At 70.7% G+C, this 57,671-nt stretch carries 48 protein-coding genes, 1 tRNA gene, 1 pseudogene and 1 riboswitch (2 of these 51 running past the window's edge); of the genes and pseudogenes, 25 read left to right on the plus strand and 25 right to left on the minus strand.

Going from position 1 to position 57,671, the window contains the following annotated elements:
• The 4 genes from SNA_RS18940 to SNA_RS18960 form a co-directional block, all read right to left on the minus strand.
• Positions 1 to 606, minus strand: the 5' portion of a protein-coding gene (locus tag SNA_RS18940; RefSeq protein ID WP_030065698.1) for an RNA polymerase sigma factor. The gene continues 540 nt to the left of window position 1, outside the view; 606 of the gene's 1,146 nt are visible here — the first part of the coding sequence; its start codon is at positions 604 to 606; the stop codon falls past the left edge of the window.
• 35 nt (positions 607 to 641) lie between these two features.
• Positions 642 to 1,049, minus strand: coding sequence for a YciI family protein (locus SNA_RS18945; protein WP_044365939.1), 408 nt, complete (start codon positions 1,047 to 1,049; stop codon positions 642 to 644).
• A gap of 281 nt (positions 1,050 to 1,330) precedes the next feature.
• Positions 1,331 to 3,520: a catalase/peroxidase HPI gene (katG, locus tag SNA_RS18950; RefSeq protein WP_030065700.1), complete on the minus strand. Its 2,190-nt coding sequence runs from the start codon at positions 3,518 to 3,520 to the stop codon at positions 1,331 to 1,333.
• 321 nt (positions 3,521 to 3,841) lie between these two features.
• Positions 3,842 to 5,029 carry a hypothetical protein gene (locus tag SNA_RS18960; protein WP_030065701.1) on the minus strand — a complete coding sequence of 396 codons (1,188 nt, stop codon included), beginning with the start codon at positions 5,027 to 5,029 and terminating at the stop codon, positions 3,842 to 3,844.
• A 319-nt stretch (positions 5,030 to 5,348) separates the two neighbouring features.
• Between SNA_RS18960 and SNA_RS41345 the strand changes: the two genes are divergently transcribed.
• The 5 genes from SNA_RS41345 (at position 5,349) to SNA_RS18980 (ending at position 9,974) form a co-directional block, all read left to right on the plus strand.
• Entirely contained in the window at positions 5,349 to 5,459 is a 111-nt protein-coding gene (locus SNA_RS41345; RefSeq protein WP_104532004.1) for a keywimysin-related RiPP, read from the plus strand.
• 107 nt (positions 5,460 to 5,566) lie between these two features.
• Positions 5,567 to 7,336, plus strand: a complete 1,770-nt coding sequence (locus SNA_RS18965) for a lasso peptide isopeptide bond-forming cyclase (protein WP_275042011.1) — start codon at positions 5,567 to 5,569, stop codon at positions 7,334 to 7,336.
• A 45-nt stretch (positions 7,337 to 7,381) separates the two neighbouring features.
• Entirely contained in the window at positions 7,382 to 7,636 is a 255-nt protein-coding gene (locus SNA_RS18970; protein WP_030065702.1) for a lasso peptide biosynthesis PqqD family chaperone, read from the plus strand.
• Positions 7,633 to 8,067 (plus strand): lasso peptide biosynthesis B2 protein, encoded by a 435-nt coding sequence (locus SNA_RS18975; protein WP_030065703.1) that lies wholly within the window; start codon positions 7,633 to 7,635, stop codon positions 8,065 to 8,067. The genes SNA_RS18970 and SNA_RS18975 overlap by 4 nt, the downstream gene beginning before the upstream one ends.
• Positions 8,068 to 8,174: 107 nt before the next feature.
• Entirely contained in the window at positions 8,175 to 9,974 is a 1,800-nt protein-coding gene (locus tag SNA_RS18980) for an ABC transporter ATP-binding protein (RefSeq protein WP_044365970.1), read from the plus strand.
• 22 nt (positions 9,975 to 9,996) lie between these two features.
• Here the strand turns inward: SNA_RS18980 and SNA_RS18985 are convergent, their stop codons facing one another.
• From SNA_RS18985 to SNA_RS19005, 6 genes are all read right to left on the minus strand, one after another.
• The gene (locus SNA_RS18985) at positions 9,997 to 11,250 is read right to left on the minus strand and encodes a GNAT family N-acetyltransferase (protein WP_030065705.1); all 1,254 of its coding nucleotides are present in this window, start codon (positions 11,248 to 11,250) and stop codon (positions 9,997 to 9,999) included.
• Between the two features lie 33 nt (positions 11,251 to 11,283).
• The gene (locus tag SNA_RS44730) at positions 11,284 to 11,409 is read right to left on the minus strand and encodes a hypothetical protein (RefSeq protein WP_275042012.1); all 126 of its coding nucleotides are present in this window, start codon (positions 11,407 to 11,409) and stop codon (positions 11,284 to 11,286) included.
• A 179-nt stretch (positions 11,410 to 11,588) separates the two neighbouring features.
• Positions 11,589 to 12,638, minus strand: a complete 1,050-nt coding sequence (locus SNA_RS18990) for a Rieske 2Fe-2S domain-containing protein (protein ID WP_051877249.1) — start codon at positions 12,636 to 12,638, stop codon at positions 11,589 to 11,591.
• 78 nt (positions 12,639 to 12,716) lie between these two features.
• Positions 12,717 to 13,526 carry an ABC transporter permease gene (locus SNA_RS18995; RefSeq protein WP_052808933.1) on the minus strand — a complete coding sequence of 270 codons (810 nt, stop codon included), beginning with the start codon at positions 13,524 to 13,526 and terminating at the stop codon, positions 12,717 to 12,719.
• Positions 13,523 to 14,188: an ATP-binding cassette domain-containing protein gene (locus SNA_RS19000; protein WP_241779727.1), complete on the minus strand. Its 666-nt coding sequence runs from the start codon at positions 14,186 to 14,188 to the stop codon at positions 13,523 to 13,525. The genes SNA_RS18995 and SNA_RS19000 overlap by 4 nt, the downstream gene beginning before the upstream one ends.
• A 196-nt stretch (positions 14,189 to 14,384) precedes the next feature.
• Complete coding sequence (locus tag SNA_RS19005; RefSeq protein WP_044365974.1) at positions 14,385 to 15,227, minus strand: GNAT family N-acetyltransferase; 843 nt, start codon at positions 15,225 to 15,227, stop codon at positions 14,385 to 14,387.
• Between the two features lie 221 nt (positions 15,228 to 15,448).
• A riboswitch (ZMP/ZTP riboswitch) is annotated at positions 15,449 to 15,535 on the plus strand.
• Here SNA_RS19005 and SNA_RS19010 point away from each other — a divergent pair.
• Positions 15,517 to 15,717 (plus strand): hypothetical protein, encoded by a 201-nt coding sequence (locus tag SNA_RS19010; RefSeq protein ID WP_030065711.1) that lies wholly within the window; start codon positions 15,517 to 15,519, stop codon positions 15,715 to 15,717. It overlaps the preceding riboswitch by 19 nt.
• A gap of 35 nt (positions 15,718 to 15,752) precedes the next feature.
• Positions 15,753 to 15,854 (plus strand): annotated as a pseudogene (locus SNA_RS41350) (IS5/IS1182 family transposase); the annotation flags it as partial.
• A 31-nt stretch (positions 15,855 to 15,885) separates the two neighbouring features.
• On the opposite strand, the gene SNA_RS19015 reads toward SNA_RS41350, so the two are convergent.
• Complete coding sequence (locus tag SNA_RS19015; RefSeq protein ID WP_063752557.1) at positions 15,886 to 16,773, minus strand: SAM-dependent methyltransferase; 888 nt, start codon at positions 16,771 to 16,773, stop codon at positions 15,886 to 15,888.
• Positions 16,774 to 17,093: 320 nt separating this feature from the next.
• Here SNA_RS19015 and SNA_RS19020 point away from each other — a divergent pair, with 320 nt between their 5' ends.
• The 3 genes from SNA_RS19020 to SNA_RS19030 all read left to right on the plus strand — a co-directional run bounded on the left by SNA_RS19020 (position 17,094) and on the right by SNA_RS19030 (position 20,157).
• Positions 17,094 to 17,717, plus strand: coding sequence for a histidine phosphatase family protein (locus SNA_RS19020; RefSeq protein ID WP_030065713.1), 624 nt, complete (start codon positions 17,094 to 17,096; stop codon positions 17,715 to 17,717).
• Between the two features lie 71 nt (positions 17,718 to 17,788).
• A tRNA-Arg gene (locus tag SNA_RS19025) sits at positions 17,789 to 17,860 on the plus strand.
• 2 nt (positions 17,861 to 17,862) lie between these two features.
• Entirely contained in the window at positions 17,863 to 20,157 is a 2,295-nt protein-coding gene (locus tag SNA_RS19030; RefSeq protein ID WP_044365942.1) for a hypothetical protein, read from the plus strand.
• Positions 20,158 to 20,258: 101 nt separating this feature from the next.
• On the opposite strand, the gene SNA_RS19035 is transcribed toward SNA_RS19030, so the two are convergent.
• Both SNA_RS19035 and SNA_RS19040 read right to left on the minus strand, forming a co-directional pair.
• A complete protein-coding gene (locus SNA_RS19035) occupies positions 20,259 to 20,837 on the minus strand; it encodes a GNAT family N-acetyltransferase (RefSeq protein WP_241779728.1) in 579 nt (192 codons plus the stop codon).
• A 41-nt stretch (positions 20,838 to 20,878) separates the two neighbouring features.
• A complete protein-coding gene (locus tag SNA_RS19040; protein WP_052808934.1) occupies positions 20,879 to 22,225 on the minus strand; it encodes a (2,3-dihydroxybenzoyl)adenylate synthase in 1,347 nt (448 codons plus the stop codon).
• Between the two features lie 536 nt (positions 22,226 to 22,761).
• Here SNA_RS19040 and SNA_RS41360 point away from each other — a divergent pair.
• Positions 22,762 to 23,346, plus strand: a complete 585-nt coding sequence (locus SNA_RS41360) for a CAP domain-containing protein (protein ID WP_037789513.1) — start codon at positions 22,762 to 22,764, stop codon at positions 23,344 to 23,346.
• A gap of 18 nt (positions 23,347 to 23,364) precedes the next feature.
• Here the strand turns inward: SNA_RS41360 and SNA_RS19050 are convergent, their stop codons facing one another.
• Entirely contained in the window at positions 23,365 to 23,835 is a 471-nt protein-coding gene (locus SNA_RS19050) for a hypothetical protein (protein ID WP_051877251.1), read from the minus strand.
• A 216-nt stretch (positions 23,836 to 24,051) separates the two neighbouring features.
• Between SNA_RS19050 and SNA_RS44735 the strand changes: the two genes are divergently transcribed.
• Genes SNA_RS44735 through SNA_RS41365 form a run of 3 tightly spaced genes read left to right on the plus strand, consistent with a single transcriptional unit; the run spans position 24,052 to position 29,402 of the window.
• On the plus strand, positions 24,052 to 24,975 hold the full coding sequence (locus SNA_RS44735; protein WP_275042013.1) for a hypothetical protein: 924 nt from the start codon (positions 24,052 to 24,054) through the stop codon (positions 24,973 to 24,975).
• 15 nt (positions 24,976 to 24,990) lie between these two features.
• Positions 24,991 to 27,273 (plus strand): protein kinase domain-containing protein, encoded by a 2,283-nt coding sequence (locus SNA_RS19060; RefSeq protein ID WP_078970001.1) that lies wholly within the window; start codon positions 24,991 to 24,993, stop codon positions 27,271 to 27,273.
• Positions 27,270 to 29,402, plus strand: a complete 2,133-nt coding sequence (locus SNA_RS41365; protein ID WP_052808936.1) for a serine/threonine-protein kinase — start codon at positions 27,270 to 27,272, stop codon at positions 29,400 to 29,402. Before SNA_RS19060 ends, SNA_RS41365 begins: the two co-directional genes overlap by 4 nt.
• 59 nt (positions 29,403 to 29,461) lie before the next feature.
• Here SNA_RS41365 and SNA_RS19070 read toward each other — a convergent pair whose 3' ends face one another.
• The 5 genes from SNA_RS19070 to SNA_RS42480 form a co-directional block, all read right to left on the minus strand.
• A complete protein-coding gene (locus SNA_RS19070) occupies positions 29,462 to 31,555 on the minus strand; it encodes a SpoIIE family protein phosphatase (RefSeq protein WP_338059810.1) in 2,094 nt (697 codons plus the stop codon).
• Between the two features lie 198 nt (positions 31,556 to 31,753).
• The gene (gene helR / locus SNA_RS19075; protein ID WP_044365944.1) at positions 31,754 to 33,952 is read right to left on the minus strand and encodes an RNA polymerase recycling motor ATPase HelR; all 2,199 of its coding nucleotides are present in this window, start codon (positions 33,950 to 33,952) and stop codon (positions 31,754 to 31,756) included.
• A gap of 463 nt (positions 33,953 to 34,415) precedes the next feature.
• Positions 34,416 to 35,624: a glycosyltransferase gene (locus SNA_RS19080; protein ID WP_198535087.1), complete on the minus strand. Its 1,209-nt coding sequence runs from the start codon at positions 35,622 to 35,624 to the stop codon at positions 34,416 to 34,418.
• Between the two features lie 179 nt (positions 35,625 to 35,803).
• Complete coding sequence (locus SNA_RS19085; protein ID WP_030065729.1) at positions 35,804 to 36,256, minus strand: sugar-binding protein; 453 nt, start codon at positions 36,254 to 36,256, stop codon at positions 35,804 to 35,806.
• Entirely contained in the window at positions 36,235 to 36,471 is a 237-nt protein-coding gene (locus SNA_RS42480) for a hypothetical protein (protein WP_157879985.1), read from the minus strand. Before SNA_RS42480 ends, SNA_RS19085 begins: the two co-directional genes overlap by 22 nt.
• 329 nt (positions 36,472 to 36,800) lie before the next feature.
• On the opposite strand from SNA_RS42480, the gene SNA_RS38400 reads away from it, so the two are divergent.
• Positions 36,801 to 37,442: a hypothetical protein gene (locus SNA_RS38400; RefSeq protein WP_051877253.1), complete on the plus strand. Its 642-nt coding sequence runs from the start codon at positions 36,801 to 36,803 to the stop codon at positions 37,440 to 37,442.
• Between the two features lie 139 nt (positions 37,443 to 37,581).
• On the opposite strand, the gene SNA_RS19095 is transcribed toward SNA_RS38400, so the two are convergent.
• On the minus strand, positions 37,582 to 38,418 hold the full coding sequence (locus tag SNA_RS19095; RefSeq protein ID WP_037789533.1) for a patatin-like phospholipase family protein: 837 nt from the start codon (positions 38,416 to 38,418) through the stop codon (positions 37,582 to 37,584).
• Positions 38,419 to 38,638: 220 nt separating this feature from the next.
• On the opposite strand from SNA_RS19095, the gene SNA_RS19100 reads away from it, so the two are divergent.
• The 3 genes from SNA_RS19100 to dacB all read left to right on the plus strand — a co-directional run bounded on the left by SNA_RS19100 (position 38,639) and on the right by dacB (position 42,731).
• Positions 38,639 to 39,820 (plus strand): GDSL-type esterase/lipase family protein, encoded by a 1,182-nt coding sequence (locus tag SNA_RS19100; protein ID WP_198535079.1) that lies wholly within the window; start codon positions 38,639 to 38,641, stop codon positions 39,818 to 39,820.
• Between the two features lie 245 nt (positions 39,821 to 40,065).
• On the plus strand, positions 40,066 to 40,725 hold the full coding sequence (locus SNA_RS19105) for an NADPH-dependent FMN reductase (RefSeq protein ID WP_030065733.1): 660 nt from the start codon (positions 40,066 to 40,068) through the stop codon (positions 40,723 to 40,725).
• A gap of 386 nt (positions 40,726 to 41,111) precedes the next feature.
• Positions 41,112 to 42,731 carry a D-alanyl-D-alanine carboxypeptidase/D-alanyl-D-alanine endopeptidase gene (dacB, locus tag SNA_RS19110; RefSeq protein ID WP_030065734.1) on the plus strand — a complete coding sequence of 540 codons (1,620 nt, stop codon included), beginning with the start codon at positions 41,112 to 41,114 and terminating at the stop codon, positions 42,729 to 42,731.
• 74 nt (positions 42,732 to 42,805) lie between these two features.
• Here dacB and SNA_RS19115 read toward each other — a convergent pair whose 3' ends face one another.
• Positions 42,806 to 45,229, minus strand: a complete 2,424-nt coding sequence (locus tag SNA_RS19115) for a DUF4132 domain-containing protein (protein WP_157879986.1) — start codon at positions 45,227 to 45,229, stop codon at positions 42,806 to 42,808.
• Between the two features lie 223 nt (positions 45,230 to 45,452).
• Here SNA_RS19115 and SNA_RS19120 point away from each other — a divergent pair, with 223 nt between their 5' ends.
• The gene (locus tag SNA_RS19120; RefSeq protein WP_030065736.1) at positions 45,453 to 46,247 is read left to right on the plus strand and encodes a carbon-nitrogen hydrolase family protein; all 795 of its coding nucleotides are present in this window, start codon (positions 45,453 to 45,455) and stop codon (positions 46,245 to 46,247) included.
• A gap of 106 nt (positions 46,248 to 46,353) precedes the next feature.
• On the opposite strand, the gene SNA_RS19125 is transcribed toward SNA_RS19120, so the two are convergent.
• The 3 genes from SNA_RS19125 to SNA_RS42485 form a co-directional block, all read right to left on the minus strand.
• Entirely contained in the window at positions 46,354 to 46,980 is a 627-nt protein-coding gene (locus SNA_RS19125) for a GntR family transcriptional regulator (protein WP_030065737.1), read from the minus strand.
• A gap of 331 nt (positions 46,981 to 47,311) precedes the next feature.
• Positions 47,312 to 48,004: a class F sortase gene (locus SNA_RS19130; RefSeq protein ID WP_030065738.1), complete on the minus strand. Its 693-nt coding sequence runs from the start codon at positions 48,002 to 48,004 to the stop codon at positions 47,312 to 47,314.
• A gap of 220 nt (positions 48,005 to 48,224) precedes the next feature.
• Positions 48,225 to 49,154, minus strand: coding sequence for a hypothetical protein (locus tag SNA_RS42485; protein WP_052808937.1), 930 nt, complete (start codon positions 49,152 to 49,154; stop codon positions 48,225 to 48,227).
• Positions 49,155 to 49,859: 705 nt separating this feature from the next.
• On the opposite strand from SNA_RS42485, the gene SNA_RS19140 reads away from it, so the two are divergent.
• From SNA_RS19140 to SNA_RS19155, 4 genes are all read left to right on the plus strand, one after another.
• Positions 49,860 to 51,149 (plus strand): ATP-binding protein, encoded by a 1,290-nt coding sequence (locus SNA_RS19140; protein WP_030065740.1) that lies wholly within the window; start codon positions 49,860 to 49,862, stop codon positions 51,147 to 51,149.
• A gap of 150 nt (positions 51,150 to 51,299) precedes the next feature.
• Positions 51,300 to 52,055 (plus strand): hypothetical protein, encoded by a 756-nt coding sequence (locus SNA_RS19145; RefSeq protein ID WP_030065741.1) that lies wholly within the window; start codon positions 51,300 to 51,302, stop codon positions 52,053 to 52,055.
• Positions 52,056 to 52,390: 335 nt separating this feature from the next.
• The gene (locus SNA_RS19150; RefSeq protein WP_030065742.1) at positions 52,391 to 53,587 is read left to right on the plus strand and encodes a cytochrome P450 family protein; all 1,197 of its coding nucleotides are present in this window, start codon (positions 52,391 to 52,393) and stop codon (positions 53,585 to 53,587) included.
• 443 nt (positions 53,588 to 54,030) lie between these two features.
• Entirely contained in the window at positions 54,031 to 54,732 is a 702-nt protein-coding gene (locus SNA_RS19155) for an aspartate/glutamate racemase family protein (protein ID WP_030065743.1), read from the plus strand.
• A gap of 625 nt (positions 54,733 to 55,357) precedes the next feature.
• Here the strand turns inward: SNA_RS19155 and SNA_RS19160 are convergent.
• Positions 55,358 to 55,588 (minus strand): DUF6296 family protein, encoded by a 231-nt coding sequence (locus SNA_RS19160; RefSeq protein ID WP_030065744.1) that lies wholly within the window; start codon positions 55,586 to 55,588, stop codon positions 55,358 to 55,360.
• A gap of 264 nt (positions 55,589 to 55,852) precedes the next feature.
• Here SNA_RS19160 and SNA_RS19165 point away from each other — a divergent pair, with 264 nt between their 5' ends.
• Complete coding sequence (locus SNA_RS19165; RefSeq protein ID WP_030065745.1) at positions 55,853 to 57,142, plus strand: serine hydrolase domain-containing protein; 1,290 nt, start codon at positions 55,853 to 55,855, stop codon at positions 57,140 to 57,142.
• 250 nt (positions 57,143 to 57,392) lie between these two features.
• Positions 57,393 to 57,671: the 5' portion of a VOC family protein gene (locus SNA_RS19170; protein ID WP_241779731.1), read on the plus strand. 213 nt of this gene lie beyond the right edge of the window; only the first 279 of its 492 coding nucleotides appear in the window; the start codon lies at positions 57,393 to 57,395; the stop codon falls past the right edge of the window.

Below are 57,671 nucleotides of genomic sequence, written 5' to 3' on the forward strand. Positions count from 1 at the left end.
GGCCACCTCGGGGTGATCGATAGCGGCCGCGAGCTGCCGGGTGAGCCGGATGGCCTCGGCGGCGAGGTCGACGTCGCCGGAGTAGCCCTCGTTGAAGACCAGGTAGAGGACGCGCAGCACGGTGGCGACGTCGCCGGGCTGGTCGAAACGGACGCGGGAGACCGTGCGCTTGGCCCGGCTGATGCGCTGCGCCATGGTCGCCTCGGGCACCAGGTATGCCTGGGCGATCTGGCGGGTGGTGAGCCCTCCGACGGCGCGCAGCGTGAGCGCGACCGCGGACGACGGCGTCAGTGACGGGTGGGCGCACAGGAAGTAGAGCTGGAGCGTGTCGTCGGCGGTGGGCGTGGGCCCGGGCGGCGGTTCCTCGTCGACGCGGTCCTCCCGTCGGCGGCGGGCGGTGTCCGCCCGGGTCGCGTCGAGGAACTTGCGCCAGGCCACGGTGACCAGCCAGCCCTTCGCATCCCGCGGAGCGTCGGTCGGCCAGACGCGGACCGCCTCGATGAGCGCGTCCTGCACCGCGTCCTCGGCCGCCGCGAAGTCTGCTCCGCGGCGGACGAGGACGGCGAGCACGCTCGGCGTGAGGCTCCGCAGCAGGGCCTCGTCCATCTGAGGCACCTGAGGCATCCGAGTCACCTGAGAGGTCACTCCGTGATGGTGGGCGGGCAGGCCAGGAAGGGGCGTACCTCAAGCCACTCGTGGATCGGCTTCCCGCCCGCCCCGGGGGCGGCCGACAGTTCTCCGGCCAGCTCGACGGCGCGCTCGTAGCTGTCGACGTCGATCACCATCCAGCCGGCGATGAGGTCCTTGGTCTCGGCGAACGGGCCGTCCGTGACCGGCGGGCGGCCCTCGCCGTCGTACCGGACCCACGTCCCCTCGGGGGCGAGCGCCTGACCGTCGACGAACTCGCCGGTCTTCTCGAGCCGGTCCGCGAAGTCCTGCATGTACTGCACGTGCGCGGAGATCTCCTCCGGTGCCCACTGGTCCATGGGCACGTCGTTCACCGCAGCCGGGGCGCCGCGGTAGTGCTTGAGCAGCAAGTACTTGGCCATCGTGTCTCTCCTCGGTGCTGGTGCGACCCATTGTGGTCGCCTTCACCCCGGGGACGGAGCCGGTCACGGGTTCTCGACATCGCCGTCCGAAATTTTTTTGGCTCTCGTCGATGAGCCCGGGTGAGAGGTACTCGCGGACCGCCCGTCGCCGCCCCGCCCCGGCCTGACCTGACCTGACCTGGCCCGAGGACGTCCCGGCCGGCCGACGGGTGGCCGACCGGGACATCGGGCTCCGGGACCTCGGGCTCAGGCGTCGGGCGTCAGGCGTCAGGCGTCAGGCGTCAGGCGAGGTCGAACCGATCCAGGTTCATCACCTTGTCCCACGCTGCCACGAAGTCACGGACGAACTTCTCTCCCGCGTCCGCGGACGCGTAGACCTCGGAGACGGCCCGGAGCTGGGAGTGCGAGCCGAAGATGAGGTCGACGGCGGTGGCGGTCCACTTGGTCTCGCCCGTGGCCCGATCCCGGCCTTCGAAGACGTTCTCGGCCGACTCGGACGCCTTCCACTCCGTGCCCATGTCGAGCAGGTTGACGAAGAAGTCGTTGGTCAAGGCATCCGGCCGTTGGGTGAAGACGCCGTGTGGGGATCGCTTGAAGCCGGTGTCCAGGGCCCGCATGCCGCCGATCAGAACCGTCATCTCGGGAGCGGTCAGCGTCAACAGGCTGGCGCGGTCCAGCAAGAGCGTCTCCGGCGACAGCTTCTCCCCCGCCCGCAGGTAGTTGCGGAACCCGTCCGCCCGGGGTTCGAGCACGGCGAACGACTCCACGTCGGTCTGCTCCTGCGAGGCGTCCGTGCGCCCCGGTGCGAACGGGACGGTGACCGCGTGCCCGGCGTTCTTCGCGGCTTGTTCGACGGCCGCGCACCCGCCCAGGACGATCAGGTCGGCGAGGGACACCTTCTTCCCGCCGGTCTGCGCGCCGTTGAAGTCCTGCTGGAGCCGCTCGAGGGTCCGCAGCGTCTCGGCCACCTCGGGCAGGTCGTTGCTCTCCCAGCCCTTCTGCGGTGCGAGCCGGATCCGTGCCCCGTTGGCCCCGCCGCGCTTGTCGGTGCCGCGGAAGCTCGCCGCCGACGCCCACGCGGTGGTGACCAGCTGGGAGACGGACATCCCCGAGGCGAGGATCCTGCTCTTGAGGGCAACGATGTCGTCTTCCGCGACCAGTGCGTGATCGACCTCGGGGACGGGGTCCTGCCACAGCTGCGGCTCGGGCACCCACGGGCCGAGGTAGCGCGAGGCGGGTCCCATATCGCGGTGCAGCAGCTTGTACCACGCCTTGCAGAACGCCACCGCGAGCTTCTCCGGGTTCTCGTGGTAGCTCTTCGAGATCGGCGCGTAGACCGGATCCAGCTTCAGCGCGAGGTCCGTCGTCAGCATCATGGGAGCGTGTGTCTTCGACGGGTCATGCGCGTCCGGTACGGCGTTCTTGGCCGACGGATCCGTGGGAGTCCACTGCTTCGCCCCGGCGGGGCTCGTCGTCAGCTCCCACTCGTACGTGAACAGGTTGTCCAGGTAGCCGTGGTCCCACTTCGTCGGCTCGGCGGTCCATGCGCCCTCGAGCCCGCTGGTGAGCGCGTCGGAGCCCTTGCCGCTGCCGTAGGTGTTCCGCCAGCCGAGGCCCTGCTGCTCGATGGGGCCGGCCTCGGGTTCCGGGCCGATGTACGCGGGATCGACCGCACCATGACACTTGCCGAACGTGTGGCCGCCGACGATGAGCGCAACCGTCTCCTCGTCGTTCATCGCCATACGCCCGAAGGTCTCGCGGATATCCGTGGCGGCGGCCATCGGGTCCGGGTTGCCGTTGGGGCCCTCCGGATTGACGTAGATCAGTCCCATCTGCACGGCGCCGAAGGGCCCGGTGAGTTCCCGGTCGCCGGTGTAGCGCTCATCTCCGAGCCAGGTGTCCTCGGGCCCCCAGAAGATTTCCTCGGGTTCCCAGATGTCCTCGCGCCCGAAGCCGAACCCGAACGTCTTGAGCCCCATCGATTCGATGGCACAGTTGCCGGCGAAGACCAGAAGGTCGGCCCAGGAGATTTTCCGGCCGTACTTCTGCTTGACCGGCCAGAGCAGACGGCGCGCCTTGTCGAGGCTCGCGTTGTCCGGCCAGCTGTTGAGGGGGGCGAAGCGCTGGGCGCCGGCGCCGCCACCGCCGCGGCCGTCGGCGATGCGGTACGTACCCGCGGCATGCCAGCTCATCCGGATGAAGAGCGGCCCGTAGTGGCCGTAGTCGGCAGGCCACCAGTCCTGCGACGTCGTCATCACCTCGAAGACGTCCTGCTTCAGCGCGTCGACGTCGAGGTTCGCGAACTCTTCTGCGTAGGTGAAGTCCTCGTCCATCGGATTGGACCGGGACGAGTGCTGGTGGAGAATCTGAAGGTCCAGCTGATTCGGCCACCAGTCGCGGTTCGTCCTGGGCTGAGTCGGCGTGGGAGCCGGGGAGGAGATCACTGGGTTCTCGCTTTCGCTGCCGGACACGTCCGTCCTTCTTCCTGTCTCGGTGTTCCTTCTGGTGGCTGCTCGATGTGTGCTGCTCGCTGCTTGGTGCTCGCCGCTTGCTCATGGCGTGGGTCTGCCTTGCTGGTGTCGGCGTCCGTATGGTCGCGCACCGCAGACCGCACCGCTACGAGAACACGCAGAGCACCGCCGCGTAAGAAGACTCAAAGCGCAACGACGGCGGGGCCGCCCTCGGCGGCGTCGTCCGGCGGCGAGGGCGGCATCGGGCTGCTCATGCGGCGGCCGGGACAGGGCGGGCCGGGGCACGTTCGCGCAGAGGCACGGTGCCGGGTCCGGGTCGGGCTACGGCCTGGTGGGGTCTTCGGCGGAGGCGGGGTCCTCGGCGGAGGCGGTGGCGTCGGCGGATTTCGCGCGGCCCGTGGCCACCCGCAGGGTCAGGGAAGCCGCGACTCCCGCCACCAGACCGCAGGTCAGCGCGGCCGGGACGCCGTCACCGATGGTGGCGGACAGATACAGCAGCCCCCACCGCATGCCCGAGCCCGCCCCGTCCAGCGCCATCCGCAGCAGTTGGCCGGCCAGCAGCCCGAGGACGGTCGCGCAGACTGCGCCGGTCGCCATCGCCGGGACGGTGGCCCGGGTGAGCAGTCCGGGCAGCCGCCGCAGTGCGCACCAGACCACGGCGAGCAGCAGCACATCGGCGGCGCGATACAGCAGCCAGTCGCCGAGCGGCGTACCCCCCGGGGCGGTCCAGGCGCCGAGGAGCAGCCACTGGCGCAGGAGGTCGCCCGGTTCGGCGAGCAGCCCGCTGTTGGGTGAGACCGTCTGGAGGACGGCGGCGACCGGCTGGTACGAGAGGACCACCAGGGACACGGCGATCACCGCGGCCCCGGCGGTGGCGGCGAGGCGCGCTGCGCGCGCCGGGACGGCCGCCCGCGGCAGCGGCCCGGCTCCCTTGGCCGCGACCCGCGCGACGAGAACCGTCACCGCCGCCGCGACCAGCGCGGTCGCCACCAGCACTTGCCGCCCGGACGAGATCACGCCCGCCAGCTGCGGCAGAAAGCGATAACTGCCGTGCCCCTGGGCGGCGATCAGCCACGGCGCGGAGACGGCGACCGCCAGGGTCCCGGCCACCAGGCCCCAGGCCCACACCGCGAGCAGCGCGGCCGGCATCCGGCCGTGCACCGGCGGCAGCCTGCGGACCAGCAGCAGCGCCCCGAGCACGAAGAAGACGAAGACCGCGCCGAACCGGACCTGGAGCGCGGTGGCGTACAGCGCGAGGTAGGGGGTGCCGTTGCTCGATGCCGTGCCCCCGACCCCACCGGACGGCTCGGCGCCGTACTGCACGGAGGCGGGAGGGTCGTACGACCAGGGGGTGAGCCAGTGCTCCAGCTGGGCGGCGGCCTGACCGTCGATCACGTTGGCACTGCCCGGCAGGTGCAGTGCGGGAGCGCTGGCCCCCGCCCACCACAGAAGGGCTGTGAGCAGCAGCCCTCCGACCAGTGCGGGTATCGCCGCGCGCCCGTATCTCATTGCTTCCCCCGTCTTGGTCGCAGATCCCCTGAATCCCCGGGAATCCCCTGGCCAGGGATGTTAGGGGACGTTGATCACATATGGGTCACGACCGGATGCCGGGCTCGCCATGCGATCCGAACACCCCTTTGCCGCATATAAATGCGATAATCCTTATGAATACGCACATACGCGTATTGCCGCGCCTAGGGGGGCCGTTGCTACCTTCTTCTTCGTGACGCCGAACCGCCTTGCGGCAGACGGAAGTTACGTTCCCCTCAGGCTGGCCGTCGTCACTGCCACCGAAGAGAAATCACCGAGTAGTCGAAGAGGAGATGTCATGAAGAAGGCATACGAGGCCCCGACCCTGGTGCGGCGCGGAGACTTCCGGACCGAGACCGGGCTGCTTGAGTTCCGCGGCAACGACCGGCTCATCCTCAGCAAGAACTGAGGACGGGTAGCTGATCCGAACCGATGCCTGAAACGCATGATCATGGGGGCGCGGGCCTCGGCGGAGCGTACTTCGCAGTCCTTCCGGACTGCGCGGACGCACCCGGCGTGGCCCGCCGCCTTCCCCACTCACGGACCCTGGACCACCCCTCCGGCCGCCCATGGCTCACCGGCAGCTGGACCGACGCGGAGTGTGTCACCGCCGCCACCCGACGGGCCGCGCTGGCCGTCGTGGGCAGCAGCGGCCTCACCTCCGAACAACTCCTGCGCCATGCGGAACGTTTGACGGACCTCGCCGCGCTCGACGGACTCGCCCGCACGCTGCCCGGCAGCTTCCACCTCGTGGGCTCGCTGGACGGCCAGGTACGCATCCAGGGCCCGGCCTCGGGCCTGCGGCTGGTCTTCCATGCCGATGTCGACGGCGTCCGGGTCGCCGCGAGCAGCGCCGACCTGCTGGCCCGCGCCCTCGGCGCCGAACCCGACCCCCGTGAAGTGGCCGTCCGGCTGCTGTGGCCGGTCCCCCACCCCCTCTACGAGAACGCGCTGTTCCGCGGCGTGACCGCCGTCCGGCCGGGCGAGGCCCTCGTCGTCTCCCGCGACGGGCGCAGCGCACGGACCTCCCGCTGGTGGCGGCCGCCCGAGCCGGTACGGACCCTGGCCGAAGGCGCGCCGGTACTGCGGCAGGCCCTGACCGAAGCGGTGAACGTCCGTACCCGGGGGAACGCAGTGGTCAGTTGCGACCTCTCCGGCGGTCTGGACTCGACCTCGGTCTGCTTCCTGGCCGACCGCTCCCCGGCCCGGGTACTCGCCTCCACCTGGCCGGGCCGCGACCCCGCCGACAACGACCTGGAATGGGCCAAGCGGGCCATCGGGCATCTGCCCGAGGTCGAGCACGTGGTGTGGGACAGCGAACAGAGCCCGCTGGTCTACGCCGACCTCCTGGACATCGACGACCCCATGGACGAGCCGACCATCGGCGTCATGGACCGGTCCCGGGCCCGGCACCACCTGCCTGCCCTGCGGGAACGCGGCAGTCAACTGCATCTGACCGGCATCGGCGGCGACCACATCGCCTGGTGTTCCGAGGCCTACTACCACCGGCTGTTGCGCCGACGTCCGCTGCACGCCGCCCGCCAACTGCGCGGCTTCAAAGCCCTGTTCAACTGGCCGTTCGGCGATATGGTCCGCGCGCTGGCCGACAGCCGCCCCTACGGCAGCTGGCTCGCCGATGCCGCCGCGCATCTGCACGCCCCGTCCCCACCCGGCGTCACCGGCATGCTCGGCTGGTCGGCGCCGCCGCGCCTGTTCGACTGGGTCACCCCCGAGGCCACCCGCGTGGTCCGCGAGGCCCTCACCGACGCGGCGGCCACCGCGCGGCCGCTCCATCGCGACCGGGGTATGCACACCGACCTGGAGGCCATCCGTTCCTGCACCCGCATCATCCGCCTGTGGGACGGCATGGCCGCCCGCACGGGTCTGCCCATGGCCTCGCCGTTCTTCGACGACCGGGTCATCGAAGCCGCCCTCGCCGTCAGGCCCGAGGAACGGGTCACCCCGTGGGCGTACAAACCCCTGCTGACCACCGCGATGCGCGGCATCGTGCCGGACGAATGCCTCAGCCGCAGCAACAAGGCCCAGGCATCGATGGACGCCTCCGACGGACTGCGGCAGTCCCGCGGCGATCTGCTGGCGCTGTGGGACGACTCCCGTCTCGCCCGGATGGGGCTGGTCGACCGCGAGGCGCTGCGGGCCCTGGCCCTGCGCCCCGCCTCCCCCGGCCTGCGGGACGCGATCCTCTACTCCACCATCGCCTGCGAGGTGTGGCTGCGAAGCCTCGACCGCCGCGCGGGGAGCGGCAGCAGCACCGCCATGACGTAGGCACGTCACCACGTAGGCACTTCACCACGCAAGGAGGAGGGGCTGATGGCACTGCGACTCGGCGCCCACATCACGACCGCCGACACCGAATACGGAACCGTTCTGCTGGACCAGCGCAGCGGGGAATACTGGGAACTCAACCCCACCGGCACCCTGATCCTCCGCACCCTGCTCGACGGCGGCGACGAACAGGACGCCACCGACGCGCTCATCGCGGAATTCGACATCGACCGCTCCCGGGGCTCGAAGGACGTCACCGAGCTGCTCACCCAACTGCGGTCCTGCGGGCTGGTCTCGTGAGCACTCCCAGCGCGCTGGCGCGGCCCAGCGGTGTTCCGCTGACGCACCGTCTCGCCGCCCGCGCCGTGCTGCCGGCGGCACGTCTGCTCTCCCGGCTGCCGCCCCAGCGCATCCGGTCCGCGCTGACCCTCGTCCGCCGGGGCGCGGCCGCCGCCACACCACAGCAGGCGCAGGCGGCCCGCGACGCGATGTGTGCAGTGAGCCTGCTCTGCGCCGGACCGCAAGGCTGCCTGCCGCGTTCGCTGGGCACCGTACTGCTGTGCCGCCTGTGGGGCGTCTGGCCCACATGGTGCACCGGGGTCCGTGTGGTGCCCCCGTTCGCCGCGCACGCCTGGGTGGAGGTCGACGGAGGGCCGGTGGGCGAGGGCGTACCCGACGACTACTTCACCCGGCTCCTCGTCGTCGCCCCCGCGCGCCGGGACGCACCATGAGCGGGCAGCTCACCACGGACGCCGCAGCGCGGCCGGACGAGCACGGCGCACCACCGGGGGAACCGGCCCCGGGGGTGCGCCGGGGCGGCCGGGGAGCGGTGGCCACGATGGCGGGCCTGACCGCCGGGCACCGGCCCGCCATCGCCGTGGCCACCGTGTTCACCCTGGCCGGCTCGGCGATGGGACTGGCCCAGCCCCTCGTCGCCCGCAACATCGTGGACGCCGCCCGGCACGGCCGCGTCCTGGTACCGCTGTTGGTGCTCATGGGCCTGTTCGTGGCCGAGGCGGTCACCTCCGCGGCCGGCCGGTTCCTGCTGGAGCGCATGGGGGAAGGCGTCATCCGCACCCTGCGCCACGGGCTCGTCTCCCGACTGCTCCGCCTCGACATGCGCGAGTACGGGCGGCACCGCACCGGCGACCTGATCTCGCGTGTCACCACCGACACCACCGTCGTACGCGAGGCCGCCGCGCAGGCCCTCGTCGACCTGGTGTCCGGAGCCCTCGTCTCCCTCGGCGCGCTGTTGCTGATGGCCTGGCTCGACCCGCTCCTGCTCCTCCTGGTCGCCGCCACCGTCGGCGCCGCGGCCCTCGTCGTCACCACACTGCTCTCCGGAATTCGGGCCGCCTCCGAACGCACCCAGCGCGCCGTGGGGGACATCTCCGCCGACCTCGAACGGGTGCTGGGCGCGCTGCCCATGGTGCGGGTCCACTGCGCCGAGGACCGCGAGGCAGCACGGATCGGAACCCGTATCGATGCCGCCTACACCGCCGGAGTGCACACCGCCAAACTCGCCGCCGTCATGAGCTCGGCGGTCCAACTCGCCGTGCACGGCTCATTCCTGCTGGTCCTGGTCATCGGCGGGATGCGCGTCGGCGGCGCCGACTCACTCGGCGAACTGGTCGCCTTCCTCCTGTACGCCTCCTACCTCGTCGTCCCGCTCTCCTCCGTCTTCCACGCCGTCGGCCTCATCCAGCGCGGCATGGGCGCTTACGAGCGTGTCGAGGAGGCGATGGGGTTGCCTGTCGAGCCGGCCGAGGGGGTCGGACCTGTCGACGGCACGGGGCCCACCGGAGCCAGTGGCCGTGCTGGTGCCACCGGGCTTGCCGAGCCCGCCGGACCCGCCGACCGCGCTGAACCCGCCGGACCCACGGACACCACCCGCCACGCCGACGCCCTCACCTTCCGCGACGTCCACTTCGCCTACCACCCCGGTCGGCCCGTGCTGCGCGGTGTCTCGCTCTCCGTCCCCCGCCGCGGCCAGATCGCACTCGTGGGCTGCTCGGGCGCCGGCAAGACCACGCTCTTCTCCCTCGCCGCCCGGTTCTACGAACCGCAAACCGGCACCGTCCTCTTCGACGGGCGGCCCGCGCCCGAACTCACCCGCCGCGCCTGCCGCTCACGCATCGCCCTGGTCGACCAGAACACCCATATCGTCCACGGCACCCTGTGGGACAACCTCACCTACGCCGACCCCGGCGCCGACCCGTCCGAGGTCCAACGCGTGATCCAGCAGGCCAATCTCACCGACCTCGTCGACCGCCTTCCCGGCGGACTCTCCTGCACGCTCGGCGAGCGCGGCAGCACCCTCTCCGGCGGCGAACGCCAGCGAGTGGCCCTCGCCCGTGCCCTCCTGACCCGGCCCGCACTGCTCCTGCTCGACGAACCCACCTCACACCTGGACGCCCTCAATGAGGCCGCCCTCACCCGCGTCATGCACGACACGGCCCGCCAGTGCGCACTGCTCGTCATCGCCCACCGGCTCTCCACCGTCCAAAACGCCGACCGCATCTACCTCCTCGACTCAGGCCGCATCACCGCCACCGGAACCCACGAAGAACTGCTCCACCACAGCCCGGCCTACCGCGAACTGGCCGACGCACAGACACTGCGCGGTCCTGCGGCGTGAGGCCGGTCTCGGGGCCGGCCGCTCAGTAGAGCGGGAACGCCCACCCGCCCGGGTACCAGGGCTCCCGCTCGCCGCGGAAGGCGGTCGAGGCGAGGGCGAGGGCGCCGGGGCGCAGCTCCTGGACGAGTCCTGCGGCGGCGAGGGCCGTCAGTGTGGTGCCGCCGAGGAAAGCTGCGCCGAGTGCGTCTGCCGCCATCCGGAGGTCGGCGGGTGCGGTCGTGGGCTCGCAGGAGACCTTCCCGCCGTCCGCCGTGAGCCGATGGTGTCCGGTGTTCCACGGGCAGAAGGCGTCCTGTACGTCCAGGACGAGGTCGAGCGAGACCGCGTAGCGTCGTCCCATCAGGGCCCGGTCGACGTCGGCCGGCCGCACCCACAGCCGGTCGACCACGGTGGAGTGGAGCGCTCGCGGGTCGGCCAACAAGTGGGGCAGCGGCTCGTCCACGGCGCCCTCGTACTCGATCCAGGTCGCCAGGTCGATCCCGGCGAGGAAGCGCCAGAGCGCGGCGTACGCCTGGCGCGAGAGTGCCGCCAGTTCCACCACCCGCACCACGCCGGTGCTCTCGCCGAGCCCGTCCGGCGCGGATCCGTGCCGGTAGAGGGCGTAGCCGGTGGCCCGGCCGTCGCTGTCCCGGTGAACGGCGAAGCGCAGGGCGGTGGCCGTCCCGCGGGCCGGTGGTCGGTCGGCGAGGCGGACCCTCCAGTGACTCTCCTGCCGGTCGGGCCAGCCAACGCTCGCGGTGCGCGCCTGGTCGTAGACCTGCTCGATGACGGGGCGGGCGCGGGCGGCGGGCACCAGCCGGACGGAGCCCTCGCCGAAGTCCGTATCCGGGCGGAAGCGCAGGGCGCGCCGGTCGCAGCGGATCCGGTTTCCCCGGGTGGCGGGGCCGTAGCCGAAGCGCCCGTAGATCCCGGCTTCGGAGGGGCGAAGGGCGGCGATCGGTTCGCGGCGGTTTTGGTGCAGGTCCGTCAGCTGCCTGCGCATCATCGCGGTAAGGATGCCGCGGCGTCGATGCGTCGGCGCCACGCCCACGGAGGCGATGCCCGCTACGGGTATGACGCCCCCGGGAACGGTCAGCACCCGGCTGTAGACGGACGCGCCGGCCACCGGCTCGCCCCCGTCGAACGCGGCCAGGGTCCGCCCCAGATCGGTCGCCGCCCGCTGGTCGGCCAGGTCCTCGTCCGAGCGGTCCATGCCATAGGTGTCGGCGATCATGCACGCCCAGGGGCCGAACTCTTCGTCGGTGACGCTGCGAAGCGGGTACGGAGGATGTGTCATCGGGTCTGTGTACCCCCTGACTCGCCCCGAGCGCTACGCCCGCCGGAGTTCCGACTGGTCCTTGGCGCCGGTCAGTTGCTCGCCGTCGACGACGTACGTCGCCACGCCGGAGCCCCGGTGGTCCGGACCGCGGCGCCACTGGGTGAGACGCCCCGGCACCCAGTTTGCCCGCTAGGAGCACCTGACAGGGCTTCTGGCCCACCACGAGATCGTGCCAGCACCGTTCGTCAGGCATACGACCATGATCACGACCGGACCTCCTGGTCACAGGACGAGATCGCGCCGAGGAAAACGGGATCGCGCCGCGAGCGGACGGTTGCCGACCGGCATCGATCCGCTCACGGCCGGGCGCCGGGATGGACGGGATTGATGGGATCCGTGGGATGGGCAGGATCCGTGGGGTGGACAGGATCCGTGGGGTGGACGGGATGGAACTGCCGCGTCCAGCGTCGCCATGCGGTGATGGGACCGTCGCCCTCGGCGAGGCGGGGGCGTTCGACGTAGGTCTTGTGGTGCCAGATGCCGATGTCCTGGCGGATGTCGCGTACGTACTGGGGCCGGACGGCGTGGGTGAGTGCGGTGGCGAGGAGTCTGTCCAGCCACAGTGGGCCCTTCGCCGGGGTGCTCCCGGTCGTCAGGGCGCTGCTGATGCGGGTGCGCATCTGGAGTTGGCCGGGGATGGGGACGGTGACGGCGTTCAGGACGCGGCCGCGGATGCGCAAGCGGGGGATGTGGGTGTCGATGACGGTGAACCCCAGCCCCCAGTACTCGTAGCGGATGACGGCGTCGATGCCGTGGCCGTAAGGTCCCAGGATCTTGCGGCCCGTGACGGCCAGTTGGGCGCGATGGCGGTCGGTGGTGAAGGTGTGGAGGGGGCGGGCGTCGGTGATGCGGTGGATGTGGGCGAAGTGGCCGATGTCGACGCTGTTCTCGCCGGGGTCGTCGGGGTGGCCCCTGAAACAGTGCGTGGTCTGTGCGGTGTGCGGATAGTCGTGGGGCAGGCGAGGCAGGTCCCACTGCGGGGGCAGACCGGCGTGGTGCTGCCAGACGAAGACGAAGCCGTTGGCCTCGTGGCTGTGCCGGAGTCGCAGGCTCGCCTTGGGCGGGCGGGTGCCGTAACCGGTGGCGACGCAGGTGCCGTCGGTGTCGAAGGAGAACCCGTGGAAAGGGCAGACGAGTTGCTCACCCACGACCCGGCCGCCGCGGCCCAGGTGCGCTCCGAGATGGGGGCAGTGCGGCGCGGTCACCCGGACGAGGCCGCTGCGGGTGCGATAGACGACCACCTCGTCGCCCGCGATTCTGGAACGGCGTACCTGGCCCGGCCGTAGGTCGCTGCTGAACGCGACGGCGAACCAGCCGTCGGGGCAGGGCGTGGGAGCTGTCGTCATGGGTTTGCCTGCCTCATGGGTGTGACTGTCCTCGTCGGTGTGGCTGTCCTCGTCGGTGTCCTCATGAGTTCGCCTGCCTCATCGGTGTGACGTGCTCTCCTCGGGCTGTGTCCCAGGCCGCAGTTGTTCGGGACGGCCGTAACGGGTGCGTGTGTGGAAGACCGTGAACGCGGCGAGGGTGGCGGCGGCGAACCAGGCGAGTCCTGCCAGCAGCCCGCCCGGCAGCGAGCCGGTGGTGAAGGCCGAGGTGAGGGCGGCCCGTGTGGGTCCGTGCATGGGCAGCAGCCGTAGGCCGGGCGCATCGCCGAGCTGGCTGGCGGCGGGGTTGTGCAGCCCCATGTCGATCATGCTGGCCATGATGACGGTGAAGACGCCGGCCAGTTCGCTGCGGACCAGTGCGCCGAGGAAGATCCCGATGCCGCCGTAGGCGAGACAGGCCGTTGCCACCGCGCAGGCCAGCGTCCAGGGCTGGCGCACGGGGAAGAAGACGGTGAGCAGGGCGGTGGTGTAGAGGGCGAAGAGACAGGAGACGGCGCAGAGCGCGAGGGTTTTGCCCAGCAGCAGGTGAACGCGGGGATAACCGGCCAGGACGAGGCGGCGGTCGAGCGCGTCGGCCCTGATGGTCGCCATGAACATCATCAGGCCGGTCAGGAGGATGACGGCGTTGAGCGCGCAGGCGACGCGCATGACGCGGTCGGCGGCGGCCGATGCCGGACCCACCGTCTCGCCCAGTGCGAGGGGGAGCGCGCTGGACGGCGCTGCGGTGCCCGTGACGAAGACGAACAGCGGCAGGAAGAACACGGCCAGTCCCACCGCCAGCCTGTTGCGCGCGTGGCTGAGCAGGGCGAACCACACCGCGGTCGCCAGCGGGCGCCCGGGGCCTCTCATCCGCCCACCGTCCTTGTGCTGTCCGTGCCGACGGACCAGGGTCGTGGCGGTCCGGCGGGCTCGGCGTACAGGACACCCTCGCGCAGGTACCGGACGTCGTCGAAACGGTCGATGTCCAGGGCCAGATGGGAAACCACGGCGATGGCCCTGCCCCGCTCGCGCAGTCGGCCGACCAGTTCCCAGAACCGCAAGTAGGTCTCCCAGTCGAAACCCTGGTACGGCTCGTCCAGGAGCAGCACGGCGGGATCGTGCATCAGCGCGATGACCAGGTTGAGTTTCTGCCGGGTGCCGCCGCTGAGCACGCCCGCCCGCTCCGCGCGGTAGTCGGTGAGCGCCAGAACCTCCAGCAGTTCCTCCGCCCACCGCAGATCCGGCAGACGGTAGGCAACCTGAAAATAGCGCAGGTGCTGAGTCACCGTCAGCGAGTCATCCAGCACCAGGTCTTGTGGGCAGTAACCGACCGCCCCCGCCCGGTGCACCGCACCCTCATCCGGTGGCAGCTGCCCGGCGGCGATCCGCAGCAGCGTGCTCTTGCCCCCGCCGTTCTCCCCCACCACCCCCACCACGGCCCCCGACGGCACCACCAACGACGCCCCGCACAACACCCGTCGTCGCCCGTACGCCTTGCACACCCCCCGCAACTCCAGCCGCGCGGTCTCCACCCGCTGCCCGCTCCCTCCACATGCCGACCGACCACCACGTCCTTATCCGTCACCCCAACATTCCCCTGTTGGGCATCGGTCAAGACAAGTGCCGCGCCGGTGTGGCTGTGGCCCGTACCGCTTCGTATACGGGGAGGCGGGCGCCGGCCGCCGTCACACAAAGCCGCCGAGGCTTCCCGGACCCGCGGCGCCCCGCCTATTCGCCCGGCTCGGCGATCAGCGCAGTGGCCACGGAACGGAAGCCGAGGCGGGCGTAGATCCGGGCGACGTCCTCATCGCCCGCCGACAAGAAGAGGGTCTCGACGTCCCGGGAGCGGGCGTCGGCCACCAGGGCCGCCGTGACCGCGTGCCCAAGGCCGCGGCGGCGTGCGGTCGGTAGCGTTCCCACGCCGACGATCTCGCTGACCGGCCCCACCGGCTGGTGCTGCCCGGCGCACAGTGCCCCACCGTCCTCCACCGCGGCGGCAACACGCGTCAGGCCTGCCCGGATGCGTGCCGCAGCGCGTTCCACCGACCCGTCACCGGCGCGGCTCCGCACCGCCTCACCCAGTTCCGCCAGCCCGGCCGCTCCTACCCGCGTGCCGGGCTGGGCGAAGGCGAGGTGAGGAACGGCCAGCGCGCTCGGCAGCAGAGGATCGTCCGGCCCTACGCTGCGGATCGCCACGCCGTCGGCCCGCTCGGGCACGGCGGGGGTCGGTGCGTCCGGGCCGAGCACCATCAAGGGGTACTCGTGCACCATGAGTCCGGCCTCCTCGGCCGCCTCCCGAAGCCCCGGCGCGGTCTCGGCGACCCACTCGAAGCTCTCCGGGGCGCCCAGTTCCCGCTGGCGGACGCGTACCCGTGTCACATCAGCGGCGCTGACCGCTCCGGACCGTCCCGGAGTCGGGCGCGCGTAGAGGGGCCAGCCCGGCCCCTCACGGACGAACAGGGTCAGCGGCCCGAAGTCCTCGACCCGGGCGCCCGAGCGGGGAACGGCGTCGTAGTGCTGCTCCAGTCGGTCCAGCAGTTGACGACGGTTCTCCGGATCCACAGCTGTCATGCCGAGCATCCAAACAGCAACTCCGGTACCGCTGCCATCGCATTACGTCCGGCGACGGCCGGTCCCTGGGCGGCGGCCGCTGGAGTAGCCCCACGAGGTCATTTACGGAATGTGCGCCAGATTCCGAGCATTGGCGCCGGTCCGGAGGGGGTGGGCCGTACCGACTGATTCCCCAGCTGAGAACGCTGACCGGTGTGAGCATGCTGCGTCCACTACAGTGCGGTGTGGGCCGTGACTGGCGCTGAGGTGGAGCACCACCGGGGAGCGGTCTGACGAGACGTCGGTTGCCGTGCGCCTGGGCGAGTGGTCAGCAACGCCTGGAGGGCAAGCCTGCTGGATCCGGGCGGGCTGGTACCTGATCGGCGCCACCCACCACCAGGTCCCTCAGACCATCGGCCCCCTGGTTTTTGCCGCCGCCCTGCTGATAGCGGCCCGGCTGCTCGCCGGCCGCACCTCGGCCTCAGGGCGGATCCGGCCGACCTCGCTCTGAGTGCCCATATCCGTCACCAAGAACGAGGGTCGAGAGTGCCTGCGCTTCCGGCTCGGCTCATCGACCCGTTGTGCGCTCAGTTCGCGGCCCTTCTCCCGGCTCGGCCGGTGTATGCCCTCTCGCATCCGCTGGGCTGCACCGGCGGCGGTCGGGCCTGGCCCCTGCGGCTCACCGGCGGCAGTGGTAGATCCCCCACACCAGCAGGCCGTCGCGGCAAGCCCGCTGCCACAGCGGGAGGTTCTCCCGCACCTTGGCCAGGTAGCCGGGGCTGACCGCCCCGTCCGGCTCGGCGTGGAACCGCTGTGCTTCCTCGGTCAGCCGGGTGTAGTGGATGCGCAGTTGCCGGCTCAGCTCCTCGAAATCCACCTCGGTCAGGCCGACTTGGGACAGCAGCTTTTGGTACTGGCCCGGCGTGGACAGTGCGGGTGCGGCCAGCCGCGTCAACAGCGGCCGGATGGCCTCGGTGGGCGTGTCGTCGGACGCCATGATGTCGGTGAAGACGAACTCGCCCGCCGGCCCGAGCACCCGAGCCGCCTCGCCCAGCGTTCTGGCCGGGTCGCCGCTGTGGCACAGGGCGTCCTGGGACCAGACAACGTCGAAGTGCTCGGCGGGGAAGGGGATGTCGTCGAAGGACCCGGTAACCACCTCGATCAGCCCGTCCAGGCCGCGCTCGGCGTTGGTCGTGCGGTGGCGCCGGTTCTGCTCCTCACTGATGTTGAGCGCGGTCACCCGGCACCCGAAGCGTTCGGCCAGGTAGCGAGCCGCGCCACCGTAGCCGGAACCCAGGTCGAGGACCGTGCGGTCCGGGCCCAGCAGGTGGGAGACCTTGGCCGCGACGCGTTCCACGGTGCGGCGGGAGGCCGTCGCGACCTGCTCGTGCTCGTGTGCATAGATACCGATGTGGATGTCCTCGCCGCCCCAGAAGCTGTCGTAGAAGGCGTCCACGTCGCTGCTGTCGTAGTACGCACGCGCGGCCGCCGCGGCCCTTGCACCTCCCGTCTCCGTTGCCGCTGCTCCCGGTCCGCTCTCCGTCGTCTCCGTACCTTGATCAGCCATGTGGAGTGTCTTGGCCCGCCGCTGCCCGGCACAAACCATCCTTTCCGGACAACGGCCGAGCGGCGGCCGAGACGGGAAAGGGGAGCTGCGGGCGTCGGGAGAGGTGGGCGACTGGTCGTAACAGGGGGTCGGAGCGGTCGTCGATAAAGGTATGACTACCTTTCGGAAGTTCGTCACAGGTGTGGCGGCGGCGGCTGCGGCGGTCGGTATCGTCTTCGTCGCCGGGCCGCCCGCGACGGCCGCCGGCAAGTGGTGCAACAACTCTGTCTGCATCGAGACCTACGACCGTTCATGGAGGTCCCCGCAGCATGACTCCTTGCATGAGTGGAACGGCCCCGCGCTACCTCTACCTCGCGCGGCACGGCGAGGCTTCGCCGGATGAGAGCGAGCTGACGGACAACGGCCGTCGTCAGGCGGTGCTGCTGGGCGAACGGCTTCGGGGCGGCGCTCTCTCGGCGATTCACCACGGGCCCCTTCCGCGGGCGGAGCAGACGGCCCGGCTGATCTGCGACCAGCTCGACGACGTGCCCGCCAAGCCGTCGGAGCCGGCCGGCGACTACGTTCCCTATCTGCCGCAAAGAGCGGAGCTGCCTTCGGAGTCGGCCGATGCCCTGCTCGACCGCCTGGACCGGTTCCCGGCCGAGGAGCGCGACAACGGGCCGGAGCTTGCCCGGAAAGCGCTCGCGCAGTTCACCGGTCCGGTCGACGGCGACGCACCTCGCCACGAGCTGATCGTCACCCACAACTTCCTCATCGGCTGGCTCATCCGGGACGCCCTTGACGCGCCGAAGTGGCGCTGGATGGGACTGAACCACGCCAACGCCGCGCTCTCGGTCATCCGTTACGCACCCGGCCGGCCCGCTTCCGTCCTCTTCTACAACGACATGGGGCACCTGCCCCCGGAGCTGCGCTGGACCGGCTTCCCGCCCGAGCTGACCGTCTGAATGCGGCTGAGAACAGCGCACGAAAAAATGCGTTTGTTCGAATCCCCGCAGCCGGTTAACCTCCCCTCCATCGACGTGTAGCTCAGCAGCAGAGCACCGGGCTTCGGACCCGGAGGGCGCAGGGGCGGAACCTGCCACGTCGGCTATGGACGACGACGCTGAGCAGCAGCTTTCCGCCCGGCCCGGCGCATCCACGGACTACCCGCAGGGGCTGCTGGCCCGGGCTTTCGTGACCGCGTTGACTCATGGCGACGCCGAGACCCGGCGCCGGGCCGAAAGCCGTATCGACCGCTGGCGTGCCGTGCTGGCCGGGATGGCCGACGGCCGGCTGGCCATCGGTTCGCGCGCCCCGGTGGCCGGGCTGCCCGCCTGGGTGACACCGGAGGTCGTACGGGGCGGGTTCGCCACGACCGCCGCGAGCGCCGAGGGCCCGCTCCAGCCGTACGAGCGCGAGGCCGCGACCCGGGCAGGGATACCCGCCGAGCGGCGGGCCCTCTTCGCGTACTGCCTCACCGAACCGGGGCTTTCCCGGCTGTACGCCCTGCTCGACAGCGGCCGCTACGAGATCGCCGTGCCCGAGGAGGCCGCGCTGCTGACCGTGGCGTGGCTCGTGCGGGCGGGGGACGTGGCCGGTGCGCTGGAACTCGTCGACGTACTGGAGCCGTTCGCCGACCGGCTGCGGTTCACTCCCCGGCCGTCCGCCCTCCCCTCCCCCGACGTCGAGGCGGTCCATCGGCGCACGGTCGGCGACGCCGCAGAGGCCCTGGCGCGCCGGAGGCCCCACGCTGCCGTCGAAGCGCAGCGCGAGGCGCTCACCGTCTGGCAGCCGTTCGGCGATGAACTCCTCGCCCACTGGCTGGAAACCGCCGCCGATACCGGCCGCGTGCTGGAGCGGGTGCCCGACGCCGCCTGGTACGAGCGCGGTGCGGTGCTGCTGCGCCGCTATCACGACCTCGCCGCGGCCCACACACGCTGCACCAAGCACCGCAGCCCGAAGGAGAACCTGGGCATCCTGCGCGGCGCCCTGGAGGAGACGGTCGCCGGGCGGCCGCTGGACGCGCGTCGGCTCGGGCTGCTGCGGCACGCGGTGGAATCCATGGTGCGGCGGCGCGGCCTGCCCGGTTCCCGCCGGCACACGCAGCTGCGCATCCGGCAGGCGGCGCAGGCAGCCCCGCCCTCGCACCACGCACTCGCCCAACTGGTGCTGCGCCGGCTGTCCGAACTCCCGCAGGAGACGGGTGTGGCCGATGTGGCGCCACTGGTCGCGGACGTGTCGGCGGGCGAGGCGGCAGGGACCGGGCTGCCCGCCGGAGCACCCGTACCGGTCGCGATCCGGCAGGTGGTCGCGGCCGCGCTGAGTGCCCCGGTCGGCACGCTCGTGGAACGCGGCGTGGTGCCCTCGGCCGAGGTTCTGGCCGAACTCGTACCGCAGTTGGTCGCAGTGGCCGTTGCGCAGGCGTATCCGGACGAGGCGCTGCGCACCCTGATGGCCGCGAACTACCGGGCGTTCCGCAACCGCCGTTCGCTGCTCCTGCTCAACCTCGAACGGCAGGTGCGGGCGGAGGAACTGCCCTGGGTACGCGCCGTGGCCGACCACCGCGTCGACACGGAGGGGCAGGAACCGGCGCACACCACGCTGCGTCAGCTCGGGGAACTGGCCGTGCAGGCATTTCCCGGGACGCTCCTGCCCAATCCGCTGGTCCGCGAACTGGGCGTACTGGCCCGGCAGGCCGAGGCCGGCGCACCGTTCGTCGAAGAACTGGCCGCGGACATCTTCATGGGCACCTTCACCCCGAAATTCCTCGCGGCGGCGCGGATCGCCGCGGAGCTGCTCGGCGGCACGCTCTACGCGCACTACTACGGCATCGACTACGCGGCCGTCCGCAACCTCGCCATCACCGAGGCCGGCGAAGCCCTGACCCGCCACCATGCGGCGCGCACCTCACCCGGATTCGCGCGGCTCTGCACCGAACGTGCCGGCGGCCCAACGGGCTGGTCGGTGGCGGCCAACGGCAAGGTCATCGAACAGGCCCAGATCCTCACCACACACAATCTGGCCACCCTCGTCGGCCGCGTCGGCATCCGCCCCGCCCCCGGCTGGGACGATCTGGCCCGGCGCTGCTTCACCACCGTGTGCCGGAAGACAGCGCGCCTACAGGGCAACCCGCGGCCGCTGTCCACGATCAAGGACGCCGCCTACGCATGGCGTCAGATGATCTTTCACCTGTCGCTGTGCGATCCCGCCACACAGGCCCGGGTGATCGCCGAACTGGACGAGGAGACGGCCCGCCATCCCGACCACGTCGCGGCCCGGCTCGCCCCGGCGTTGACCGGCCTGCGCCAGGTCGCCGCCGGCGGCACGGCAGACTCGGGCGGCGGACGGCGCTTTCTCGGGTGGACCACCCAGCGGCATTGGCTGCTCCCCCACGCCCGCGGATGAGGGGTGGCGGCGGCCCCTGTGGCCGGGCCGATGTCCCGGGCGTTCACTCCCAGACGGACGCCGTCACGGCCGGGGAAGGGGGAAGAAAGAACAGGCGGGATTCAGCATGCACCGGAGCCTTTAGCTGACGTATCGTCACCGACAGCGTTCGGCAGGGCGCCTCCGTCCGCTGCGCGACGTCCGGCGTTGTCCGCCCCATCGGAGGGGTCGTCACACAAGTCCAGCACGCCGACTCGTTGGTTCCCGCTCATCTCGCCCGTCGGCCGGAATCCGAGACCCAGGTAGAAACCTTCCGGGCCGCCCTTGCCCGGGTGCCAGGTGGTGGTGAGCCGGGTGCCGCCGCGACGGCGGATCTCGGCGGCCACGGACTCGACGGCGAAGCGGCCATAGCCCCGGCCCTGTTCGCCGGCCGCGATGTTGAGGCGCCAGAGGCCCGAGCGGAGATCGATGCCGCTGCCGTCGCCGATCCAGTCGATGTCGAAGAAAGCCATGAGGAAGCCGACGGGCCGGTCGCCGTCGCAGATGAGGCGGGGCCAGGCTGTGCCGGGATGGACGTATGCCTCGGCGAGAGACTTCACGACCGGCGCGACCAGGTGCTCCTGATCGGGCCGGACGCGCAGGCCGATCGCGGCGTCGAGGGTGGCCGGGGTGATCTGCTCCAGTCCGAGGGTGCTCGTCATCCAGGAACGATAGGCAGGTTGCTCAGGTCAATGCTGAGATTTTAAAGGGTGACGAGAACCAGGTTGCCGTCCACGGTGCGCCGCGCGAGGACGCCGGTGCGGAAGTAGCCGTCGGTGGTGAAGGAGCGCGCGTTGTGGTCGGGCGCTCGGTAGTAGCCCCGCAGGGTGTACGGACCGCGGGCGAGGAGTTCGCCGGGCTCGCCGTCGGGCACGTCCTTGCCGTCGGCGTCGACGATGCGGATCTCGTCGTCGGGCGAGAGCGGGCGGCCCTGCGTGCTGCGCACGGTCTCGTCCGGATCGGCGGGCCGGGTGAGGGTGAGCAGCCCCTCCGCCACGCCGAAGACCTGTTGCAGGCCACAGCCCAGTTCGGGGCCTATCCGTTCGGCGGTCGCCCGGGGCAAGGGTGCGCCGCCGATCTGGAGGAGGCGCAGGCTGTTCAGGTCGGCCTGGGGCGTGGGGCGTTCGTCGATCCAGAGCTGGGCGGTGGCGGGTACCACCGACGTGAGGGTGACGCGCTCTCGTTCGATGACGGGAAGGCATGCGGCGGGTTCCAGGCTCTCGGCCAGGACGACGGTGCCGCCGACGGAGAGGGTACCGACGATGCCGGGGCCGCCGAAGGTGAGGTTGACGTTGAATTCGGCCGGCAGTGCGGCGAGATATACGTCGTTCTCGGTGAGGGACACCAGCTCGGCGGCGGCCCGCGCCTGGTAGGCGTAGTCGTTGTGGGTGCGCGGGATGAGGCGGGGCACCGTGGCCGTATCGCCGGAGGGCAGGAAGAACGCCACCTGGTCGGCGCTCTGCGCAGGCATCCGCACGGGCGGGGCGTCGATGGAGGCCAGTGGGAAGTAGTGGCAGCCCGATGGGTCGGTCGCCAGGCCGCCGTACGGGGACGAGGTGCCCGGAGTCTCATGGGTGAACACCCGCCGCAGGAAGGGACCTTGGGCCGCGATATCCGCGGCCATCGCCGTGTGGTCGAAGCCCTGGTACGTCGAGGGACCGACGTAGCCGGTCGCCTCGGTGACCCGTACGAGGTGGGACATCTCGGTCGCGCGGTGCGAGAGGGGGCAGAACACGGGGACCGCGCCGAGGCGCATCAGCGCGAACACGGTGATGACGAACTCGGGGACATTCGGCAGCTGGACGACGACCCGTTGCCCGGGCCTGAGGCCGCGCAGCCGGAATCCGGCGGCCATGCGGTCCACGCGCCGGTTCAGGGCCGCGTACGTGATGCGGGTGCCGCCGTGCACGAGCGCGGTCCGCGGTCCGTACTCCCGGGCCCAGCCGCGCAGCAGGTTGTCCAGCGTGTTGCCACGCCAGTGCCCGGCCGCCCAGTAGCGGCCGACGAACTCCTCGGGCCAGGGCGCGCAGCCGTCGAGCATGGAGGTCATTCGCTTTCTTCTGTCGCAGTTTCTGAACCGGACGCCGTAACCCCGCCGTCTTGACCTGGCAATCCCATCTGTCAACACGCCTTGTACGCAATGCGCTTTCCCCACCATGGGCGCTGAATTCCCTCGGCAGAAAGTCCAATGAGCGGCGCTGACCAGGGGTCGTTGGTCCGAGGGCGTCAGGGTCTCGCCCGGCTGACGCCATCCGTCCGAACGCGTCGGCCAATTTTCGTTATCGGCGTCCGGCTGCGGGGTCTCCCGGGTGTTGGACCTGCACGCAGGAAGACCCACAACCGGAGAGGGAACCCGCCATGAACCACGAGCCGGCCAGGCATCGTAAAACCGGGGCACACAGGGGGCGACGACCCCGATGGGTGGTTGCGGCAGGCGGTGTGGCCGCACTGACGACCGTGTTGGGTGGTGGGTACGGCATCGCCCAGGCACTGAGCGACGGCACACCCGGTGACGCGCTGACGGCAGCCGACGCGGCTCAGCGGTCCAGGGCAGAGGCGGAGCCCGTACGGAAGGCGCGTTCCGGCGTGTCTTCCACGACACCGACAGCCACACCGACGTCGACGCCGTCCAAGGCGCCGGCGACCACAGCCCGGAAGAGCCGCTCCAGGCCGCCGTCCGCCGCGTCGCCGAGCCCCCGTACCACCGCCGGTCCCGAGGCCACAGCTGACGACGGCGCCGCGCAGACCGCCCCCGGCACGGACACCCCGGCAGGCCGTTCCGGCGGAAGCAGCAGCCTGGCCCGGCAGGTCGTCTCCATGGTCAACGCGGAACGCGCCCGGAAAGGCTGTTCCCCGCTCGCCGTCGACGCCAGGCTCCAGGCCGCGGCGCAGCGGCACTCCGACGACATGGCCACCCGCAACTACTACGACCACACCTCCCCCGATGGCGTCGGCCCGGGCGACCGGATCACCTCCGCCGGCTATCGCTGGAGCGCGTACGGCGAGAACATCTTCAAGGGGCCCCAGGACGCGCGCACCGCGATGGCCGGCTGGATGAAGAGCCCCGGACATCGTGAGAACATCCTGAACTGCGCTTTCACCCAGATCGGCGTCGGCGTCAACTCCGCCTCCAACGGCCCTTGGTGGACCCAGGACTTCGCCGCCCCCTGAGGGGACGGGCGACCGGGGCTACGACGTTCCGACGCGCGTGTACGTCACGTCGAAGTCCGGCATCCACAGCTCGCCGTCACCTGACCGTTCCCAGCCGCCCTGGATCGTGTCGCCTCCCTCGCGGAAGGTGGCGGTGAACCGTTGGTGGAAGCCGGGAGCGGTACGCCACTGCTTCCACACGCCGTCGTGCACGGTCGTCCGGTAGACACGAGCGACGCCGCGGCCGTCGGCGTACAACGTGGTGAAGTCGCCGGACGTCTCGTCGTAGCCGGTCAGCGTCACGGTGGGGAACGGCGCGTGCGCACCCCACTCCGCGGGAAGGGATGTCTCAGGGCCCACATCCGCGCGCTGGACGAGGAAGGCGCCGCCCTCGAGCCACGCGAACTCCACCCGCACGGGCCCGACATCGTGGCCGAGGGCCCACATGTCCCACTCGCCCACCAGCGCGTCCAGCTGCCGCAGCGCGCTGTGAGGTGTTGGCTCCCGCATCGTGGTCTCCCTCTTCTCGGCCGGCCGGTCCGTTCCCGGGCCCTCTGAGCCCACCCTCCCCCACTTCAGCAACATTTCATCGAGGTTGCATCGCCTCGCGAAAGAGTTCGCACGGCGCGTCGGGCCCCCGATGCGCCTTCGCCCCGGGCCCGGCCCATGGGACCGGTGTGTGCCGTTCCCGATGGCGAGAACCGAACGGACAAAGCGAGTTGCCCCGTGAGTGAGACCCCGCAGTCGGACCCCCGAGAGGGCTTTGGCGAGGCCGGCCCCGCACAGCCGCTCCCGCAGGGAGCCCCGGACTGGGGACCTGCGGCGCCGGCCCCGGGCCAGGCACCACCCCCGGCCCCGGGCCAGGCACTGCCCCCGATCCCGGAGCGGGCGCCCGGTGTGCCCTCGGCCTGGTCGCAGACGGTCCCGGCGACGCTGCCGCAGACCGGAGGCCCCGCCGCGGGACGGGCGGGCGGCAGTCGACGGGCCTGGCTGATCGGCGGCGGCGCGGTGCTCGCCGTGGCCGCGATCGTCGGTGTGGTCGTCGTCGCCACCTCGGGGAGCGACGGGAAAAGCTCCGCGTCGGAGCAGTCCTCCGCCGGTCAGGGCGGCGCCGGCCAGCCGCCGGCGTCGGGATCGCCGGAGGCCGAGGGGAAGACGTACACCAAGGTGCCCGAAGGCTGTCAGCTGATCAAGGCGTCCACCCTCGCCCGCATCGCGCCGGGCACCGAGTGCAAGCCGTCGCAGTTCGACAACGCCAGCATGGCAGCGATGATCACCAGGATGCCGAACTGGAAAACGGCCTTCGGCTCCAGCGACGCGTTCCTCAGCATGGACGTGAACCTCTCGGTCGGCCCAGCGGGCAAAAACATGTACGACATGGACAAGCACACCGCTCTCCACGCCCTGGACAAGATGCGCAAGATCACCGACTCCCGGCCGCTCCACGATCTCGGCGACGAGGCTCACCTCGTCCACGCCGTCGACAAGGCCCCGATGAGTCTGGCCGAGGCAACGGTGATCGTCCGCTCCGGCAACGCCACGTACACCGTGGGCTACACCTACGACGTGGCGCGCTCCGGCAAGGACCAGCAGCAGGCCGAGGACGCCGCCATCGCCGCCGCCCGCGATGTGCTCGGCTCCCTCCACTGACCCGGCCGCGGCACAGTGGACACACCCCGGCACAACGGCACCCGGCACGACGGCAACGGCAACGGCAACGGCAACGGCAACGGCTCGACGCTGCCGCAGACCCGTCAGCACACCACCCTCACGCAACGGCATCCGGCACACCCGTCGGTCCCGGTCCCGGTCCCGCAGCATCAAGGCCCGGCCCGGATCGGCCCGTACGAGGTCTTCCACCTCCTCGGCGAGGGCGGCATGGGCCGCGTCTACCTTGCTCGGTCACCCGGCTCGCGTCTGGTCGCGCTGAAGGTCATCCGGCCCGAGTACGCCGAGGCGCCGAACTTCCGCGGACGTTTCCGGCGCGAGGCCGACGCCGCCCGTAAGGTGAGCGGCTTCTTCACTCCGCCGGTGCTCGACGCGGACGCCGACTCCCCCCAGCCCTGGCTGGCCACCGCGTACATCCCCGCGCCGTCCCTGCACGACGTCGTACGCGACTTCGGTGTGCTGCCCGAGCCTGCCGTGCGGGCCCTGGGCACCGGACTCGCGGAGGCGCTGGTGGCGATCCACGACGCCGGTCTCGTCCACCGGGACCTCAAGCCCGGGAACGTCCTGGTGGCCGAAGACGGGCCGCGCGTCATCGACTTCGGTATCAGCCGGGCGGTGGATGCGACGCAGGTGACCCGGACGGGCGCCGTGATGGGGACGCCCGGCTTCATGGCCCCGGAACAGATCGTGTCGAGCCGGGAGGCCGGACCGGCGGCCGATGTCTTCTCCCTCGGCTGCGTCCTGGTCTTCGCCGCCACCGGCCTGGGCCCCTTCGGCGCCGGGAACACCGCCGAGATCCTCTACCGGGCCGTGCACGCCCCGCCGCAGCTGACCGACATACCCGACGCACTGCGTTCGCTGCTGGCGGCCTGTCTGGACAAGGACCCGGCCGGCCGGCCGACCACCGGCGCGGTGCTGGCCACACTGGGTTCCGCGGATCCCTCCGCGCTGCTCACGCCGGGTCTGCGGGAGGATCTGGCCCGGCGGCAGGCGCACGCCGCCGTCCTGGTGACCGCGCCTCCGATGCCCGTCACCCCGCTGGTCCCGGCGGCGCCGAGCGGGCCGAGCCGCCGCCGCTTCCTGTGGATCGCCGCGGCCGGCGGCACCGCGGCAGCGGCGGCGGGCGCAGCGGCCCTGGCCGGCTGGGGGTCGCAACCCGACCGTACCGCGGGCCGCGGCAGCGGCAGGGGCACCGCGGTCCGGCCCGGCGCCAAGGTGCCCCCGGGCCCGAAGCCGCAGTGGTCGAGCCCGCTGCGGCGCCTGGAGAACGGACAGCTGCGGCTGCTCGGCGACACGCTCGTGCGCTGGGACCAGACCACGGCGATCGGCTATGACACCGCGACCGGAAAGGAACGGTGGACGGCAGCGCCCCGCCAGCCGTCCGGCGCCAGCGGCAAGCCCACCTGGCTCGGCGTCCAGGGATCGATGCTGTACGCGACGGCCTGGGGCGACCGCGGCTATCTGCTCGGGCTGGACGGCAACGGCGAGCTGAAGTTCAGCCACCCGGTCACCGAGCCGGAGGAGGGGTCCTCCTTCCCCGACACCCTCCACGACGTCTTCTGCGTCGTCGGCTCGGTCGCCCTCCTCGGTGCCTCCGGCGACCAGGGCTACGCCGTATACGCCGTGAACGTCACCACGGGGAAGGTGCTGTGGTCCCGCAAGATGACCGGCAGCGACTTCCACGCCCACTCCGACGGACAGCGCTGCTTCCTGCACGACGGCAGCACCGTCCACGGCCTCGACCTGCGGAGCGGCACGGTGCAGTGGACGGTCCGGGACGTCGTCCGCCCCGGCGACTACCCGAACCTGACCACCGACGGGAACGCGCTGCTCGTCACCAGCACCAAAGTGCAGGCGTTCCGCGCCACCGACGGCCGCAGACTGTGGACCGCCGTCGACGAGCCGACCGTCCTCAACCCCACCACCGTCCTGGGCAAGAGGGCCTACCTCGTGGACGGCCAGGACACCGTCTTCGCCCTCGGCACCGGCGACGGCAAGCAGCTGTGGCACACCGCGAGTCCGCTCTCCCTCGAACCCCGCAGCGCCACCGATCCGGGCCCCTGCGTCTCCTCGTCCCTGCTGGCATACCCCCTGTTCAGCGCCGACACCCCGGGCTTCATCGTCCTGCGCACCGCGGACGGCAAGGTCCTGTGGGCGCACCGGGGTTCGGGCGCCGAAACCAAGAACAAGAGCACGGCGTGGCGATTGCAGATCGCCGGCACCACCGTCTACGCCGCATCCGACACCACCCTCTACGCCTTCCGGAGCGACCCCCGATGACCACGCCGACCACCCAGGCCGACACCGCCGCCCCGCACATCGGGCCGTACCGAGTGATCCGGGAACTCGGCGCGGGCGGCATGGGCCGCGTCATGCTGGCCGCATCGCCCAGCGGCCGTGCCGTCGCCGTCAAGGTCGTACGGGCCGAACTGGCCGCCGACCCCGACTTCCGCCGGCGCTTCAAGGCGGAGGTGGATGCGGCACGCGCGGTCGGCGGCGCCTTCACCGCGCCCGTCGTGGACGCCGACCCCGAGGGGCCGCAGCCCTGGCTGGCCACCGCGTACATCCCCGGGCCGTCGCTCGCCGACGCCATCGAGGCACACGGGCCCATGCCCGAGGCCACCCTGCGGGTGCTCGGCGCGGGCCTGGCCGAGGCGCTGGCCGCCATCCACCGCGCGGGACTGATCCACCGCGACCTCAAGCCGTCCAACATCCTGCTCACCTTCGACGGGCCCCGAGTCATCGACTTCGGCATCAGCCGGGCCGTCGACGGCACGGTGCTCACCGCGGAGGGCCAGATCATCGGGTCGCCCGGTTTCATGTCGCCCGAGCAGACGACCGGGGCCGAACTCGCCCCCGCCAGCGATGTGTTCGCCCTCGGCGCCGTGCTCGCCTACGCGGCCACCGGCATCCCGCCCTTCGGCACCGGCGCGGCCCACGCACTGCTCTACCGGGCCGCCCATGAGGCGCCCGAGCTGGACGGCGTCCCGCAGGCCCTGCTCGGCACCGTCGCCGCCTGCCTCGACAAGGACCCGGCCCGGCGGCCGACCGTTGCGCAGTTGCAGGGGTGGCTGCGGCCGTCGACCACCGCGGGCTGGCTCGGCGCGGTCGAACTCCAGGTGGCCGAGTCGGAGCGCAGCCTCCACGACGCGGTGCGCACTCCGCTGCTCAGCCGGCGTCGGATGCTCTTCGGCGGCGCGGTGCTCGCCGCGGCCGCGGCCGCCGGAGGCGCCGCCCTGCTGCTCCGCTCGCGCGACGGGGAAACGCCCGCCACGCCCGAGCTGTCCTGGACCGGGGACCTTCCCCAGTCCGACATGTCCCTGCTCAAAGTGGCCGCGTCCACGCTGCTGTGCGGCGGGAAGACCTCGGGGGCCTGCTTCGACCGGGCCACCGGCAAGCTGCTGTGGAAGGACCTCAGCGGCCAGAACACCGCCGCCCTCGCGGACGACAAGCGCGTGTACACGGTACGCACCGACGGCAAGGTCCACGGCCTCGACGGCCGCTCCGGAAAGGAGCTGTGGGCCACGTCCCCGACCGGATCGGGCGCGCCGCACCTGGAGTTCGCCGGCGGCTCGCTGATCGTGACCACGGGCGACCACGGGCGCTTCCAGGGCGTCGACGCCTCGACCGGAGCGGTGCGGTGGAAGTCGCCGGACATGGGCGCGCTCACGGTGGTCGGTACGACCGAGGCGGGCCGGCTGATCGTCTGGGGCAGCGTCGCGAAGACGTCCACGACCGCGATGCTCAACGGCTACACCGCCCTCGCTCCGGACACCGGCGACCGACTGTGGTCGAAGGACCTCGTCACCCTCTACCCGCCGGCCAAGGGCAAGGTGCTCTATGGCATCGACGGCGAGATGAACCTGCTCGCCCTCAAGGACGCCGACGGCGGCACACTGTGGAGCAAGCCCACGGCCCTCCCCTCGACGAACAGTCAGATCCTGATGTACGAGGGGTCCTTGAGCCTGCACGGCAGCACCCTGTTCTGCTATCCGGGCACCGGCGCCAACGGGTCGACCAGCGGGCTGCTCGCGGCCTTCGACGCGGCGACGGGCAAGACGCTGTGGAGTGTGCGGACCGGGGCCCGGGGAAACCGCGGCTACGACGTGTCCGGCACGACCGTCTGCTATCTCGACAAGGTCCTGCACGCCGTCGACGCCCGTACCGGAGCGGCCCGTTGGACGGCCGGTTCCGGCCTCGGCACCCTCCAGTTCCTGGGCGCCGTACGCCACCTCTTCCTCGCCGCGGGCCCGAAGGGGCTGTACGCCTTCCACGCCGGAACCGGCAAGCAGGTCTGGACGTACCCGGTCAGCGGCGGCTCCGGCTACTGGTCGGCGTACCCCGTCGGTGACCACCTCTTCGCCAGCTCGTCCGGCAAGCTCTTCTCCTTCTCGGTGCCCGCGGCATAGGGGCCACCGCATAGGGGAAACGGCGCAGGGGCCACGGCACAGCACCCCGTGCCGGCCGGTCACTCCTGCCGGCGGTGCACCCGGGCGAGGAGCAGAACGGTGTCGTCGGCGGGTGAGCTCGGTACGAGGCGGGTGAGGATCCGGTCTGCCGCTTCTTCCAACGAGTCCGGGATCCGGCCCAGTTCCGTACGCAGTGCCTCCAGCCCCTCGTTGATGTCGTGGCCGCGCGCCTCGATGAGGCCGTCGGTGTACAGGGCGAGGGTGGCACCGTCGGGCAGGTCCAGCTCCGTCGTACGGAAGGGGGCGCCGCCGACGCCGAGGGGGATTCCCAGGACGTCGTCGATGAGCTCGATCCGGCCGTCCGGGTGGCGTACCAGGGGCGGCGGGTGGCCGGCGCTGGCGATTCTGGTGCGTCCGGTGGTGGGGTCGTAGCGGATGTAGAGGCAGGTCGCGAGCTCGATGCCCGCCTCATGGGCGCACTGGTCGAGTTCGGTGAGCAGCTCGTCCGGTTCCTGGTCGTGCCGGGCAAGCGTCTTGGCGGTGATGCGCAGCCTGCCCATCGCCGCGGCGGCCGAGACGCCGTGTCCCATGACGTCGCCGACGAGCAGGGCGACGCGGTGGTCGGGCAGGGCGACCACGTCGTACCAGTCGCCGCCGACCTCGGTGAGGTGGCTGCCGGGCAGGTAGCGGTGGGCGATGTGGAGGTAGGGGCCGATCACCAGGGAGCTGGGGAGGAGGGCGCGTTGGAGGGTGAGCGCGATGTTTCTCTCGCGGCTGTACAGACGCGCGTTGTCCAGGCAGAGCGCGGCGCGGGAGGCGAGTTCTCCGCCCAGGCCGAGGTCCTGCTCGGTGAAGGCCGGCCTGGCAGCGGACCGGCCGAAGACGGCGAATCCCTGAACCGTTCCGCGGGCGATGAGCGGGGCGAGGAGGAGAGAGACGAGATCGCCGTCGGCCAGCATCCGCGCGCGGTTTTCGTCCAGCACGGTGCGCACCAGGAACTCCTGGTCCAACGGGACGCAGATCGGACGGCCGGTGCGCAGCATCTGGTGGATGGCGGAGCCCGGCGGGTAGTGCACGACTTCCCGCGCGCTCATCAGCCCCGTCAGGGAAGAGGGCAGGACGCTGCCGAAGGCGATGCGGCGGGTGACCACCGGCAGTGCCGGGTCGAAGGCCATATGCTCGTCCATCCATTCCACGAGCTCCACGACGGCTCCGTCGGAGAAGTCCGGAACCGCGGTGTCGACCAGCTCCTGGGCCGTGACCTCCACGTCCAAGGTGGTACCGATCCGGGCGGAGGCCCGGTCCAGCAGCGCCAGCCGCTGACGGGTGGCGGTGGCCTCCACGATGGCCTGCTCCCGGTCGGTGACGTCCACCAGCAGTCCGCCCAGGCCCGACCGCGTGCTCACCGCCTGGGTGAGCGGGAAGAAACTCACCGACAGGACCCGGTCCTGGTCCGGGTGGCCCCGGGTGCGCACGCCCACCAGCGCCCCGGTGACGGGCCTGCCGTCCGTGGCGACGGCACGCAGCATCCGCTCGTACTCTCCCCCGTCCGAGGCGATCATGATCTCGGTGAGCCGTCGCCCCAGGTGGTCCCCGATGGGGAGCCCGTCGATGTCGGCGAGGGCCTGGTTGAGGTGGAGGTAGCGCAGGTCTTCGTCGAGCATGACCAGGCCGATGGGACAGGTCTCGAAGAGGGCGTCGAGGAAGGCGAGGTTGGTCTTGACCCGGTCCAGCTCGTCGCCCCGGCTCGCCAGGACCATGACGACCGCATGCTCGGCGACGCCGGTCACCGGGAAGACCCGGAACCCGCAGCCGAAGACCGTACCGTCCCGATGCCTGGCGGACAGGCGACCACGCCAGTAGCCCTCGGTCCGGCCTCGCTCGGCCATACGGGAGCAGGCGTCCGGACGGTCCCCGGGAGCGGCGGCGAAGAGGAGAGCACCGGGCTCCGAGAGGGCCTGCGTGGCCCGGTAGCCGAAAAGATCCTCCGCACCAGGCCCCCAGTAGCAGATCCGGTCCTCGTCATCGAGACCGAATACGGCAACGGGCACATGCTCCAGCAACGACCCGGGCTCGGACCAGAGCGGACCTCGAGCCTTCCCGACGCTCGGCCGATCTGATGGCACCGACTGCCCCTTCCACCCTCCGTACACGGTGGCTCGCGCATAGTGTCCGGTCCGCCCTCCGCACGGCAGAACGGCTCCCCTCAATTCTGCGCTTGCCCCCTGTACGCGGACACTCGGCGAGATCCCGACTCGCCTCCTCGCTCCAGGCGGGCTGCCCCGGCACGGCTCGGCCCCGAATGGTCGGCCCCGGTAGCAGGCATGCGTCAGGCATGCGTCCGGCCGACGTCAGGAGCTGGTGAGGATGACGAGTTGCTGGGTCGCCCGGGTCATCGCGACATAGCGGTCGACCGCTCCTCCCACGCCCTCGCCGAATTCCTCCGGGTCGATGAGGACGACCAGGTCGAACTCGAGCCCCTTCGACAGCTCCGGGGTCAGCGACCGGACGCGTTGGCCGGCGCGGGCCGTCGTCCGGAAGGTGCCCGCTCCGATGTCACCGGCGCCGATGACGCAGGCGATCCCCTCGGCATGTGCGGCGAGCCAGGTGTCGAGGACCGCGTCCAGGTCCGAGACCGAGCCGTGCACGACGGGGACGCCGCTGCCGCGGATGGACGTCGGCACATTGGCGTCCGGGAGCGCGGCGCGGATGACCGGCTCGGCTTCCGCCATGATTTCTTCCGGCGTCCGGTAGTTGATGCTCAGCGAGGCCAGGCTGATCCGGTCGAGCCCGATCCGCTCCAGCCGTTCCTGCCACGACTCCGTGAACCCGTGCCGGGCCTGGGCCCGGTCCCCGACGATGGTGAAGCTCCGGGACGGGCACCGGAGCAGCAGCATCTGCCACTCCGCGTCGGTCAGTTCCTGGGCCTCGTCCACCACGATGTGCGCGAACGGTCCGGCGAGCAAATCCGGCTCGGTGGTGGGCAGTTCGGACTCGTCGACCAGGCTGACCTGGGCGTCCTGGCCGCGCAGCATCCGCACCAGGCCCTCGCCGTCGTCACCGTCGGCGCCGGAGTCGGCTGCGGCCTGGATCAGGTTGTCGACGACCTGATCCATGCGCTCGCGCTGGGCGGCGAGGACGGCCTTGTGCCGACGCTTTCGTCGTGCCTGCTCCGGGTCGCCGAGCCGCTGCCGCGCCGCGTCCAGGAGCGGCAGATCGGACACCGTCCAGTCCTGGGGAGCCTCCTTGCGCTGCAACGTCCGGACCTCGTCGCGGCTGAGCCAGGGAGCGCACATCCTCAGGTAGGCGGGTACCGACCACAGGTCTCCGACGAGGTCGGCCGCTTCGAGCAGCGGCCATGCGCGGTTGAGGGTGGTGACCAGCTCTTCGTCGTGCCGCAGCGACCTGCGGAAGAGATCGGGCGAGACCTCACCGTCGTACTTGTCCATGAGGATGGTGACCAGTTCCTCCCAGATCTGCTCACGCGCCTCGTTGTGCGGCGTACCTGGTTCCGGTGCTTGGAATGCCTCGGCCCAGTCGTCGGCGCTCAGCCAGATGTCGGACCAGTCGGTCGTGACGGTCATCCCTTCGGCGGGCGGCTCTTCGTAGAACCTGACGGCCGTTTCGATCGCCTTCACCATGTCCGCGGACGACTTCAGGCGGGCCACGTCCGGGTCGGCCTCGATCGCCGCTCCGGCTCCCTCGGCGACGAGGTCCCGCAGGGTGCAGGTCTGCACGCCCTCCTCGCCGAGGCTGGGCAGGACGTCGGCGACGTAGGCCAGGTAGGGCTGGTGCGGACCGACGAACAGCACGCCGCCCCGGCGGTGCGCGAGGCGAGGGTCGGAGTAGAGGAGATAGGCGGAGCGGTGCAGCGCGACGACGGTCTTCCCCGTACCCGGACCGCCGTCGACGACGAGAGCGCCGCGGGATCCCGCGCGGATGATGGCGTCCTGGTCGGCCTGGATGGTGCCGAGCACATCGCGCATCCGCGGCGAGCGGTTGCTGCCCAGGCTGGCGATGAAGGCGGACTGGTCGTCGAGCGCGGCATGGCCGACGAACCCGTCCGAGGTGAACACCTCGTCCCAGTAGTCGCTGATCCGGCCGCCGGTCCAGCGATATCTGCGACGGCTCGCCAGACCCATCGGGTTGGCGTGGGTGGCTCCGAAGAACGGCTCGGCCGCGGGGGAACGCCAGTCGAGCAGCAGCCGACGGCCCGCGCTGTCGGTGAGGCCAAGTCGTCCGACGTACAGGGGCTCGGGATGGTCCGCGCTGACCATGTGTCCGAGGCACAGGTCCAAACCGAAACGACGCAGTGCACGCAGGCGAGCGCTCAGCCGGTGGATCTCCGTGTCCCGGTCCATCGCCTGCCTGCCTGTGCCGCCGGGCGCCTTGCGCTCGGCATCGAGGCGGTCGGACACCTCGGCGATCGACTGCTCCAGGCACTCCGCGAGGGCCGCGAAGTGCTGCTCGTCGCCCGCGATCAGCGTCGGGTCGGCCTTGGACGAGAGACGGTCGGGAAGGTCGAATGCGCTGGTGGTCAGAGGGTTCACGTCATCAGCTCCGAAGCTTCGATCTGAGGCCGCTTGCGACCATGGCGCGCGGCGAGGCGTCCGGAATACCGGCATGACGAACCTGGGGGCCACGACGAGCGACACAATGCTTCGCCCGGTGTGGACCCCATGGCCGTTGTCGGTTCAGGTCGCCGGGGTGTGCAGGTTCGTGTGTTCTGGTGTTTGCGTTCCGGTGTTTGCGTTCCGGTGTTTGCGTTCCGGTGTTTGCGTTCCGGTGTTTGCGTTCCGGGGGCCTGGCTCGACGAACCCGCGTGGTTCACGCGGGCACGGGCGGCCTCTAGGGCCCTTCTGATGGATCTCCGTGGGAGAAGGAGCGGCGTCCGGTGCGTGCTCTCGGCGTGCCGCGCGGAAGTCCTCGTAGCGGCGCTACTTGGGATTTCGTGCGGTGCGGCGAGAGGGCGTGCCGGACGCCGCGACGCCGCGGAGATCCATCAGAAGGGCCCTAGCGGCTGACCTCGTCGAGCAGCGTCCTCGCGGCCACCGTGGCTCCGTCGGCGCGGATCATCCCGGCCACGGCGGTCGCCCGTGCACGGGTCTCGGGGGCCAGGGCGGTCCCGAGCGCGGCCGACAGGGACTCGGCGGTCGGCGTCGGACCGTCGTGTGCCACGCCGATGCCCAGGTCGGCCACCCGACCCGCCCAGTACGGCTGGTCCGCCGCCTGCGGGACCACCACCTGGGACGCGCCGGCCCGGGTGGCCGTCGTCGTGGTGCCCGCGCCGCCGTGGTGCACGACGGCGGCCACCCGGGCGAACAGTGCGTGCTGATTGACCTCGCCGACGACGAAACAGTCGTCCTGGCCCTCGATCGGGGCCAGGCCGGCCCAGCCACGGGCCACGACCGCGCGGCGGCCCTGCGCGCGGACCGCCTCGATGGCCACCTGGGCGACGTCCGTGGAGCCGTGCATCGGCATGCTGCCGAAGCCCACATACACCGGTGGCGTGCCGACGTCCAGAAACGCCACCAACTCGGCCGGGAGCGGGTGCACGTCGGAGAGGATCCACGCGCCGGTCTGGACGACGTCGAGGTCCGGTGTCTGCTGCCACGGGTCCAGGACCGGGTCCGTCGCCAACCACGGCCGGTCGCCGAGGACGTAGGCGCGGACGTCGTCCACCGGGGGCAGGCCGTTCGCCACCCGGTGGGTGTTGAGCGCCTCACCGAACAACGCGTTGATGCTCTGGGCGTCCAGGTCCCACAGCACCCGGTTGTCGGTCACCTCCGGCGGGAACGGCCGGCCCGGATACGCCAGCGGCGGGCGGTGCCGCGACGGCAGGGTGAGCTGCTGGAAGGTCACGGAAACGGAGCGGATGCCCAGCATCTCGGCCACCGAGAGCGCACCGGCCGCGGCCGGCATCATGCCGGTCACCACCACCACATCGCATCCCTCGGCCGCCGCGGGGATCGCGTCGAACTGTCCGGCGACCACCTCGGCCGCACGCTGGGGCAGGGACGACGGCGGCGGCGCCGCCTTCGTCCACGCACGCGCCGACCGCCCGACGGGCACCAGCGCCACACCGACACCGGCCAACCGCTGCGCGAAGTCCTCGTCCGGCGGCGCGCACACCCGCACCTCCGCACCGAGCGCCCGCAACTGCACCGCGAGTCCCACAAGCGGCTCGACGTCCCCCCGCGACCCATACGTCGACAACAACACGCGCACTTCGCGACTCCCATTTCCCCCGGTCCTGGCTTCGGCCGGTAATTCTGCGGCACCACCGGGGCCTTGCCGCAAGCCCCCTGGTGCGCTATATCTTGAGAGTGGCAAGGAGTGGCTGACCTCCTTGCCTTTCTCTTTTGCCGTCCGCCGTGGGCCGTCCGTTACACCGTCAGCCGTTACGGGGTCGGACGCGACAAGGTGCGAGGACCGCCGACGAGTGGGACGCCCGTGCGTCGGGGCTGATCGCGGGATGCCTTGGAGCGCACCCTCTGGGCCGCGGCCTGCGGAATCTCGGCCGGCCGTGTCGGTCGGCCCGGCGGCGGGACACCGCCGGGCAGGCGCAGGGCGCCCCATACGTACGGGTCGGCCTGGGCGCTGCCGAAACGGGACCAGGCCAGACGGGTCTTGCCGGTGTTGTCCTGGGTGTCGGAGTCATAGAGGAGAACGTTGGCGGTCAGACGGTCGGGGTCGACGGTGGCGGGCAGGTCGGCGAGCGGGATTTTCGCTTCGCCCGAGTAGCCCTGGTAGGGGACGGTCTCGACGGAGGCGACCGTGATGCCGGGGGCGGTGGTGTCTGCGGACCCCTTGACGGTCACCACGCCGGTACTCAGCCCCGGCTTCTCCTCCACTGCCCGAACGTGGCCAGGGACTGGAACTCGTCATCCGGATGGGCACCGATGAACAGGACGTCGGTATGCGCCGGATCCGGCTTCATCGAGGAGGCGGTGGTGTGCGTCGTCGGCTCGGCCTGTGTGGTGCACGCGGCCATGGTGAGCGCACTTGCGGCCAGCCCTACCGCGCACAGCGCAGCCGGCAGGGCGCATCGAGGCTTCGAACGTGTCAAGGAGCCCTTTCTCCTGTTCAAGGACGCCAACACATGCGGCCCCACAACTCTCACATCCGGTGGCGACCATCCCCCGCGCGACATCTCCAACTTGGCGCATTCACATCCCCACTAAGGGGAACGACCCCTGGCGAGGCAAACCCGAACACCCCATGCTGGTGCTCCCGTTCGGCTGGTGAGGCGAACGCAAGTGCCACGTACTCGGAGAGCGGTCTGGAGGACCATTGGGTTAATTGCGGAGAAAGACGAGTAACATCCAGCCAACCACAGAGACCGATCACGCGAGAGAGAGCGGGTGTGCCATGTCAGACTCGGAATTCACTGCACAGGTGACTGCCAAGCTGAAGAGCATCACGGAAGAGATCGACGAACTGCAGAAGCTCAAGGCAAAGCTGGAGGATCTCCAGCAACACCTCGGAACAACACCTCGTCGGGACGAAGCCGACGAAGCTGTCGCACCACAGCACTCGGAGGCCGACACCGAGGTGGAGAACCCGGTGACCGTGCCTCCGGCGCGACGCGCGAAGGCTTCCGTCCCCAAGGCCCGGCCTGCGAAGAAGACCCCCTCGAACTCGAAGGCGGCTGGACGCGCGAAGGAGCCGCGCAAGGCCACGTCGGCGAAGGGCACCACGACGGCGAAGGGCACCACGACGGCGAAGGGCAAGGCGCGGCGGAAGAACCCCACCCGCGCCGACCGTCTCCTGGGGCTGCTCACCGAGCAGCCGCGCACGGTCGCGGAGCTGACAAAGGTGCTGACGGAGGAGCATCCCCAGCATGCGGCGCCCGAGACCGCCGTACGCAACACCTTGGAGACCTCACTCGTCGCCAAGGGTCTGGCACACCGCAGCAAGCAAGGACGGAACGTCTTCTACTCCCTCCCCGCACCGGCTCTTGAGAGCGGTAGCGAAGGAGCCCAGGACGCCGGCCCTGTCGAGGAGAACACGCAGGAAGTCGTTCCTGCTTCGGCCTGACGGCTCCGCCCCCATCACCCCCATCCGCCGCCCCGCCTGCCTCAGCTCGGCCGACACCACTCGGACTCGCCGCCGCTCACCTCTTCCCCAGCGCATGAACGGCGGTCGCGCAGTCCCTCATGTCTCGTGTCTTCAGGGGCTACGCCCCACTCCAGAGCGCTGCGACCGCCGGGGCGGCGGCGCGTCCTTGGGCGAAACCGGCGTGGCCGGCGGGGGTGCGCGTGGTGGGGACCAGCGGGTCCGTGCCGAAGGCGGCGCGGGCGGCGTCATCGGGGGTGACCACCTCGATACGCCCGCGCCCGGCTATGGCTGCGGCGTCGGCCTCCAGCGTCGCGTCGGGCATGGGGGCGATTGCCAGCACGCGGGTGTGGTCGGCCGCCAGGTCGAGGTTGGTGAGGGTGCGGATGCCGCCGTCGATGTACCGTGCGGCGCCTATCGTGACGGGGGGCCAGACACCGGGCACGGCACAGCTCGCCGCCACCGCGTCGACCAACGAGACACCCGACGTACGGTCGAAGAGCCGGCTTTCGCCCGTGGCGGCATCCACCGCGACCACCCGCAACGGGCGTGCTGACCAGGTGTGGGAGGGCAACCGGGCCCCGATGACCGCCCGGCGGTCGGCCTCGGGAACGGTATCCGCGGCCAACGCCATCTCCGCCATACGGCGGCGGCGCTCCAGTGGGTCAAACACCTCCGTGTCGAGTTTCTCTCCGAATGCGAAGACCTCGGCAAGAGCGCCCTCCCTGGGTATCAACTCACGCTTTTGGAGGGCGGGTTCGACCTGGGCTCGGTAGAGCGAGGCCAGATCGGCGCCGCTGGCGACCTGCGCGGCGACCACCGAACCCGCCGAGGTGCCGAGCAGAAGCTCCGCATCGCTGACATCGGTCCCCGCATCGGCAAGACCGGCCAGTACGCCCGTCATCCAGGCAATCCCGGCCACACCGCCACCACCGAGCACCAGTGCGCGATCGTTCACCACGTACCTCTCCCCTTCGCTTGAGCACCGGTCCTGTGCAGTGCCGTGCCCTGTCAAACTCGCGGCTGGTCAGGGCTATTCCCGACGGTTCCCGGTCCGCACGGGGGAAATCCGTGTGCGCATCGGACATCCGGTTGACAGGCTGAGGTCATGAACGCCCAGCTCGACGACGTCCGCGGCCTCCGTAGGGAGAGCGCTAAGGCGAGCAAGAAGAAGAACGATGAGGAGGGCAACGGTGACTGACTGGATCACCACACCCGTCGAGCCCCGCCTCCTGCGCGGCGCCCTCGATGTGGAACGCACCGAGCACGGCGTACTGCCCCACCGGCTGCCCGCCTGGGCCCGGAAGCAGTTCGCGGATCCGTATCTGGCCATGGTCGAGACACAGCCCTCGGGCGTGCGGCTGGCGTTCCGTACCCGGGCCACCGCCATCGAGCTGGACGTACTCCCCACCAAGACGGTCTACCAGGGCGCTCCGGTCCCCCCTGACGGCGTATACGACCTGGTCGTCGACGGGCAGCTCATCGGCCGGGCCAGTGTGCCCGGAGGCAACACGCACACCATCGATATGGCCACCTGGTCCGCGGTCACCCGGCCCGGCCCGGCCGGCACCGCCCGGTTCGCCGGGTTGCCCACCAGTGTGAAGGACATCGAGATCTGGCTGCCGCAGACGGAGATCACCGAGCTGATCGCGCTGCGCACCGACGCTCCGGTGGAGACCGCGCCGCACCACGGCCGCAGGGTGTGGCTGCACCACGGCAGTTCGATCAGCCATGGCTCCACGGCCGAGAGCCCGACCGCGACCTGGCCGGCGCTGGCCGCCACCCGGGGCGGCGTCGAGCTGGTCAATCTGGGATTCGGCGGCAACGCCCTGCTGGACCCGTTCACCGCACGCGCCATGCGGGACACCCCCGCCGACCTGATCAGCCTCAAGGTCGGTATCAACCTGGCCAATGCCGATCTGATGCGCCTGCGCGGCTTCTCCCCGGCGGTCCACGGCTTCCTCGACACCCTCCGCGAGGGTCACCCGACCACGCCGTTGCTGGTCATCTCCCCCGTCCTCTGCCCCATCCAAGAGGACACCCCGGGCCCCGTGGCACCGGACTTCGACGCCCCGAAGCCGCGCTTCCGGGCCCTTGGCGACCCATCCGACCGCTCCAGCGGACGGCTGACGCTCACCATCATCCGGGACGAGCTGTCCCGCATCACCGCACAACGCTCGGCCGACGACCCGAACCTCCACTATCTCGACGGCCGCTCCCTCTACGGCGAACCGGACTTCGCCGAACTGCCCCTCCCCGACCAACTCCACCCGGATCCCGCCGGCCACCGCCGTATGGGCGAACGCTTCGCCGACTGGGCCTTCGGGGACGGCGGACCGTTCGCCGTGGGCGGCGGCTGAGCGGCGGCTGAGCGGTGGCTCAGCGACGCGCCGACCCGGCGAAGCGCGGGTGACCCGCCCTGAACCTTTCCGACGCGGTCCCGGCGAAGGCCGAGCCCAGCAGCGCCAGTTGCTGCGTCGCGAAGCGCCTGAGCCGGAGTCCGGTACGCGCCTGGCGCGCTGCTCCCCGGCTTGTCGCGCCTGCCCCTATACGCTGCTGGCCGGAACGGCCGCCGGGGCGCGGCGCCTGCCGGAAGGACGTCATCATGGCCACGGATGCCCACCTCAGCCCGCTGCGCGTGCTTGTTCTCGGTGCTTCGCTGCGGTCCGGTTCGACCAATTCCCGTCTGGCCGCCCTCGTCGGCCGCATGATGGGCGAGGCCGGGGCCGACGTCGATCTGGCCGCGATGCGGGACTTCGACATGCCGCTGTACGACGGCGATCTGGAGGCCGCGAACGGGGTGCCGGACGGCGCGCTGGCGCTGCGCGACCGGCTCGAACGGTCTGACGCCTTCGTCCTGTCCTCCCCCGAGTACAACGCCTCCGTACCGGGCGTGGTGAAGAACGCGATCGACTGGGTCTCGCGCGTCCGGCCGCAGCCGTTCAAGACCAAACATGCCCTGCTGCTCTCCGCCTCGCCGTCCCTGGTCGGCGGCAACCGGGGGCTGTGGGCGCTGCGGGTCCCGCTGGAGCACCTCGGCACCCGTGTCTACCCCGATATGTTCAGCCTCGCCGCGGCCCACAAGGGTTTCACCGACGACGGGCAGCTGGCCGATTCCGGGCTGCATCAGCGTCTGGGGGAGACGGTCTCGGCCTTTCTGAGCCTGGTCGAGGCTGACGCCCGGTACGTGTGTCTGCAACGCCGGTGGTACGAGTTCCTGGGCGACCGTACGGAAGCGTCGGTGACGCAGCGGGCGGAGGACTGAGCCGGATCGCGTCGAAGCGGGTGAGCTCCCCTGTGAAGGAGGCCGGGTCCTCGGCCCAGAGGGCGCGCATCGCGGCAAGGTACTCGTCGGTGCACCGCCCGCGCCCGGCGAAGGGGACTCCGAGCGCTGCGAACTCCTCGGCAAGTCGTCCGGACGAGCGGGACCACCCGCCCCGGTCCGCCCCGGCGTGCGCCGCAGAAGACTCCGGGGTCGGCGGTGACACTGACGGCGTGCCGTGAAGGGGTGGCGGCTGAGGCGTACGGGGGACCCGGGGCCGTGCATTGCGCGGATGCCGTGGTGCGGCGCAGTACGTTCGGGAGGCGGCGCACAGCGGTACGTACGCGAGGAACGACACGATCGGCGGGGTGCGCATGTCCTCATCCGTCATGCCACACAGGGGTCGGCGGCGTTTCGGCCGACGGCGCGTTCTCGGCGGCCTGGGGCTGGTGCTGGCCGTCGGTGCGGTCGTGGCCGGTCTCGTCCAGGCGACGCCGTCACCCTCGCCCTCGCCCTCGCCGCATCGGCTGGATCCGCGGATCGCCGCGATCATGCGGAAGCCGACGTACGGGCACGCCCAGTGGGGGCTGTTCCAACAGAATCCGGGCAGTGGTGAGGTGGTGCAGTCGCGCTACCCCGACCAGTTCTTCATCCCCGGGTCCTCGGCCAAACTCTTCAGCGTCAGCGGCACGTGGCACAGCCTCGGCAGCGACTACCGGTTCATCACGCCTGTTCATGCCGTCGGGCATCGCAGTGGACCCACGCTGAACGGCGATCTGGATCTCGTCGCGCAAGGGGATCTGACGCTCGGCGGCCGTACCCGCAGGGACGGTACGGTCGCGTTCACCAACGTCGACCACACCTACGCCAATGACTTCCCGGGAGCCACGCTCACCGCGCAAGACCCGCTGGCCGGAATCGACCAGCTGGCGCGGCAGGTGCGGGACGCGGGCATCACACGGGTCGAGGGGGATGTGGTCGTCGATGCGCGGCTGTTCCGACCCGATTCGACGCTGCGCCCGACCCCCAAACCGTTGATCATCAATGACAACCTCATCGATCTGCTGACGTCACCCGGCGCCGGTCCGGGCTCACCGGCGCGCCTGGAGTGGCGCCCGAAGGTGGCGCCCTACCGCGTCACCTCCACCGTCCGCACCGTCGCGGCCGGCCGGCCCACGAGTATCCACGTCAACGCCTCCCCGGACGGCACCCGCATCCGGCTGTCCGGCACCATCGCCGCCGGCTCCGCACCCGCCCTGCGGGTGGCTCCGGTCAAGGACCCCAACGCCTTTGGACGCACCGCGCTCATCGAGGCGCTGAAGCGGGTCGGGGTGGAGGTGCGCGCGGGTGCCACCGGCCCCAATCCGGACTACCGGCTGCCGGCCTCCTACCGGGGCGCCCCGGCGGTGGCCCGGTATTCCTCCCCGACGTATGCACAGTACGCCCAGCTCATTTTCAAGGTGAGCCATAACCTCGGAGCGAACCTCGGCATCTGTTTGATGGCGACGCGCACGGGAAGTTCCAACTGCCAGGACGGATTCCCCGTCCTCGCGCAGTTCCTGGACGATGCAAAGGTCGATCGCCAAGCGGTGCAGCTCGCCGACGGGCGCGGAGGAAATCCGGTCGACCGGACCACCCCGCGGGCCCTGGCGCAGATGCTGACGTACTGGCAGCACACTTCCCAGGCAGAACGCTTTCGCAGGTCACTGCCGATTCTGGGGGTGGACGGGACCTTGGCGGGCGCCTGCCGCGACTGCCCGTCGCGGGGGAAGGTCTTCGCCAAGACCGGCACCGTGGCGGGCGGCGATGCACTCAACGACCGGCTGGCCGTGGGCGCCGAGACCGCGGCCGGTTATCTGGAAACGCATAAGGGGCATTTCGATGTGTTCTTCGTCGGAGTGAATGGGGCGTCGACGTCGGGTGCCGATGTCAGTGGGGTGTTGGAGATGGGGAATGACGTGGCGGATATTGCCGCACGTCTTCAGCAGGATGCGGCCGGGCGGGGCTGAGCGCCGCGTCGGGTGAGGCGTTGCTGATGGGGGCGTGACGGCCTGCACGGTGGACTGCATGGTGGGCTTCCTTGTCAGCTGGGCGGCTCCGACGGCCCCGTGCCTGCCCGGGCTATGAGTTCCTCCGCGGTGATGAGTTCCTCCGCGGTGCGGACGATACGTTCCAGGAGCTTTTCGTCGTACGGCAGAAAGGGCAGGGGGCGGGCCGTGCGGCCTTCGGGCACGGTGATGTCGACCGGATCGCCGTCGCGGGTGACGCGGCCGGTGGCGAGGTGGATGGCGTAGCCGTCCAGGCGGAGGTGGCGGGCGCCGAACTCCACGCGGCCGGAGGAATGGTGGCCGGCGAAGATACGGTGCAGTGCCTCGCGGCGCAGCTGGGCGCTCTGGCCCAGCGGGAGGGAATGAAGACGGTCGAGTTCCTGCCATGCGTCACGGTCGAGGGCGGAGCGACCACTGAGGTGAGTGTCGGTGGCGCTGTCGGTGTCGGTGTCGGTGTCGGTGTCAGTGTCGCTGTCGGTGTTGTGCCAGGCGTAGCTGGATGCGCTGACGAGGAGGTCGACCGCGCGCAGGATCTCGGAGCGCTTTACGGGATCGAGCCCGCGCAAAGGCTGTGCGCCTCCCCCGGCACGAACGAGACGTACATCCTGTGTCCCGGCCCATCCGCTCGCTCCGGGGTAGAGCTTCGCGGCAAGACCGAAGTAGGCGGTCACCTCCGGGAGGGAAAGGGCAAGCTCGTCCTCGTCGATGCGCCAGCCCTGACGTGCGGCCAATCCCAGGACCGTCTCGATACGCACCACGTGGCCACGGAACATGTCCGTTGAGTGAGTCGAGTGTGAGGGTGCCCCCTCGGAAAGATCCACAAGGTTCAGGGCGTCTGGGAGGTCTGGAAGGTAATGCTCCCGAAAAGCCTGCCGGAAGGGCTGGCGCAGCCGGAGGTCGGCGATCCGGTCGCGCCAGAGGCGGCGTTCGGTGTCGGTGGCGCGGGCAGGGTGCCAGAGGCGGACGGCGGCCGACGGGGATGGCTCGGGATCAAGGGCACCGTCGACTTGGGGCAACGTCGCTCGCCAGTCTCCGGCGGCGTACTCGATCTCCCAGATCAGGCGGCTGACGGCCCCACGCGCCACCGGATGCGTGGCCAGGGCATCGCGCCAGCGGTCGAAGCGGTAGACGCTCCCTGCCTGATAGCCGCCTTCGAGCCCGCGAAGCAGGGCGCGTATCTGGGTGCGGGTCGTACGCAGCACCTCGCGGGCCGCGGTGACGTCCTCCGGATGGTCGCGTCGGGCCGCGGCCGGGAGTGACCGCAGGGGACGGCCGTCGGCGCATTCCCAGGCCAGGGTGGGTTCGGGGGCGGCGGTGAGGACGGCGGTGCAGTAGCCGCAAGGGATTCTTTGGGTGCCGTCGGGGCCGTAGCCGAGGTCGGGAAGGCGGAGCAGGGTCCCGGAGCGTTGGGCGAGATTGCGTTCGGCGCGGGGCAGCAGGCGGTCGATTTTCTTGCGGACGCCGGCGTGGCGGACGACGCGGTGCGCTTCACGGAGCGCGGCGACGGATTCGGGGGTCGGGTAGGTCTCGACAGCCTGGGCGAGGACTATGCAGGCGCCCTGAGACGGGAGCGTCCGCGCCGCGGTCGGTGCCACGGCGAGCTGGGGCAACAACATGGACAGCACCTCCCCGGCCCAGGGTTCATCGCGACGCAGGGCCAGCCGGGCGGCGCGGCGGAGGGTCTCCGTATCGGCGGGGGTGAACGCCTTGTCAGCGGCGTACGGGACTTGGCCGGTGTGGATGGCGGCCAGGTGGTCGGCCGCGGAGTGGAGCGTACGGCGGGCGAGTTCGATGAAAGGCGGGGAGGGGGTGTATTCCGCGAGCCGATCCGTGAGCGGCGGCCAGGCGTCCGTCAGGGAGGGGTATCTGCAATCCTCGGCGATCCAGGCCCGTTCCCGGGCATCGGTCGTGAGCATCACGTCGAGTTCGGCGAGCCGGAGCGGGCTGTTTCCGCATTCCGTGCGCAGGCGGGCGACGAGCTCCGTTTCGACGGCCGGACCGGCCACCGCTGCCACGGCCAAGGCAGCACCGGCAATCTGGTCTCCCGTCACCGCCTCCGTCGCCGTCGCCGCCGACACGAGGGCGGCGGCGGACGCCCCCAGGGCGGACCCGTCCCCTTCCTCGAGGCCCGTATCGGTGCAGCGCAGAAGCGCACCGGCCGCGTAGCAGACGTCGGTGGGCTTCGGTGCTATAGCGAGCGCCGCGTAGAAGTCCACCAGAGTGGTTGCCGTGAACGCCGGCTGTGTCGTGGCCCGGGTGATGTCGCGGGCGGTCCGGCGCGCGTGCTCGTGGGCCTCCTCGTCGGCGAGCGTGCGGTACGCCGTCGGCAGCAGCGCGCCCAGCTCGATCGGGGTCAGCCGGGCGCGGGCGGCCCACATTCCATCTGACGCGCCCAGATCGGGCGGCGGACCGGTCATTGCGGCGGACAACCAAGCGGCGTTCGAGGAAAGTTCGTCCATGTCACGAACGGTAAGGGCAGGGTCTGACAATCGCCCTTCCGAGCGGAGAGGCCCGCGGCGCGGATCCTTTGCTGACACGCCGAGGAACACCCCAAGAGCCGCCGAATTCCCCGGCCGCATCGCAGACTCCGGGTCAGCGTCCGGAGCCACCGGGGAGAGACTCCGGAACACACCGGTGCACAGAAGAGTTGACGACGTGAAGTGCCACGAGAGAGGAAGCTGCATGCGCATCGCCCTGTGTCAGATGACGGCGTCCGCCGACCCGAACAAGAACCTCGCAGCGGTACGGGAGCATGTGCGCCGCGCGGCGCAGGAGGATGCGCGGCTGGTGGTGTTCCCCGAAGCGGCCATGGCGCGGTTCGGAACTCCCCTCCGTCAGGTGGCCGAGCCTCTGGACGGCCCGTGGGCCGAGGGGGTGCGGGCGGCGGCCCGGGAGGCGGGCGTGACGGTTGTTGCGGGGATGTTCACCCCGGCCGACGAAGGCAAGGTGGCCAATACGCTGCTGGCCGTGGGGCCGGAGGTGGATGCGTCCTACGACAAGATCCATCTGTACGACGCCTTCGGATTCCGGGAGTCCGACTCGGTCGCGGCAGGGTCACGGGTGGTGACGATCGACGTCGACGGAGTCCGCATCGGCCTGGCCACCTGTTACGACCTGCGTTTCCCCGAGTTGTTCCGGGCGCATGCGGACGCGGGGGCGGCGCTCTGCGTCCTCTCCGCCGCGTGGGGTGCCGGTCCCGGTAAGCGTGAGCAGTGGGACCTCCTGGTGCGGGCCCGCGCCTTGGACGCAACGGTCTGGCTGGCCGCCGTCGACGCAGCGGCCCCGGACCCGCAGGCCGATCCGGAGCTGCCCACCCCCGCGCCGACGGGTGTCGGACACAGCGCCCTGCTCGGTCCCGACGGAACCGTACGGGCCCGGTTGGGAGCCGTACCGGATCTGCTCATCGCCGATGTGGACGTCGAGGAGACCGAGCGGGTGCGTCGTGCGGTGGCCGTACTGGACAACCGACGGTTGTGACCGCCCTGCGATCGGCGGCCGTGTCACCGGCGGCCCGCGCCGGACACGGTCGGCGGCGACGACGCATACGGCCCGATGTAACGGACGGACGTGACGGCAGGCGCCCCTACGCCGCAAGCAAAATATGCTGCGTCGCCCGGAGATGACGGTCGATCGCCGTACAGGCGGCCGCGGCATCACCGGCCACCAGGCCGTCGAGGATCTGCCGGTGTTCGGCGAGCACCTCGTCCTGGCGTCGGCCCGTGCGGTACGGCGTGATGATGCCGACCCGGCTCTGGCGGCTGCGCAGCGCGTCGTACTGACGGCTCATCAGGGTGTTGCCGACGGCGGCTACGAGCGCGGCATGGAAGCGGTGGTCCGCGGCGATGAATTCCTTGGTGGTGTGCTCGCCGCGGAGCGATTCCTGGTGGGCGAGGAGATCGGTCATTTCCGTTACCGGGACGATGCCGTGCGCCGTGGTGGTCTCGGCGGCGAAGCGTTCGATCAGTCCGCGCATCTCCATCAGCTCACGGATATCGCGCCCGGACAGCGGCGCGATATGGGCTCCCCGCTTGGGCACCAGCCGTACGAGGTCCTCGGCGGCGAGCAGGAGCAGGGCTTCGCGGATCGGGGTGCGGGAGATGCCGATACGGTCGGCGAGGTCCTGCTCGGACAGGAAGCGGTCCTGCATGTCGGGGTCTGTCAGGACGCTGCCCTTGAGATAGGCGTACGCCTTCTCACGGCCTGACTGCATCGTTGGACCTGACTGCTTCTCTGGCCCCTGCTGCACCGCTGGCCCCGACTGCATCGTGCTTTCCATTGCGCTTCCCGCCGCTCCCCGCTGAGGTCCCCGTCGCGCTGTGCGGGTGGCCGTCGCGGGCACGGCATGGTGCACCGCGGGCTGCGCTTCCCGCCGCGATTTCTGCATGCATGTTGTATGCAGGTGGATGCAGAAGTTACCACGGTGAGCGGGGCGGCTGGGCCGCGGGTTCCTGCCCTCAACTCCCGGCCGTGCCTGGGCCCCTACCGGGGGCCGGCCCGCTGCGGGACCGGCCCCCGGGACCCGAAATAGCCCGGCTACTCACTCATGCACGGCCCGACGACGCGAGGTGGGCGAACACCACGACGTTGTCCTCGTAATCCTTGGCGGCCCTGTTGTACGGACCGCCGCAGGTGATCACGCGCAGCTGGGCGTCCGGAGTGTCGGCGTAGACCTGGTCGTTGGGGAACTGTGCTTTGCTGAACGTCTCGACCGAGTCGACCTTGAAGGTCGCAACGACGCCGTCGGCCCGTGTGACCTTGATCGTACTGCTCTTCTTGAGCCTGCTGAGCAGCATGAACACCGCCGGGCCGGTCTTGGTGTCGACATGGCCCGCGACGATCGATGCGCCGCGCTCGCCGGGAGTCGCCCCGCCCTTGAACCAGCCGACCAGGTTGTTGTTGTTACCGGGCGGGGCGTTGAGCTGACCGGCCGGGCCTATCTCCAAGGGAACGAAGGGCGCGTCGACGCCGATCTCCGGGATGGAGAGCCGTTTGGGCTCGGAGCGGGCCAGCGCCGGAACGGATGCGGGGAGGGAACGTATGCCGCCGGCCCGGGCGGTGGCGGCCACCGCGGGGCGGGACTGTGATGCGGGGTCCGCTGGTGCGCCTATGGAGTTGTAGACGAACAGGGTTCCCATGAGGAACGCCCCGGCAGGCCACATCAGCCGACGGCTGAGGGGTCCGGAACCGGGTGCGTTCCGGGGTGAGTTCGGCTGAGGCATCTGCTGGAAGGCCATGGAGCGCTGCCTTTCTTGTACGGACATCTCTTTGTGCGGGCGCGTCCTGCACCGGCGCCTCTTGTACGGGCGCTTCGTACCGGCGCCCCATGTACGGGCGTCGTGACGGCGCTGAAGAAGGGTGGGGGTGAGGCGGGGCCTGGAACGGCAATCGTCGCGGCCACCGTCCATCTGCGACGGTGGCCGCGACACCACGGCTAACTGTGGGGGCGCAGCCGAATCAGGCTGCGTTGTTCCCCCGCGCGTTGCGGCGGCGGAGCACATACACCCCGGCACCGAGACCGCCGAGCATCAGGACGGAGCCGGCGGCGAGGCCGCCTCCGGTGAGGGCCATACCGCCGCCACCGGTGTGGACGCCACCGGACGGCTTCTTGGCGGTGCCGTTGTCACCGGCAGTGCCGTTGCCACCGGCGTTGCCGTGGTCGCCACCGTTGCCGTGGTCGCCACCGTTGTCGTGGTCACGGCCGTGGTCGTGGTCGCCACCGTGGCCACCGCCACCCCAGCCGCCACCGCCACCGCCGCCGTAGCCACCGCCGTGGTCACCACCGCGACCGGGGTCACCACCGTGGCCGTGGCCGTGGCCGTGGCCGTCGCCGTGACCGTCGCCGTGGCCGCGGCCCCAGCCGCCGCCGTCGCCACCGCCGCCCCAGTCCTTGGTGATGGCCCGGGACATGGCGCCGCCACCGGTCTTCATACCACCGGACGGCTTCTTGGCGGTGCCGTTGTCACCGGCAGTGCCGTTGTCACCGGCAGTGCCGTGGTCGCCACCGTTGCCGTGGTCGCCACCGTTGCCGTGGTCACGGCCGTGGTCGCCGCCCCAGCCGTGGCCGTGGTCACGGCCGTGGCCGCGGCCCCAACCGTCGTCGCCACCTCCCCAGTCGTTGGTCAGTGCGCCGCCACCGGTCTTCATACCGCCGGACGGCTTCTTGGCGGTGCCGTTGTCACCGGCGGTGCCGTTGTCACCGGCGTTGCCGTGGTCGCCGCCCCAGCCGTGGCCGGGGTCACCGCCGTGACCCCGACCGTGGTCGTGGTCGCGGCTGCTGGATCCACCGTCGTCGCCAAACACGGTGATCGCCTGGGCAGCAGGAGTAGTGATGGCCAGGACCGCGGTAACGGCGGCCGAGGCAAACAGGGTGCGAGCAGTGCGCATGGAGACAGGTCCTTTCACATCGCTACTGCGAAGGCCGACACGTCATCGGCTCATCGGACCGCAATTGCGACGTGATCAACGTCAACCAGATGGCGCCTCGGCACCACCTGAGAAGGCCGCATTCGGGGTACTTCGTCCGCTCTTCGGGTGGCTTGGGCCGGATTTGTCACCCGTTCGATGGCGCGCCCCTACGGCGTGTCGCGGGTTCTACGGTGTAGCGGCCTGCACGGACGGCGTACACGGCGACCGAGGCCGCCATTTCGTCACGGAGCGTGAGTAACGGAAAGGGGTGAGGACGGGCCGTACGGCACCGGTGACGGCATGCGGGGGAAGGGTGCGGCGCCGGCGAGGGCGGTGGGCCGCGGGCGGGAGCGGACACGAGCCCGCGAGAGCTGGCGGGAGCGCACGAGAGCGGGCGGAATCCGGGCGCCGACGACGATTGCCCACCAACCTCCCTGCCTCCAGCCGCAGTTACCGCCGACGGCGCGATGCTTCCCCCTGAACCGGCTTGCCCCTCAAGAACATTCGCTACCTTCCCGGACACATCAGCACTCATCCGCTCAATGCCGCCCCGTGCCCCAGGAACACCATCTGGCTACATACGGAACGTAGCTTTCGCCGCTGCGGATTGTGCACGGTGGAGCAGGCCCCGCTCCCCGGCCGCCTCTAGCCTCGCTGCAACATCACCAACGAGGGGCGGTACCGGTGAACTGGCTCATCCACGACTACCGCGAGACGGATCTCGCCGCCGTGGTCCACCTCATCGACTCCACGGCCGAGCTCGGGCAGGAGTCGGTCTTCTCGCTGGCCGAGTGCATCAGCGCGCTCAGCTCACGGCAGCCCGCCGTGGTGGCCGTCCACCAGGGCGTGCCCATCGGTGCGGCGCTGGCCTGTGTAGCGGGTGAGCGGGGCTGGGTGATGCGGATCGCCATCTCGTCGGCCTGGCGTGGGCGGGGGCTGGCGAGTGCGCTTTTGGTGGAGCTGGAGCGGCGGCTGGTCGCCGCGCGGGTGAGCCGTATCGCGTACGTCCTGCCCGAGGAGGATCTTCTGGGCGAGGGCCTGCTCAACGCGGGCTATACGCGGCAGCCGGCCGTGGCCTACTTCGAGAAGGTCGAACCGCACCACGGCCCCGCGGCCAGCCTGCTGGAAGACCTCGGCGGACGGTTCCTGCCGGCCGATCTGTGGGCCAAGGTCGCCGGTATGGAGGCGGAGAAGGATCTGATCGAACGGCGTGTGGTGCTGCCGCTGGCGGAACCGGAGCGGGCCGCCCGGCACGGGGTACGGCCGCCGCGGGCGATTGCCCTGTTCGGTCCGCCGGGGACCGGGAAGACGACGTTCGCGCGGGGTATCGCGGCCAAACTGGGCTGGCCGTTCGTCGAGCTGCTGCCCTCCCGGCTGGCCGATGAGGGCAACCTCGCGGCGGCGCTGCGCAGCGCGTTCGCCCGTATCGCGGAGCTGGAGCGGGTGCTGGTCTTCATCGACGAGGTCGAGGAGATCGCCCCGGTGCGCGCGGAGCCGGCGCAGCCCGGCGGGCTGCACGGGGTGACCAACGAACTGCTCAAGCTGATACCCGGGTTCCGGGAGCGGGATGAGCGGCTGCTGGTGTGTGCGACCAACTCCATCCGTTCTCTCGACCCGGCCTTCCTGCGTCCCGGCCGCTTCGACTATCTGATCCCGATCGGCACGCCGGACACGGCGGCCCGTACGGCGATCTGGTCCCGCTACACGGACGGCCGCGCGGATGTGGATGTGGCGGCGCTGGTGGCGGCCAGCGAGCTGTTCACCCCGGCCGATATCGAGCATGCCGCCCGGGTCGCGGCGCAGGCTTCGTTCGAGCGGGACCTGGAGTCGATCGGACTCGGCGCGGGCGCGCAGGGGCGGTTGGGGGCGAGTACGGAGGACTATCTCGCCGCCATCGCCCAGTGCCGGCCGACGGTCACCCCGACGATGGTCGAGGAGTTCGCGGCGGATATCACTGCGCACGCTCGGTGTTGAGGGAGCGGGGCAGCGGGCCGCCCTGACCGGCCCCGGATTTGGCATCCCCCGACAAATACGCTCCGGCGGTGAAACGGCCGACACCTCCTCCCCGTACAAGGCTGCATCGAACCCGCGCCAAGGGTTCCGCACCGAGGACAGGAGTGTCGTGTGTCCCGAAAGAGAAGAATCGGCCGGGGGAAAAAGATCGCCGTCTTCGCCAGCTCCGTGGCGCTGGCCGGCGGAATCGCGATCGTCGCGACGGGCACCGGCCACGCATCGGTCCTGTGCGACGGGCTGGCCACCGCGCTGAGCAACAACCAGAAGTTCATCGCCGCCCAAGAGGCCCACCCCGACGCCCAGTCGGCCGCCCGCATCGCCAACCGTGAGGCCGTGGTCGCCCAGATCCAGTCCCGGCAGAAGGCGGCCGGGTGCGACGGCGGCCAGGGCAACGACAACGCGGCACCGCCGCCCGCGTCCGCACCCCCGGCAGGCCAGGAGGGGACCTCGCCTCCGGCGGACCAGCAAGGCACCACACCCCCGGCAGGCCGGCAAGGCACGACACCACCGGCAGACCAAGGGAGCACAACGCCTCCCGCCGACCCCGGCACCGCGTCTCCGCAGGACCCGCCCACGGCCTCAGGCCCGCCGGGCGGAGACCCCGCACAGTCGGCCGGGGCGGACGTCGTCTGCGCCGGCTCGACGGTCACCCTCTCCGGCGAGGGCGGCCCCCCGGCGGCGTCGAGCAACCAATTCCCCACCGGAACCAAGCTGAAGGTAACCAATCTGGACAACAACAAGTCGACCACAGTGTCCGTCACTTCGGCGTCGGGGAGCTGTGCGCTGCTCAACAACGCCGCCTTCGAGCAGGTACGCGAGCCAGGAAAGTTCCTGATCCGCCACGCCCGGATCGAACGCGTCGGATAGGCCGACCGACCTGGACCAGGCCGGAGCCACGAGTCTGGACGAGACCGGAACCACGAGTAGGGGGCCGCGCGCCACCCCACCCGCGCGGCCCCCCCGCTCCTCCACTCCCCAACTCCCCCACCCCCCTCTCCCCGGTCGATCCCACCCCCTCCGTACGGAGTACGCACAGCGCATCTCGCTCCGCCTACCGGACGATGCCCGTTTCATCACCCCTGCATAGTCTGGCGCGGAGATCACGACACGATGTCGAGATCACGACGCGATATGGGGGCAGGACCGTGGCGGAAACTCCGACAAAGCCGCAGGCGGCAGGGGTGGTCGAGCAGACACCGGGGATCGTCGACCTGGCCTCCTACGGAAAGGGCTTCGCCGCCGACCCCTATCCGTACTACGCCGAGCTGCGCGCCCAAGGTCCCGTACACCGTGTGCAGATACCCGAAGGTCCGGAGGCATGGCTGATCGTCGGCTACGACGCGGTCCGGGCGGCGCTGGCCGACGACCGGCTCAAGAAGGACTGGTGGGCCGCGGGGATGATGGACGAGAACGCCGAGGACTCCCCGCTGTTCAAACACATGCTGGATTCCGACCCGCCGCACCACACCCGGCTGCGGAAGCTGGTGGCCCGGGAGTTCACCTCCCGCCGCGTCGAGGCGCTGCGGCCGCGTGTCCAGGAGATCACCGACGAGCTGCTGGACGCGATGCTCGGCGTCCCCAACGGGCGCGCCGACCTGGTGGACGCGCTGGCGTTCCCGTTGCCCATGACCGTGATCTGCGAACTGATCGGTGTCCCCGACATGGACCGGTCCGCCTTTCGCGCATGGTCGAACGAGATCGTCGCGCCGACCGACCCGTTGGCCGTACAGGAGGCCATCAGGGCGATGACCGCATACCTCGTGGACCTGATCGACCAGAAGCGCGGTGTGCCCGGCGATGACCTGCTCAGCGCCCTGATCCGGACGAGCGACGCGGACGGCGACCGGCTCTCCCGCGACGAACTCGTCGGAATGGCCTTCCTGCTCCTGGTGGCCGGCCACGAGACCACGGTCAGTCTGATCTCCAATGGGGTACGGGCCCTGCTCCAGCATCCGGACCAGCTGGCCGCCCTGCGGGCCGATGCCTCCCTCCTGGACAACGCCGTGGAGGAGATGCTGCGTTACGACGGTCCGGTGGAGACGGCCACTTGGCGCTTCGCCTCGGAGCCGGTCGAGATCGGCGGTACGGTCATACCCGCCAGGGAACCCGTACTGGTCGTCTTGGCCTCCGCCTCCCGCGACCCCGAGCGCTTCGCCGCCGCGGACGAGTTCGACATCACCCGCGAGCCCCGTGGCCATGTGGCCTTCGGGCACGGCATCCACTTCTGCCTCGGCGCCCCACTGGCACGCATGGAGGCCCGTATCGCCATCGGCTCCCTCTTGGACCGCTGCTCCGACCTTGTGCTCGACTGCCCCGCGGACGCCCTCACCTGGCGCCCCAGCATGCTCATCCGGGGCACGGAGCAGCTCCCGGTCCGCTGGGCGGATGACCAGACGTGACCGTCAGGTGACCGCGTAGGTGACCATGTCAATGAGCGGGTAAATGTCCGTGTCCGGAGAGGTGTTGGGCCGCCGTGGCGCCGTCGTCCCCTGCCGCGGCTGCACCGAGGACGACGGCTTCACCTGGCAGCGGTACGAAGAGCGTCGTCTGACGGCCCGTATCGCGGAGCGGTCCGCCGAAGGGCGCGCCACCCTGGCGGCGCTGACCGCCGTCCGTCCGCAACCGCACCTCCTCCGCGGGAGCCGCAGCGCATACACCGCGGCGCAGGCCATTGGCCGGCGCAACCCCCACTCGCCCCGCGCGTCCCCGTCGCCCCGCCGTCCTTTCCCATGGACAACGCCACCGTGGACGACGCCACCGTGGACGACGCCACCGTGTACAACGCCACGGTGAACAACGAGGCAGATCAACTTCCTCGGCACGGATGTGCGACAGTGGCGCGATGAGGACTATCGGGCTGCTCGGCGGCATGAGTTGGGAATCGACGGCGGAGTACTACCGGCTGCTGAACGAGCTGACGCGTGAGCGTCTGGGCGGTCTCCACTCGGCGCGGTGTGTGCTGTACTCCGTCGACTTCGCCGAGATCGAACGGCTGCAGACCGAGGGGCGCTGGGACGTTGCGGCCGAGATATTGGCCCAGGCCGCCAAGGCCCTGGAGGCCGCGGGCGCGGACATGCTGCTGATCTGCACCAACACCATGCACAAGGTCGCCGACGAAGTGGCCGCCGCGGTCTCCGTCCCGCTCCTGCATCTGGCCGACACCACCGCGAGCGCCGTACGGGCGCAGGGCCTGCGCCGTGTGGGGCTGCTGGGCACGGCCTTCACCATGGAACAGGATTTCTATCGGGGCCGGCTCACGGCCCAGGGCCTAGACGTCCTGGTCCCCGATGGCTCCGGACGCAGGACCGTGCACCAGGTGATCTACGAGGAACTCTGCGTCGGGATCGTCCGCGAAGAGTCCCGCAGGGCCTACCAGGCCATCATCAAGGACCTGGTGGCCGCCGGCGCCGAGGGCATCGTGCTCGGCTGCACCGAGATCGAGCTGCTGATCAGCGAAGACGACAGCCCCGTCCCCGTCTTCCCGACCACCCGGCTCCACGCCGAAGCAGCGGTCGCCCGGGCGCTGACGGACGACGCGACCTGAAACCGGGCAGGGAGCCCCGGGCTCAGGAAACACGTCGTCCGCGTGACAAATCCTTTCCGCGGTCCGGGGTTTGAAGTGAAGCCGGGTAGGCTGACGTGGTGTCGCACACCGAGTTGGAACGACTTGCCAGGATCCGGATGCAGGTGACCGGAGAGACCCTGGAACGCGCCATGGCGGTACTCGAAGGACACATCACGGGGCCCGAGCAGCCGGATCCGACCGATCACGCCTGTGCCCCATCCGGTTCGGACGAATCCCCTGACTCCGACGCCCGGTCCGGTTCGGCTGCCTCCTCCCCCACCACCTCTTCCTCTGCGCCCGCCTCTCCCCCCGCATCTGCCGAGCCGGTCGCCGACCGGCCCACCGCCGAGGAATCACCACGGCCTCAGCGCCGCCCCCACCTGCGGAGCCTCTAGGGCCAGGCCGAGGCCCTCCCCGTCCGAGCACCGCTCACAAGCGCACCACCGGCTGCACGCGCGCCTCCGCTCAACTCCACAAGCGCACCCCATGCCGCGCGGCCCACCCTCCCCGGACGCCTCACCGCTCCCTCTGGTCACCCCTCCCTCTGGCGTCGTACTACTGCCCCTAAGAGAGCGCCCCCGACACTCCCCACACTCTCCGGGCTCTACGGACACAGCGGCCGGGCCAGCAGCGGTGCCTGCGGCGCCTGGTGTCCGCCGCTGGCCAGCATGCGGACCTCGCCACGGTCGCTGATCTCCGCGCGTACGATCCCCGATTCGTCTTCGTAGACCGGATACCCGCCCGCTCCCGCCATCTCGGTGCGCCGGACCACCACCACATCGTCCTCCACGGCGAGAGCCTGAAATACCAGCTCATAGCGTTCCGGGTAATCCATCGCGGCCTCCCGAACTGAATCTGCCGCTACACCTCCGCCATTCCATCGTCACTCACCCGGGCCCGCGGCGCCTCAGGAGGGGCTGTCGCTGTGACGGCGGTCCACCGGCTCCGATCCACCGCCCACGAAGTTAAACCTGATCTTTGTCATCGAGATTTGGGATCAAGGTAGTTCCACGGGTTGATGGCGCGAGGCCGTCCCACCGCCAGAATCGAACCAACAAGATCGAACGCCCGTCATGGACCTCGAACTCACGGAGACACCATGCCTGTTACCCGCCCCACCCGCCGCACTGTGCGGCTCGCCGGGACCACCACTGCCGCCTTACTCGCGCTGACAGCACCGGCGGTCTCGACGGCCTCGGCCGTCCCGGCCCCCGCTACCCCGCTCACCACGACCGCCGCCACCGCACCCACCACCGACCGCGCCGGCCTCGACCGTGCGGCGCTCGACAGAACCCTGGAGGCATTCCACGACGCAGGGATGTACGGCGCTTACTCTGCGGTGCGCGACGGCTCCGAGGAGTGGCAGGGAGCGGCAGGATGGGCCGACCTCGGCACCAAACGTCCCACCACCCCAGAGATGCGTCACCGCATCGGCAGCATCACCAAGACGTTCACCTCGGTCGCCGTCCTACAGCAGGTGGGGAAGGGCCGCATCGCGCTGGACGCGCCCATAGGCCGCTATCTGCCCGACCTCATCCCGGGCAAGCGCGGCCGGACCATCACCGTACGCATGCTGCTCAACCACACCAGCGGTATCGGCGACTACGCCAACGCGATCTTCGCGACCCCGCAGAGCCTGGAAGACAACCGCTTCCATCAATTCGCCCCCGAGGCACTGGCCCGACTGGGCCTCAAGGCCCCGCCGTTGGGCAATCCGGGCGAGGCGCATCACTACTCCAACACCAACTACATCATCGCCGGACTTCTGCTACGGAAGATCACGGGCGAGTCCCCGGAGCGGTACATCACCGACCACGTCATCCATAAGGCCGGGCTACGCCATACCTACTTCCCGGCTTCTGCCTACCTGACCGGCCCCCACGCCAAGATGTACGAAGCCGCCTACGGAGGCTTCAACCCGCCCCGCGACTTCAGCGTCTACAACCTGTCCTGGGCCGGGACGGCCGGTTCACTGGTCTCGACCATGCCCGATCTGAACCGCTTCTACCGCGCACTGCTCAGCGGCAAGCTCCTCGCCCCCGCAGAGCTGCGCCAAATGAAGACCACGGTGCCGATCGAAGGCACCACCGCGCGCTACGGCCTGGGCCTGCTCCGTACCGAACTGCCCTGCGGAGAATTCTGGGGACACAACGGTCTGGTGCTCGGCGCCATGACCTGGTCCTTCACCAGCACCGATGGCCGCCACCAGATATCCCTCGGCTTCAACCTGACGCGCTACCAAAAACTCGACAGCAACGGCCGACCCAAGCCCAGCCCGATCGACGACGCCATGAACACACACATAGCGCAAGCCCTCTGCGGCACCCACGCCCACGCCCATCCGCAGCCGGAGGCATCGCGCATCCTCCCGCTGCCGAGCGCACCGTAGGCGTCTCGCCCCCGTGCGCTGTCACGGGGGCGAGACGGGTCCGAGAAGCGCCAGCAGCTCGGATAGTTACGAGGACCACCGTACGGGCGCCCACTGACAATGAACCCTGGAGCCGCCCACGTACACCCGCATCACCTCGCCAAACCTGGCCGCGACCAGGCCGACAACGCCACCCGATCGGATTAACGCCACACAGCCAACAGCCCGTTCGGAGGCGAGGCCAGAAGCGGAGAGAGGAGACTGCACGACGGTGACCACACGACGGACGTCGACACGCCCAGTGGCGGCACAAGGCCCGGCGACCGAAGAGGGACGAGGGGGAGAAGAGACTACGGAAGCGGCAACGACGGGCGAAGGAACCCCCCTGAATCCCCACCCCCGTTTCTCGCTGGCGACCGTGGTCGTGGACTGCCCGGATGCCCCTGCACTGGCGGACTTCTATCAACGCCTGCTGGGATGGGAAGTGAAATTCCACGAATCGGACTGGGTCCTGCTCAGACCGCCGGAGGGTGGCACAGGACTCTCCTTC

Source organism: Streptomyces natalensis ATCC 27448, from assembly GCF_000935125.1.
Taxonomy (GTDB): domain Bacteria; phylum Actinomycetota; class Actinomycetes; order Streptomycetales; family Streptomycetaceae; genus Streptomyces; species Streptomyces natalensis.

Coding starts and splice junctions, on each gene's coding strand:
- SNA_RS18945 (WP_044365939.1), bottom strand. CDS start 1,049: ATGGCCAAGTACTTGCTGCTCAAGCACTACCGCGGCGCCCCGGCTGCG.
- SNA_RS18960 (WP_030065701.1), bottom strand. CDS start 5,029: ATGAGATACGGGCGCGCGGCGATACCCGCACTGGTCGGAGGGCTGCTG.
- SNA_RS41345 (WP_104532004.1), top strand. CDS start 5,349: ATGAAGAAGGCATACGAGGCCCCGACCCTGGTGCGGCGCGGAGACTTC.
- SNA_RS18970 (WP_030065702.1), top strand. CDS start 7,382: ATGGCACTGCGACTCGGCGCCCACATCACGACCGCCGACACCGAATAC.
- SNA_RS18980 (WP_044365970.1), top strand. CDS start 8,175: ATGGCGGGCCTGACCGCCGGGCACCGGCCCGCCATCGCCGTGGCCACC.
- SNA_RS18985 (WP_030065705.1), bottom strand. CDS start 11,250: ATGACACATCCTCCGTACCCGCTTCGCAGCGTCACCGACGAAGAGTTC.
- SNA_RS18990 (WP_051877249.1), bottom strand. CDS start 12,638: ATGACGACAGCTCCCACGCCCTGCCCCGACGGCTGGTTCGCCGTCGCG.
- SNA_RS18995 (WP_052808933.1), bottom strand. CDS start 13,526: ATGAGAGGCCCCGGGCGCCCGCTGGCGACCGCGGTGTGGTTCGCCCTG.
- SNA_RS19005 (WP_044365974.1), bottom strand. CDS start 15,227: ATGACAGCTGTGGATCCGGAGAACCGTCGTCAACTGCTGGACCGACTG.
- SNA_RS19015 (WP_063752557.1), bottom strand. CDS start 16,773: ATGGCTGATCAAGGTACGGAGACGACGGAGAGCGGACCGGGAGCAGCG.
- SNA_RS19020 (WP_030065713.1), top strand. CDS start 17,094: ATGAGTGGAACGGCCCCGCGCTACCTCTACCTCGCGCGGCACGGCGAG.
- SNA_RS19030 (WP_044365942.1), top strand. CDS start 17,863: ATGGACGACGACGCTGAGCAGCAGCTTTCCGCCCGGCCCGGCGCATCC.
- SNA_RS19035 (WP_241779728.1), bottom strand. CDS start 20,837: ATGACGAGCACCCTCGGACTGGAGCAGATCACCCCGGCCACCCTCGAC.
- SNA_RS19040 (WP_052808934.1), bottom strand. CDS start 22,225: ATGACCTCCATGCTCGACGGCTGCGCGCCCTGGCCCGAGGAGTTCGTC.
- SNA_RS19050 (WP_051877251.1), bottom strand. CDS start 23,835: ATGCGGGAGCCAACACCTCACAGCGCGCTGCGGCAGCTGGACGCGCTG.
- SNA_RS41365 (WP_052808936.1), top strand. CDS start 27,270: ATGACCACGCCGACCACCCAGGCCGACACCGCCGCCCCGCACATCGGG.
- SNA_RS19100 (WP_198535079.1), top strand. CDS start 38,639: ATGAGGAGGGCAACGGTGACTGACTGGATCACCACACCCGTCGAGCCC.
- SNA_RS19105 (WP_030065733.1), top strand. CDS start 40,066: ATGGCCACGGATGCCCACCTCAGCCCGCTGCGCGTGCTTGTTCTCGGT.
- dacB (WP_030065734.1), top strand. CDS start 41,112: ATGCCACACAGGGGTCGGCGGCGTTTCGGCCGACGGCGCGTTCTCGGC.
- SNA_RS19115 (WP_157879986.1), bottom strand. CDS start 45,229: ATGGACGAACTTTCCTCGAACGCCGCTTGGTTGTCCGCCGCAATGACC.
- SNA_RS19120 (WP_030065736.1), top strand. CDS start 45,453: ATGCGCATCGCCCTGTGTCAGATGACGGCGTCCGCCGACCCGAACAAG.
- SNA_RS19125 (WP_030065737.1), bottom strand. CDS start 46,980: ATGCAGTCAGGCCGTGAGAAGGCGTACGCCTATCTCAAGGGCAGCGTC.
- SNA_RS19130 (WP_030065738.1), bottom strand. CDS start 48,004: ATGGCCTTCCAGCAGATGCCTCAGCCGAACTCACCCCGGAACGCACCC.
- SNA_RS42485 (WP_052808937.1), bottom strand. CDS start 49,154: ATGCGCACTGCTCGCACCCTGTTTGCCTCGGCCGCCGTTACCGCGGTC.
- SNA_RS19155 (WP_030065743.1), top strand. CDS start 54,031: ATGAGGACTATCGGGCTGCTCGGCGGCATGAGTTGGGAATCGACGGCG.
- SNA_RS19160 (WP_030065744.1), bottom strand. CDS start 55,588: ATGGATTACCCGGAACGCTATGAGCTGGTATTTCAGGCTCTCGCCGTG.
- SNA_RS19165 (WP_030065745.1), top strand. CDS start 55,853: ATGCCTGTTACCCGCCCCACCCGCCGCACTGTGCGGCTCGCCGGGACC.